Origin of the sequence: Pseudomonas akapageensis (genome assembly GCF_011355085.1) — a bacterium.
Classification (GTDB): Bacteria; Pseudomonadota; Gammaproteobacteria; order Pseudomonadales; family Pseudomonadaceae; genus Aquipseudomonas; species Aquipseudomonas akapageensis.
Genome location: NZ_VXCP01000039.1, coordinates 1 through 56,165 on the forward strand (window position 1 = coordinate 1; position 56,165 = coordinate 56,165).

General features: G+C 61.2%; 53 protein-coding genes (1 of these 53 running past the window's edge). 30 read left to right on the forward strand and 23 right to left on the reverse strand.

The features are described 5' to 3' along the window. Positions 1 to 88: 88 nt before the first annotated feature. Complete coding sequence (locus F2S13_RS22840) at positions 89 to 709, reverse strand: TetR/AcrR family transcriptional regulator (RefSeq protein WP_166365087.1); 621 nt, start codon at positions 707 to 709, stop codon at positions 89 to 91. 150 nt (positions 710 to 859) lie between these two features. Here F2S13_RS22840 and dkgB point away from each other — a divergent pair, with 150 nt between their 5' ends. Next, positions 860 to 1,663, forward strand: a complete 804-nt coding sequence (gene dkgB / locus F2S13_RS22845) for a 2,5-didehydrogluconate reductase DkgB (RefSeq protein ID WP_166365089.1) — start codon at positions 860 to 862, stop codon at positions 1,661 to 1,663. Between the two features lie 8 nt (positions 1,664 to 1,671). Here dkgB and F2S13_RS22850 read toward each other — a convergent pair whose 3' ends face one another. Further along, on the reverse strand, positions 1,672 to 1,926 hold the full coding sequence (locus tag F2S13_RS22850) for a DUF2790 domain-containing protein (protein WP_166365091.1): 255 nt from the start codon (positions 1,924 to 1,926) through the stop codon (positions 1,672 to 1,674). A gap of 120 nt (positions 1,927 to 2,046) precedes the next feature. Next, complete coding sequence (locus F2S13_RS22855) at positions 2,047 to 2,487, reverse strand: carboxymuconolactone decarboxylase family protein (RefSeq protein ID WP_166365093.1); 441 nt, start codon at positions 2,485 to 2,487, stop codon at positions 2,047 to 2,049. Between the two features lie 162 nt (positions 2,488 to 2,649). On the opposite strand from F2S13_RS22855, the gene pdxR reads away from it, so the two are divergent. Continuing rightward, on the forward strand, positions 2,650 to 4,092 hold the full coding sequence (gene pdxR, locus F2S13_RS22860) for a MocR-like pyridoxine biosynthesis transcription factor PdxR (protein ID WP_166365095.1): 1,443 nt from the start codon (positions 2,650 to 2,652) through the stop codon (positions 4,090 to 4,092). Positions 4,093 to 4,185: 93 nt separating this feature from the next. After that, positions 4,186 to 4,482, forward strand: a complete 297-nt coding sequence (locus F2S13_RS22865; protein ID WP_166365097.1) for an antibiotic biosynthesis monooxygenase family protein — start codon at positions 4,186 to 4,188, stop codon at positions 4,480 to 4,482. An 11-nt stretch (positions 4,483 to 4,493) separates the two neighbouring features. Here the strand turns inward: F2S13_RS22865 and F2S13_RS22870 are convergent, their stop codons facing one another. After that, complete coding sequence (locus tag F2S13_RS22870) at positions 4,494 to 4,844, reverse strand: type II toxin-antitoxin system RelE/ParE family toxin (protein WP_166365099.1); 351 nt, start codon at positions 4,842 to 4,844, stop codon at positions 4,494 to 4,496. 2 nt (positions 4,845 to 4,846) lie between these two features. Continuing rightward, entirely contained in the window at positions 4,847 to 5,125 is a 279-nt protein-coding gene (locus F2S13_RS22875) for a type II toxin-antitoxin system ParD family antitoxin (RefSeq protein ID WP_166365101.1), read from the reverse strand. Between the two features lie 199 nt (positions 5,126 to 5,324). Between F2S13_RS22875 and F2S13_RS22880 the strand changes: the two genes are divergently transcribed. Continuing rightward, the gene (locus F2S13_RS22880) at positions 5,325 to 5,762 is read left to right on the forward strand and encodes a carboxymuconolactone decarboxylase family protein (protein WP_166365103.1); all 438 of its coding nucleotides are present in this window, start codon (positions 5,325 to 5,327) and stop codon (positions 5,760 to 5,762) included. A 10-nt stretch (positions 5,763 to 5,772) separates the two neighbouring features. Here F2S13_RS22880 and F2S13_RS22885 read toward each other — a convergent pair whose 3' ends face one another. Beyond that, positions 5,773 to 6,804, reverse strand: a complete 1,032-nt coding sequence (locus F2S13_RS22885) for an AraC family transcriptional regulator (RefSeq protein ID WP_166365199.1) — start codon at positions 6,802 to 6,804, stop codon at positions 5,773 to 5,775. A gap of 228 nt (positions 6,805 to 7,032) precedes the next feature. Between F2S13_RS22885 and F2S13_RS22890 the strand changes: the two genes are divergently transcribed. The 6 genes from F2S13_RS22890 (at position 7,033) to F2S13_RS22915 (ending at position 12,800) form a co-directional block, all read left to right on the forward strand. Beyond that, on the forward strand, positions 7,033 to 8,217 hold the full coding sequence (locus F2S13_RS22890; RefSeq protein ID WP_166365105.1) for an acetyl-CoA C-acyltransferase family protein: 1,185 nt from the start codon (positions 7,033 to 7,035) through the stop codon (positions 8,215 to 8,217). An 18-nt stretch (positions 8,218 to 8,235) separates the two neighbouring features. Then, positions 8,236 to 9,084: a 3-hydroxybutyryl-CoA dehydrogenase gene (locus F2S13_RS22895; RefSeq protein WP_166365107.1), complete on the forward strand. Its 849-nt coding sequence runs from the start codon at positions 8,236 to 8,238 to the stop codon at positions 9,082 to 9,084. A 15-nt stretch (positions 9,085 to 9,099) separates the two neighbouring features. Continuing rightward, complete coding sequence (locus tag F2S13_RS22900) at positions 9,100 to 9,696, forward strand: TetR/AcrR family transcriptional regulator (RefSeq protein ID WP_166365109.1); 597 nt, start codon at positions 9,100 to 9,102, stop codon at positions 9,694 to 9,696. 115 nt (positions 9,697 to 9,811) lie between these two features. After that, positions 9,812 to 10,594, forward strand: a complete 783-nt coding sequence (locus F2S13_RS22905; RefSeq protein ID WP_166365111.1) for an endonuclease/exonuclease/phosphatase family protein — start codon at positions 9,812 to 9,814, stop codon at positions 10,592 to 10,594. Then, positions 10,591 to 11,823, forward strand: coding sequence for a cardiolipin synthase ClsB (clsB, locus tag F2S13_RS22910; protein ID WP_166365113.1), 1,233 nt, complete (start codon positions 10,591 to 10,593; stop codon positions 11,821 to 11,823). Before F2S13_RS22905 ends, clsB begins: the two co-directional genes overlap by 4 nt. Then, positions 11,820 to 12,800 carry a lysylphosphatidylglycerol synthase domain-containing protein gene (locus tag F2S13_RS22915; RefSeq protein WP_166365115.1) on the forward strand — a complete coding sequence of 327 codons (981 nt, stop codon included), beginning with the start codon at positions 11,820 to 11,822 and terminating at the stop codon, positions 12,798 to 12,800. The genes clsB and F2S13_RS22915 overlap by 4 nt, the downstream gene beginning before the upstream one ends. A 17-nt stretch (positions 12,801 to 12,817) precedes the next feature. Here the strand turns inward: F2S13_RS22915 and F2S13_RS22920 are convergent, their stop codons facing one another. Both F2S13_RS22920 and F2S13_RS22925 read right to left on the reverse strand, forming a co-directional pair. Continuing rightward, positions 12,818 to 14,815, reverse strand: coding sequence for a hybrid sensor histidine kinase/response regulator (locus F2S13_RS22920; RefSeq protein WP_166365117.1), 1,998 nt, complete (start codon positions 14,813 to 14,815; stop codon positions 12,818 to 12,820). Positions 14,816 to 14,898: 83 nt separating this feature from the next. After that, positions 14,899 to 15,354 carry a nucleoside deaminase gene (locus tag F2S13_RS22925; protein WP_246237980.1) on the reverse strand — a complete coding sequence of 152 codons (456 nt, stop codon included), beginning with the start codon at positions 15,352 to 15,354 and terminating at the stop codon, positions 14,899 to 14,901. A gap of 337 nt (positions 15,355 to 15,691) precedes the next feature. Between F2S13_RS22925 and F2S13_RS22930 the strand changes: the two genes are divergently transcribed. Continuing rightward, on the forward strand, positions 15,692 to 16,414 hold the full coding sequence (locus F2S13_RS22930) for a CSS-motif domain-containing protein (RefSeq protein WP_166365119.1): 723 nt from the start codon (positions 15,692 to 15,694) through the stop codon (positions 16,412 to 16,414). Between the two features lie 54 nt (positions 16,415 to 16,468). Here the strand turns inward: F2S13_RS22930 and hppD are convergent, their stop codons facing one another. After that, entirely contained in the window at positions 16,469 to 17,545 is a 1,077-nt protein-coding gene (gene hppD, locus F2S13_RS22935; RefSeq protein ID WP_166365121.1) for a 4-hydroxyphenylpyruvate dioxygenase, read from the reverse strand. A 398-nt stretch (positions 17,546 to 17,943) separates the two neighbouring features. Between hppD and F2S13_RS22940 the strand changes: the two genes are divergently transcribed. Further along, a complete protein-coding gene (locus F2S13_RS22940) occupies positions 17,944 to 19,491 on the forward strand; it encodes an EAL domain-containing protein (protein WP_166365123.1) in 1,548 nt (515 codons plus the stop codon). 90 nt (positions 19,492 to 19,581) lie between these two features. Beyond that, on the forward strand, positions 19,582 to 20,469 hold the full coding sequence (rarD, locus tag F2S13_RS22945) for an EamA family transporter RarD (RefSeq protein WP_166365125.1): 888 nt from the start codon (positions 19,582 to 19,584) through the stop codon (positions 20,467 to 20,469). A 48-nt stretch (positions 20,470 to 20,517) separates the two neighbouring features. On the opposite strand, the gene F2S13_RS22950 is transcribed toward rarD, so the two are convergent. After that, positions 20,518 to 20,958, reverse strand: a complete 441-nt coding sequence (locus F2S13_RS22950; protein ID WP_166365127.1) for a PACE efflux transporter — start codon at positions 20,956 to 20,958, stop codon at positions 20,518 to 20,520. Positions 20,959 to 21,058: 100 nt separating this feature from the next. On the opposite strand from F2S13_RS22950, the gene F2S13_RS22955 reads away from it, so the two are divergent. Further along, positions 21,059 to 21,949, forward strand: a complete 891-nt coding sequence (locus tag F2S13_RS22955; protein WP_166365129.1) for a LysR substrate-binding domain-containing protein — start codon at positions 21,059 to 21,061, stop codon at positions 21,947 to 21,949. Here F2S13_RS22955 and F2S13_RS22960 read toward each other — a convergent pair. Beyond that, positions 21,946 to 23,073, reverse strand: a complete 1,128-nt coding sequence (locus tag F2S13_RS22960; protein WP_166365131.1) for a M14 family metallopeptidase — start codon at positions 23,071 to 23,073, stop codon at positions 21,946 to 21,948. The genes F2S13_RS22955 and F2S13_RS22960 overlap by 4 nt on opposite strands. A gap of 248 nt (positions 23,074 to 23,321) precedes the next feature. Between F2S13_RS22960 and wecB the strand changes: the two genes are divergently transcribed. The 5 genes from wecB to F2S13_RS22985 are packed head-to-tail and all read left to right on the forward strand — an operon-like array spanning position 23,322 to position 31,847. Continuing rightward, positions 23,322 to 24,485 carry a non-hydrolyzing UDP-N-acetylglucosamine 2-epimerase gene (gene wecB / locus F2S13_RS22965; protein WP_166365133.1) on the forward strand — a complete coding sequence of 388 codons (1,164 nt, stop codon included), beginning with the start codon at positions 23,322 to 23,324 and terminating at the stop codon, positions 24,483 to 24,485. Next, positions 24,482 to 26,656, forward strand: coding sequence for a cyclic di-3',5'-guanylate-activated glycosyltransferase NfrB (nfrB, locus tag F2S13_RS22970; protein ID WP_166365135.1), 2,175 nt, complete (start codon positions 24,482 to 24,484; stop codon positions 26,654 to 26,656). The genes wecB and nfrB overlap by 4 nt, the downstream gene beginning before the upstream one ends. Next, positions 26,653 to 29,823, forward strand: coding sequence for an NfrA family protein (locus F2S13_RS22975; RefSeq protein ID WP_166365137.1), 3,171 nt, complete (start codon positions 26,653 to 26,655; stop codon positions 29,821 to 29,823). Before nfrB ends, F2S13_RS22975 begins: the two co-directional genes overlap by 4 nt. Next, positions 29,823 to 30,680, forward strand: a complete 858-nt coding sequence (locus F2S13_RS22980) for a DUF4434 family protein (RefSeq protein WP_166365139.1) — start codon at positions 29,823 to 29,825, stop codon at positions 30,678 to 30,680. Before F2S13_RS22975 ends, F2S13_RS22980 begins: the two co-directional genes overlap by 1 nt. Before the next feature lie 39 nt (positions 30,681 to 30,719). Beyond that, positions 30,720 to 31,847 carry a GGDEF domain-containing protein gene (locus F2S13_RS22985; RefSeq protein WP_166365141.1) on the forward strand — a complete coding sequence of 376 codons (1,128 nt, stop codon included), beginning with the start codon at positions 30,720 to 30,722 and terminating at the stop codon, positions 31,845 to 31,847. Here the strand turns inward: F2S13_RS22985 and F2S13_RS22990 are convergent. Genes F2S13_RS22990 through F2S13_RS23000 form a run of 3 tightly spaced genes read right to left on the reverse strand, consistent with a single transcriptional unit; the run spans position 31,794 to position 35,101 of the window. Further along, complete coding sequence (locus F2S13_RS22990) at positions 31,794 to 32,750, reverse strand: HlyD family secretion protein (RefSeq protein ID WP_166365143.1); 957 nt, start codon at positions 32,748 to 32,750, stop codon at positions 31,794 to 31,796. The two genes, F2S13_RS22985 and F2S13_RS22990, sit on opposite strands and share 54 nt — an antisense overlap. Position 32,751: 1 nt before the next feature. Beyond that, positions 32,752 to 32,958 (reverse strand): DUF1656 domain-containing protein, encoded by a 207-nt coding sequence (locus F2S13_RS22995; RefSeq protein WP_166365145.1) that lies wholly within the window; start codon positions 32,956 to 32,958, stop codon positions 32,752 to 32,754. Beyond that, entirely contained in the window at positions 32,948 to 35,101 is a 2,154-nt protein-coding gene (locus tag F2S13_RS23000) for an FUSC family protein (RefSeq protein ID WP_166365147.1), read from the reverse strand. Before F2S13_RS23000 ends, F2S13_RS22995 begins: the two co-directional genes overlap by 11 nt. Positions 35,102 to 35,307: 206 nt before the next feature. On the opposite strand from F2S13_RS23000, the gene F2S13_RS23005 reads away from it, so the two are divergent. The 3 genes from F2S13_RS23005 (at position 35,308) to gloA (ending at position 38,111) form a co-directional block, all read left to right on the forward strand. Continuing rightward, positions 35,308 to 36,597, forward strand: coding sequence for a glycosyltransferase (locus tag F2S13_RS23005; protein WP_166365149.1), 1,290 nt, complete (start codon positions 35,308 to 35,310; stop codon positions 36,595 to 36,597). A 391-nt stretch (positions 36,598 to 36,988) separates the two neighbouring features. Continuing rightward, positions 36,989 to 37,345: a histone-like nucleoid-structuring protein, MvaT/MvaU family gene (locus F2S13_RS23010; RefSeq protein WP_166365151.1), complete on the forward strand. Its 357-nt coding sequence runs from the start codon at positions 36,989 to 36,991 to the stop codon at positions 37,343 to 37,345. 244 nt (positions 37,346 to 37,589) lie between these two features. Next, positions 37,590 to 38,111, forward strand: a complete 522-nt coding sequence (gene gloA, locus F2S13_RS23015; RefSeq protein WP_166365153.1) for a lactoylglutathione lyase — start codon at positions 37,590 to 37,592, stop codon at positions 38,109 to 38,111. Between the two features lie 163 nt (positions 38,112 to 38,274). On the opposite strand, the gene ahpF is transcribed toward gloA, so the two are convergent. The 4 genes from ahpF to galU form a co-directional block, all read right to left on the reverse strand. Continuing rightward, positions 38,275 to 39,837, reverse strand: coding sequence for an alkyl hydroperoxide reductase subunit F (gene ahpF / locus F2S13_RS23020; protein WP_166365155.1), 1,563 nt, complete (start codon positions 39,835 to 39,837; stop codon positions 38,275 to 38,277). 84 nt (positions 39,838 to 39,921) lie between these two features. Beyond that, positions 39,922 to 40,485, reverse strand: a complete 564-nt coding sequence (gene ahpC, locus F2S13_RS23025) for an alkyl hydroperoxide reductase subunit C (protein WP_166365157.1) — start codon at positions 40,483 to 40,485, stop codon at positions 39,922 to 39,924. Between the two features lie 261 nt (positions 40,486 to 40,746). Further along, on the reverse strand, positions 40,747 to 42,102 hold the full coding sequence (gene gorA, locus F2S13_RS23030; protein ID WP_166365159.1) for a glutathione-disulfide reductase: 1,356 nt from the start codon (positions 42,100 to 42,102) through the stop codon (positions 40,747 to 40,749). Positions 42,103 to 42,202: 100 nt separating this feature from the next. Beyond that, positions 42,203 to 43,042 carry a UTP--glucose-1-phosphate uridylyltransferase GalU gene (galU, locus tag F2S13_RS23035; protein ID WP_166365161.1) on the reverse strand — a complete coding sequence of 280 codons (840 nt, stop codon included), beginning with the start codon at positions 43,040 to 43,042 and terminating at the stop codon, positions 42,203 to 42,205. A gap of 256 nt (positions 43,043 to 43,298) precedes the next feature. On the opposite strand from galU, the gene F2S13_RS23040 reads away from it, so the two are divergent. Next, a complete protein-coding gene (locus F2S13_RS23040) occupies positions 43,299 to 43,580 on the forward strand; it encodes a hypothetical protein (protein WP_166365163.1) in 282 nt (93 codons plus the stop codon). A gap of 9 nt (positions 43,581 to 43,589) precedes the next feature. Here the strand turns inward: F2S13_RS23040 and F2S13_RS23045 are convergent, their stop codons facing one another. Further along, positions 43,590 to 43,940 carry a hypothetical protein gene (locus F2S13_RS23045; protein ID WP_166365165.1) on the reverse strand — a complete coding sequence of 117 codons (351 nt, stop codon included), beginning with the start codon at positions 43,938 to 43,940 and terminating at the stop codon, positions 43,590 to 43,592. 156 nt (positions 43,941 to 44,096) lie between these two features. Between F2S13_RS23045 and F2S13_RS23050 the strand changes: the two genes are divergently transcribed. Further along, positions 44,097 to 44,399 carry a DUF1883 domain-containing protein gene (locus tag F2S13_RS23050; RefSeq protein WP_166365167.1) on the forward strand — a complete coding sequence of 101 codons (303 nt, stop codon included), beginning with the start codon at positions 44,097 to 44,099 and terminating at the stop codon, positions 44,397 to 44,399. A 16-nt stretch (positions 44,400 to 44,415) separates the two neighbouring features. Then, positions 44,416 to 44,610, forward strand: a complete 195-nt coding sequence (locus tag F2S13_RS23055) for a hypothetical protein (protein ID WP_166365169.1) — start codon at positions 44,416 to 44,418, stop codon at positions 44,608 to 44,610. Positions 44,611 to 44,738: 128 nt separating this feature from the next. Here F2S13_RS23055 and acuI read toward each other — a convergent pair whose 3' ends face one another. Next, positions 44,739 to 45,722 (reverse strand): acrylyl-CoA reductase (NADPH), encoded by a 984-nt coding sequence (gene acuI / locus F2S13_RS23060; RefSeq protein ID WP_166365171.1) that lies wholly within the window; start codon positions 45,720 to 45,722, stop codon positions 44,739 to 44,741. Positions 45,723 to 45,898: 176 nt separating this feature from the next. Here acuI and F2S13_RS23065 point away from each other — a divergent pair, with 176 nt between their 5' ends. The 5 genes from F2S13_RS23065 to F2S13_RS23085 all read left to right on the forward strand — a co-directional run bounded on the left by F2S13_RS23065 (position 45,899) and on the right by F2S13_RS23085 (position 50,808). Beyond that, positions 45,899 to 46,972, forward strand: a complete 1,074-nt coding sequence (locus F2S13_RS23065; protein WP_166365173.1) for an NAD(P)H-dependent flavin oxidoreductase — start codon at positions 45,899 to 45,901, stop codon at positions 46,970 to 46,972. A gap of 220 nt (positions 46,973 to 47,192) precedes the next feature. Next, on the forward strand, positions 47,193 to 47,960 hold the full coding sequence (gene modA / locus F2S13_RS23070) for a molybdate ABC transporter substrate-binding protein (protein ID WP_166365175.1): 768 nt from the start codon (positions 47,193 to 47,195) through the stop codon (positions 47,958 to 47,960). Then, complete coding sequence (gene modB, locus F2S13_RS23075; protein ID WP_166365177.1) at positions 47,960 to 48,640, forward strand: molybdate ABC transporter permease subunit; 681 nt, start codon at positions 47,960 to 47,962, stop codon at positions 48,638 to 48,640. The genes modA and modB overlap by 1 nt, the downstream gene beginning before the upstream one ends. A gap of 3 nt (positions 48,641 to 48,643) precedes the next feature. Continuing rightward, a complete protein-coding gene (gene modC, locus F2S13_RS23080; RefSeq protein WP_166365179.1) occupies positions 48,644 to 49,726 on the forward strand; it encodes a molybdenum ABC transporter ATP-binding protein in 1,083 nt (360 codons plus the stop codon). 59 nt (positions 49,727 to 49,785) lie between these two features. Further along, positions 49,786 to 50,808: a DNA topoisomerase IB gene (locus F2S13_RS23085; RefSeq protein WP_166365181.1), complete on the forward strand. Its 1,023-nt coding sequence runs from the start codon at positions 49,786 to 49,788 to the stop codon at positions 50,806 to 50,808. 3 nt (positions 50,809 to 50,811) lie between these two features. On the opposite strand, the gene F2S13_RS23090 is transcribed toward F2S13_RS23085, so the two are convergent. From F2S13_RS23090 to F2S13_RS23100, 3 genes are all read right to left on the reverse strand, one after another. Further along, complete coding sequence (locus F2S13_RS23090) at positions 50,812 to 52,020, reverse strand: EAL domain-containing response regulator (protein WP_343047597.1); 1,209 nt, start codon at positions 52,018 to 52,020, stop codon at positions 50,812 to 50,814. A 125-nt stretch (positions 52,021 to 52,145) separates the two neighbouring features. Further along, complete coding sequence (locus F2S13_RS23095) at positions 52,146 to 55,781, reverse strand: transporter substrate-binding domain-containing protein (protein ID WP_343047595.1); 3,636 nt, start codon at positions 55,779 to 55,781, stop codon at positions 52,146 to 52,148. Between the two features lie 7 nt (positions 55,782 to 55,788). After that, a protein-coding gene (locus tag F2S13_RS23100; protein WP_166365185.1) for a response regulator transcription factor crosses the window boundary here: on the reverse strand, positions 55,789 to 56,165 show its 3' portion. It continues 250 nt past the right edge of the window; the window shows 377 of its 627 coding nt (coding positions 251-627); its start codon lies beyond the right edge, outside the window; it ends in the stop codon at positions 55,789 to 55,791.

Here is a 56,165-nt window from a genome sequence, read left to right on the forward strand (position 1 = left end):
CAACCATAGAATCTCCCACAGGGACTGCGTCGGTCCCCCCTGTGGGAGCTGGCTTGCCAGCGATAGGGCCCTGACAATCGACACAGAATCAAGGCTCCAACCCAATCCCCCGCAAAATCACACTGGTCACCGTCTGCACCGCCCGCTCGAACTGCATGTGCGACAACGGCCGATGCTCATTGAGCAATGTCACCTGATGGCTGAAGTCGGCGTAGTGCTGGGTCGAAGCCCAGATCATGTACAGCAGGCTCGAAGGCTCCACCGCGAGGATGCGCTTGTCCTCGACCCACTGGCGGATTTTCGCTTCCTTCATTTTCGCCCAGTCGTACAGGCTCTCATCCAGCCTCAGGCCGAGGCCCGGCGCGCCCTGGATGATTTCGTTGGCCCAGACTTTCGAACCGTGGGGCCGAGTCCTCGAGTGGTTCATCTTGGCGCGGATGTAGCTGCTCAGGACCACGCGCGGGTCATCGTACATTTCGAAGCACGAGGCATCCTCCTTCCACACTTCCAGCAAGCCGAGAAGTACGGCCTGATACAACGCACTCTTGGTGCTGAAGTAGTAATGCAGGTTGGTGCGCGGCAGGTCGGTTTCTGCCGCAATGTCGCCCATGGACGTGCCACGGTAGCCCTTTTCGGCAAAGACCTTTTCAGCCGCCAGCAGGATTTTTTCGACGTTGCGCCGACGAATTTCGATCTTGTGGTTGGCCATCGCCCCTTCCCGATACGACTAAGGTATCCAAGGGATAGAGCATTCATTCCAAAAACTCAAATATCTTGTTCCAGGTCCCGTGTTTTTCACCACGGCTTTACCCTGGATACTTGACTGCATACCTCTTACCCGCAAAGAAGGAACCCGCACATGAGTATTCCCCCACTGGGCCTCGGTACTTTTCGCCTCAAGGGCCAGGTTGTGATCGATTCGGTCCGCACTGCCCTTGAACTCGGTTACCGGGCCATCGATACCGCGCAGATCTACGGCAACGAAGCCGAGATCGGCCAGGCCATTGCCGAAAGCGGCGTGCCGCGCAAGGACCTGTTCATCACCACCAAGATCTGGACCGAAAACCTCTCGGCCGACACGTTGATCCCAAGCCTCAAGGAAAGTTTGAGCAAGCTGCGCACCGACCATGTCGACCTGACCCTGATTCATTGGCCGTCGCCCAAGGGCGCGGTGCCTGTCGCAGAATTCATGACCGCCCTGGCCGAAGCCAGGGCCCAAGGCCTGACCAGGCAGATCGGGGTTTCGAACTTCACGGTCGCCCTGCTTGAACAAGCCATAGCCGTGGTCGGCGCCGACGCCATCGCCACCAACCAGATCGAACTGCACCCCTACCTGCAGAACCGTACGCTGGTGGCGTTCGCTCGCAGCAAGGGTATCCACATCACTTCGTACATGACCCTGGGTTATGGCAAGACCCTGCAGGACCCGGTAATCCAGCAGATCGCCAGTCGCCACCAGGCCACACCGGCCCAGGTCGCACTGGCCTGGGCCATGCAACTGGGTTACGCGGTGATTCCGTCATCGACCCGACGCGAAAACCTTGCAGGCAACCTCAAGGCCACTGCATTGCACTTGAGCGCCGAAGACATGGCTCAAATTGCAGCGCTGGAGCGTGGCGAACGGCTGGTCGACCCTGAAGGCATCGCGCCTGCCTGGGATTGAAGCCGCCCTCAGTCGTAGTAGCTGCACACGTTCGCGAGCTTGCGGTAGATGAGCTCGTGCTGCTGGCCCGACGAATCGAGGTAGGTCATTTGCGCTTTCACGACCTGACAGACCTGTTGGTCGGGCTCAGTCAGCGAGATGACCTTGGCGACGTCCAGCTTCATGCCGTACTCATATTCCACGGGCGCGGTCTGCGCCCCCACCCCGCAACTGATGAAGGCGACAGCCATCATGCTGGTGCCTAGCCACAAACGCATATTCATGACAGTTCTCCGAACTTGGGCTAACGGGTTCGGACGCCCGAGCGGCTCGGGAGCCCACCGTTACCCCTAAAGTGTGGAGGGCCTTTTGCCATTGCGTCGGCCTTGGGGATCAACGGTAATTCACACCGCCGGCGCCTGCCGAAAACTCACCGCCAGACGATTCCAGCAATTGATGGTGGCGATGGCCATCGTCAGGTCCACCTGTTCGCCTTCGTTGAACTGGGCCTTGACCTGGGCATACACCTCATCGGGGACATGACTGTCGGCCACCAGGGTCACGGCCTCCGTCCAGGCCAGCGCGGCCCGTTCGCGTGGGGTGAAGAAGTCGCTGTCGCGCCACACCGCCAGGGCGTACAGGCGCCGTTCGGTCTCGCCCTGCTGACGCGCGTCAAGTGCATGCATGTCCAGGCAGAACGCACAGCCATTGAGCTGGGAGGCACGCATCCTGATCAGGTCGAGCAAGGGCCTTTCGATGCTCAATTGGCTGGTCTGGGCCTCCAGCGTGATCATGGCTTTCATGGCCTTGGGTGAAGCGCTGTAGTAATCCAGTCGTGGTGGCATGGGTACCCCCTCCGTTTGATCGTCGCAAGCGTGACTGTAAGCCGCAGACGGGTGCGCACCTATAGCCAATTTCCGGGAAAAACGGGAGGCAACTGTTCAGCGCCACGGCCCCGGCGTACTCTGCTCGAAATCCCCACGGATACAGGAAGATCCCGCCCCTTCATGGAACTCCATATCAATCTTCAGGGCCGCAAGGACCTGGCCGAACAACTCTACCGGCAACTGCGCGAGGGCATCGAAAGCGGCAGGCTGGCGGCCGGCACGCAACTGCCCCCCACGCGGCTGTTGGCCGAGCAACTGGGCGTATCGCGCAAGACCGTCGCCGACACCTATGCCCGCCTGACCTACGACAACCTGCTGACCGGCAAGGTTGGCAGCGGTACCTTCATCAATGCGCGCAGCACCAACCCGACGCGCCAGGCCCAACCCTCGAGCCTGGCCAGTGCCGCCGTGGTCGAATTATGGCGGGAAATGCAACTGCCCCTGCGCCCCGCCGCCATGGCGGGCACGCTGCGCTATGACTTCATCGGCGGGGCCTCGATCAAGAGCCACTTCCCCTTCGACGAATGGCGTCGTTGCACGTTGCATGCGTTGCGCCAGAGCAGCCGTACGCAAAGCTTCTACAGCCTGGCCGAGGGCCTGCCGGAACTGCGCGAGGCCATTGCCCGGCATGTCTCGTTTTCCCGGGGGGTGCGTTGCAGCGCCGAAACCGTGCTGGTCAGCAATGGCGCCCAGCAGGCGCTGGACCTGGTCTCGCGGGTGCTGATCGAACCCGGTTGCAAGGTTGCCATGGAAGATCCCGGTTACCCGCCGGCACGCTTGTTGTTCATGGCCCAGGGCGCCGACGTCACTGGCGTGCCGGTGGATGCCGAAGGCATGCGCGTGGAGCTGATCCCCGAAGGCACGCGACTGATCTATGTCACGCCCTCCCACCAGTTCCCCCTGGGCATGCCGATGTCGCCGGCGCGACGCGAGGCGTTGCTGGCCAGGGCGCAGGTGTTGGGGGCAATCATTATCGAGGACGACTACGACAGCGAATTCCGCTACGAGGGCCGACCCGCCGACTCGCTGCAGAGCATGGATAGCCACGGCCTGGTGGCATACATCGGGACCTTCTCCAAGACCCTGTTGCCCGAGTTGCGACTGGGCTACGCGGTCCTGCCCCCGGCCATCCACGCCGCGGTGTGTGTTGCCAAGCAGCTGACCGACTGGCATACCCCGACCCTGAGCCAGTGGGCATTGGCCAAATTCATCAGCGAGGGCTGCCTGCTCAAGCATATCCGCCGTTGCCATGAGGTGTATGCGGCGCGGCGCGAGCGTATCCAGGCACGCTTCAACGATGACCTGGCGCCCTGGTTCGAACTGGTGCCCTCCACCGCCGGCTATCATCTGGCAGTGATGTGCAAGGTGGCGGTGGATGTTCCCTTGCTGATCTCCCTGGCGCGCAAGGTCGAAGTCGGCCTTTATGACCTGGCACCCTTCTATTATCAGGCCTCGCCAAAAGCGGGCCTGCTGCTGGGCTTCGGTGCCATCGAATCGTTGGACATCGATACCGCGCTGGATCGGGTGCGCGACATCCTGCTGCAGATTGGCCAGGGCATTTAGCCAACAATTGGCTATTTTTTGCTCGCCGCCCAGTCCTTACCATGACGCCATCGCCGCCCGCCCCGGGCGGCCCTCCATGAAGGCATCGGCATCATGAGCGAACCGACGGTTGCAACCAACATCGTTTTGTTACGTGCCCTTGAAGTTGATAGCGCACGGGTGGGCGAGCGGCTGCAGGCCTTGCTGCCGTCGCTGCGTGCCGCGCAGGGCTGTCTGGGGTATTCGGCGGTGGACAGTCTGGAGAAGCCTGGAGAGTGGGTTGTCTGCGGGATCTGGAGTTCGAACTCGGCGATGCGGGCGCACTTTGAATCGGCGGAGATTCAGGGGGTGTTCCGGCTGCTTGATTGTCGGTTGGTGCGCAGTCTGGAGTGTCAGTGTTTTGCTGCGTGATGAGTAGCTGATTATTCAACAGGAAGGTGCAATCGGACTTCCATCGCATCGTGCAACAAGCGAACCACTTCAATCACATCGCCATCGCATAACCGGTAAAACACGATATGCCGAGGCCGCTGAACCTTGTCCACCGAAGAACGAGAGCGACAATGGAAAAGATGCAGACTCCTGAGTCCGGGAGCGATCTCGTCACGTGGGCTGCTTCCAATCCGATCAGGTTCTGAGGCAATGTCATTCAATGCAGCCAGGATCGGGCCTTGGTAACGACGCCTGGCTTCGTGGCCGAACTGGGCTTGAGAATACTGAAGGATGTCGATGATATCGGCGCGCGCATCCTGGGATATTCGATACTTCCCCATCCTCAGTGCTTCTCACCCGCCTGCTGACCGAGCTCCTCAAGGTACTGCTGCAACTCCTCGCCGCTAACCTCGTCGTACTGTCCGCTTTCCAGTTGCATGATCCCGCGTGACGTTGCCCGTTTGAGCGCCTCGATCTTGGCCGACTCCTCTGCTTCTTGCTGAAGCAGAAGGCGAAGGCCTGCGCGCATCACTTCGCTGAAGTTCTGATAACGACCTGTTTCTATCAAGTTATCGATGTCCTGTGACAGGTTGCCAGGGAGGACCACATTTCGGGTAGGCATGGCCTGCTCCAGTAGAATTATCGAGCATGGCATATAATGCCATGCCCTGTGGGAATTCACAATTTCCATATCTCTCGTTAGTCGACATATCCCTGGATTGGCCCCCTGACAAACGAACCAATTGGCTATTCGTCCCTGCCAGATCAGCCGCTAAGGTATTCCCAACACCGCCGAGTGCGGTCACTACCGGAGAATCAACATGAACAAGCGTATCGAATGGGCCAAGCAATCCCCCGAAGCCTACAAAGCCATGGTCGGCCTGGAAATGGCACTGGGCAAATCCGGCCTGGAAAACTCATTGCTGGAGCTGGTCCGCCTACGCGCCTCGCAGATCAATGGCTGCGCCTACTGCGTCAACATGCATGCCAACGACGCGCGCAAGGCCGGTGAAACCGAAGCACGCCTGCAGACCCTCAGCGTCTGGGAGGAAACCACCTTCTTCACCCCGCGCGAACGCGCCGCGCTGGCCTGGGTGGAAAGCCTCACGCTACTGTCGATCCACCACGCCCCTCAGCACCAGTACGAAGCCTTGCTGGAGCACTTCAGTGAGTCGGAAATCGCCAACTTGACCCTGGCCATCGCCGCCATCAATGCCTGGAACCGCTTTGGCGTAGGTTTCGCCATGACCCCGGCCTGATCCACCCGCCTCAACCCGCGATCGGCGCGCCACGCCCACGCCGCGTGCGCAGCCGATAGCTGCCGGGGCTTTCCCCCGTCCACTTCTTGAACGCCCGGTGAAACGCGCTGGGCTCCTGGAAACCGGTCTGCTCGGCGATCTCGGCGATGCTCAGGCCGGTTTCACGCAAGCGCTCGAACGCCATTGCCCGACGCACCTCGTCCTTGATCTCCTGGAACGAACGACCTTCTCGCTCCAGCTGCCGGCGAAAGGTCGTCGGGCTCAAGCCCTGCTCCTGGGCCATGGCCAGCAATGTCGGCCACTGTCCGTACTGGCTGCCGCGCAGTCGTTGAAACACCTGTGCGGCCAGGCCATGCTGATTGCGAAAGCGGATCACCAGCCATTGCGGTGCACTGCGCAGGAAGGTCTTGAGCGCCGCCAGATCCTGGATCACCGGCAAGCGCAGCCAACTGGCAGCGAATTCGATCTCGGTGCGCCCCGCCCCCAGGGTCAGGTTCGGCCCCCACAGCAGCGGATCGTCGTCCAGCGGCGGGCGCGGGTCGCACAGTTCCGTGCGGTCGATGGGAATGCGTCGCCCACCCAGCCAGCACAACAGGCTGATGATCAGCACCAGGAAGGTTTCTTCGGCCAGGCTGCGCGCAACCGGATCCTGAATGCGGGTTTCCAGACTGATCACCGCTCGCTGGCCACGCAAGCTGAGGGTACCGCGCATATCACGCAAAAACAGCGCAAAATAGGCCAGGCACTGGCGCAGGGCTTTTTCCAGGTTCGGTTCCTGGATCAATCCCCGGCAGATCAGCGCGAAGCTGCCCAACGGCATGCCGTGGGAGTCCAGATGGAAGAACTCGTCATCCATTTCGCGGATCAACAGCAACCACAGCTGCGCGAAGGCCGAGGCCGGCACGCGCGCGGCCATATCCTCGAAGGTGTGCGCCGCGATACCCACCTGCGCCAGCAAGCGCTCGACGCGCTCTGGCTGAGCGCGCAGCCCATAAACCATGGCATGGACAAAGTAGACCGCGACCGAATCGTTTTCCCGCATGAGATCTTCCGGCATGACGCCAGTGCACTGTGGCAAAAAATGCCAACTGCACTGGACAGTTTCGGCATAGGCCAAGGCCATTGCCGCCCCTAGACTCGATGCATCCCCCTGGGTGGCCGTTTCAGGGCTCAAGGGCATGACAAAGTCGACCGGCACCAATAGCACGTCGGCCGACAACTGCCAATGCCTTTGCCACAACGCCCCCCGTTATCGATCAGTGGAGTCATCATGAGCAACAACGAAATTTTTGTAGTCAGCGCCGCCCGTTCGGCAATCGGCAGCTTCGGTGGTTCGCTCAAGGATGTGCCGCTGTCGCAACTGGCCTCCGACATCACTCGCGCCGCCCTGGAGCGCTCCACCCTGGCGCCTGAGCAGATCGGCCATGTGGTCATGGGCACCGTCATCCCTACCGAGCCTCGCGATGCCTACCTGGCCCGCGTCGCCGCCATGAATGCCGGCATTCCCAAGGAAACGCCGGCCTTCAACGTCAACCGCCTGTGCGGCTCGGGCCTGCAAGCCATCGTTTCGGCCGCGCAAAGTCTGATGCTCGGCGATGCCGGCGCGGTCATTGCCGCCGGTGCCGAGTCCATGAGCCGCGGCCCTTACCTGCTGCCCGCAGCGCGTTGGGGTGCCCGCATGGGTGACATGCAGGCGATCGACCTGATGCTCGGCGTTCTGCACGACCCCTTTGCCGGTATGCACATGGGCATCACCGCCGAAAACGTCGCGGCAAAATTCGGCATTACCCGCCAGATGCAGGATGACCTGGCCCTGGCCAGCCAGCAGCGCGCTGCCCGCGCCATCGCCGAAGGTCGTTTCGTCGACCAGATCGCGCCGATTGAAGTGGCCAGCCGCAAAGGCAAGACACTGTTCGCCATCGACGAGCACGTGCGTGGCGATGTCACCGCCGAGCAACTGGCCGCCATGCGTACCGCCTTCAAGAAAGACGGCACAGTGACCGCCGGCAACGCCTCGGGCCTCAATGACGGCGCGGGTGCCATGGTGCTGGCAACCGGCGACACCGTGCGTCAGCAAGGCCTGCGCCCGATCGCCCGCCTGGTCGCCTACGCCCACGCCGGCGTCGAACCCGAGCTGATGGGCCTGGGCCCGATCCCGGCCACTCGCCTGGTCCTGCAGAAGGCCGGCCTGACTGTCGCTGACCTGGATGTGATCGAGTCCAACGAAGCCTTCGCTGCCCAGGCCTGCGCCGTAGCGCAAGAACTGGACTTCGACCCGGCCAAGGTCAACCCGAACGGTTCGGGCATTTCCCTGGGTCACCCGGTCGGTGCAACCGGCCTGATCATCGCCACCAAAGCCATCTACGAGCTGCAGCGCGTCCAGGGTCGCTATGCCCTGGCGACCATGTGCATCGGCGGCGGCCAGGGTATTGCCCTGCTGTTCGAACGCGCTTGATCATTGCGGAGTAATGAAATGAATCTGCAAAACATTGGCGTCATCGGCGCCGGCACCATGGGCAATGGCATTGCCCAGATCTGTGCCGTCGCCGGTTTCTCGGTGACCCTGATCGACGTGTCCGATGCTGCGCTTGAGCGTGGCATGGGCACGGTGCGCAAGAATCTCGAGCGCCAGGTCAGCAAGGAAGTCCTGACGTCGGCGCAGGCCAATCGCGCGATCGAGCTGATTCAAACCAGCACCGACTATGCAAGCCTGCAGAACGTCGACCTGGTGATCGAGGCTGCCACCGAAAACCTCGAACTCAAGCTGCGTATCCTGCAGCAGGTCAGCGCCCAGGTAAAAGCCGACTGCGTGATCGCCACCAACACTTCGTCGCTGTCGGTCACCCAGCTGGCGGCCAGCGTCAGCCAGCCGGACCGCTTCATCGGCCTGCACTTCTTCAACCCCGTGCCGGTGATGACCCTGATCGAAGTGATTCGAGGCCTGCAGACCAGCGATGCGACCCATGCCCTGGCCCTGGCCCTGGCCGAGCGGGTCGGCAAGACCGCCATTACCGCGGGCAACCGCCCGGGCTTCGTGGTCAACCGCATCCTGGTGCCGATGATCAACGAAGCGATCATGGTGTTTCAGGAAGGCCTGGCCAGTGCCGAAGACATCGACACCGGCATGCGCCTGGGCTGCAACCAGCCGATCGGCCCGCTGGCGTTGGCCGACCTGATCGGTCTGGACACCTTGCTGGCCATCCTCGAAGCCTTCCATGACGGCTTCAACGACAGCAAATACCGCCCTGCTCCACTGCTCAAGGAGATGGTTGCGGCCGGCTACCTGGGCCGCAAGAGCGGTCGCGGTTTCTACAGCTACTGAAACAGGACCGTCACGATGACTATTCAATGCTCGCGTTATGAAGAAAGTCGTGACAAGGCGCTGGAGCTCTTCGCCTTGAAGGGCTTCGGCCAGGTCAGCATGCGCGAGCTGGCCGCCCACCTGGGGCTTGCGGCCGGCTCGATCTACCATCACTTTCCCAGCAAGCAGCACCTGCTGTTCGATCTGATCGAAGAGCTCCACGAGGAGCTGCTGGCAACCCTGACCCTGCCCTCGAAACGGGCACGCAGCAGCGAAAATCCATTGTGTGCGTTGATTCGAGCCCATTGGAACCTGCACCGGGAGCGTCCCTTGCAGTTCCGCCTGGCCGAACGCGACCTGTGCTGCCTGAGCGACACCCAGCAACAACAGATCCTCAACCTGCGCCAGCAGTACGAACGTCAGCTGTTGAAACTGATTGCCCCGCATACCGCCCTGGTCGGCACCGAACTCGAAGCTGCCGGACATGCCATCGCCAACCTGATCAATAACCTGCCGGGCTGGCTTGAAGACTGCCAGCTACCTGACTCCCAGCGCTTGGCGCTGATGGAGAACCTGATCATCGGCGCCGTCGAGCGGACCTTGCTGACCTTTGGCATCAGCTCCGCCGCCTGACCGGGTGTCCATTACCTGAAACTTCCTGGCCCCTCGAAAGTCGGAAAAATAGACTGAGCCGCGCATTTCGGCTGCCTGAAACAGTCATTTCGATGATCAGCCAGGGACTTTGCGCATGAACAGGCCGCAACCACAGCAGTTCAACGAGCAAGCGCCACAGGTACATTCGCTGCAGATACTGACGGTCAATACCCACAAGGGTTTCAGCCCGTTGAATCGGCGCTTCGTGCTGCCCGAACTGCGCGATGCAGTGCGCACCCTGTCCGCTGACCTGGTGTTTCTGCAGGAAGTGCTCGGCACGCACCGACGCCACGGCCAGCGTTACGACAACTGGTCCGACATCCCCCAATACGAGTTTCTCGCCGACAGCATGTGGCCGGTGTTCGCCTACGGTCGCAACGCGGTCTACCCCGAAGGCGAGCATGGCAACGCGTTGCTGTCGAAATTCCCCATCGTGCGCCATGCCAATCTGGACGTCAGTATCACAGGTACTGAAGAGCGCGGCTTGCTGCACTCGGTACTGGCGCTGCCGGGACAGCCGGAAGTCCATACCCTCTGTGTCCATCTGGGCCTTGTCGAGCGCCAACGCCAGCAACAATTAACGCTGCTGTGCCAGCTGCTCGACAGCTTGCCGGCCGATGCGCCGGTGATCCTGGCCGGCGATTTCAATGACTGGCGCAAGCGCGCCGATGCGCAACTGGCCGAGTGCGCCATGCAGGAAGTCTTCACCCAGGCCTTCGGTGCTCCGGCCAGAAGTTTTCCGGCGCGCTTGCCCTTGCTGTGCCTGGACCGCATTTACCTGCGCAACGCCACGGCCCATCAGCCGCAAGTGTTGTCGCGCAAACCCTGGTCGCACCTTTCCGACCATGTGCCGCTGGCGGTGGAGGTGCGGCTATGAACGAGTCATGGCGCGAAGGCAATCAGGTACAGCTGCTGATCAATGGTGAAGACTACTTCCCGAGTGTCTTTCAGGCCATCAACGAGGCTCGGGAAGAAGTGCTGCTCGAAACCTTCATCATTTTCGAAGACAAGGTTGGCCACCAGCTGCAGCAAACCCTGATCGACGCCGCCCGGCGCGGGGTTCGTGTCGAGGTGCTGGTCGATGGCTACGGCACCGCCGACTTGAGCTCCGACTTCCTGCTGGCAATGATCGAGGCGGGTGTGCGCCTGCAGGCGTTCGACCCCAGTCCCAAGCTGCTGGGCATGCGCACCAATCTGTTTCGACGCATGCACCGCAAGATTGTGGTGATCGACGGCGAGACGGCCTTCGTCGGTGGCATCAACTATTCGGCCGATCACCTGGCCGATTTCGGCCCCATGGCCAAACAGGATTATGCCGTGCGCGTATGCGGGCCGATCGTGGCCGACCTGCACAAGGCCAGCCTGAAGTTGCTCGATGAAACCAGCCGCGTGCGGCGCCGTGCCACGGCCTGGCAGAGTCGCTCGGCGCCTGTCGAGGCCGACAGCGCCCAGGCGAGCATGTTGCTGAGCACCCGGGACAATCACGACCACCGGCGCGACATCGAACAGCAATACCGGCGCGCCATCCGCACCGCCAGGGAGCGGCTGGTGATTGCCAACGCCTATTTCTTTCCCGGCTATCGCCTGCTGCGCGAAATTCGCAATGCCGCCCGCCGCGGCGTCAAGGTGACCCTGATCCTGCAGGGCGTGCCCGACTTGCCTCTGGTGCGCTTGTGCTCGCGCCTGCTCTACAACTACTTGCTCAGTGACGGCGTGGTCATCCGTGAGTATTGCGAGCGGCCGCTGCATGGCAAGGTGGCGCTGGTCGATGACCAATGGTCGACCGTTGGCTCGAGCAATCTCGACCCGCTGAGCCTGGCGTTGAACCTGGAGGCCAACCTGATCATCCGCGACCGTCGCCTCAATCAGCGCCTGCACGACCATCTGCTCGATCTGGCCCAGGCCCATTGCAAGCCCGTCACCCTGAAGCGGGTATTGCGGGGTTACTGGTGGCGAGCGCCGCTCATCTTTCTTACCTTCCATTTCATCCGGCGTTTTCCCGCCATCGTCGGCTGGTTGCCTGCCCACGCTCCGAAACTGATTCCCTTGGGGCCGGCGCCCGAAACCGTGCAAGCGTCAGACCTCGATCAGGTCAAACACCCATGAAGCACGATACAGATGAACGGCATGCCGGCAGATGGGTCTGGGCCAAGCGCGGTCTGACCCTGGCCTTTTTCATCCTGGTACCAGTGATGTTGTACATGCTGGTGCGCAACCTGGAATGGCAGGAACTCAAGCAGGCCTTGCAGTCCTACCGCCTGAGCACGCTTGCGCTGGGGTTCGCGATCACGCTGTGCAGCTATACCCTGTTCAGCAGTTACGACCTGCTGGGGCGTCATTACACCGGGCACACGCTGCCCGCGCGCCAGGTCCTGTCCCTGGCGTTCGTCTGTTATGCCTTCAATCTCAACCTGGGTTCATGGGTCGGCGGCGTGGCGCTGCGTTACCGCTTGTATTCGAAAATGGGCCTGGATGTACCGACCATCACCCGGGTGCTCAGCCTGAGCCTGGTCACCAACTGGCTCGGTCACCTGCTGATTGCCGGGAGTGTGTTCATCATGGGCCTGCCGCCGTTGCCGAAGGGGTTCGCGATAGGTGCCATGGGGCTGCTGGCGACTGGTGCAGTGCTTTTGCTGGTTGCGGGCGGTTATCTGCTGGCCTGTCGCTTCAGCAAACGTCGCACCTGGACCCTTCGCGGCCACGAAGTCACCCTGCCTTCTTTGCGCCTGGCGGCAGCCCAGGCACTGATGGGCGCCTGCAACTGGATGTCGATGGCGCTACTGATCTATGTGCTGTTGCCCGCCAAAATCGACTACCCCACCATTCTCTCGATTCTGGTGATCAGCAGCGTCGCCGGTGTGATCACCCATATCCCGGCCGGTCTCGGGGTGCTCGAAGCGGTGTTCATCACCCTGCTCTACCCTGCGTATTCCAAGGGCACGATACTGGCAGCGCTGATCGGTTATCGAGCGCTGTATTACCTGCTGCCACTGGCCGTTGCCTGCGTGGTTTTCCTGGTCCTGGAGCACCACGCCGGCAAGGATCCGACGCCGGAGCAAAACACCGAACGCGAGACCGTCTAGTTGAAACGCAAGCCCCCCTAGTTGAGCATGGCACGCACGCAGCGGGTCAATTCCTCCAGCGAGAACGGCTTGGTCAGAACCTGCATCCCCGGCTCCAGGCCCTTGCGATCGGTCACCGACTGCTCGGCAAATCCGGTGATGAACAACACCTTGAGGCCCGGCCGCAAGGCGCGGGCGGCGTCGGCCACTTGCCGGCCATTGAGGCCACCCGGCAGGCCGATATCGGTAATCAGCAGGTCCACCGGTGCATCGGACTGCAACACGGCGAGACCGGCATGTCCATCCGGTACCTCCATGACCTGAAAGCCCTGCTCGCTCAACATCTCCTTGAACAGCATCCGCAGGGTCGACTCATCATCGATCAGCAAAATCCCATCGCCCGCGCCGACCAGCGATTCGACCGTGTCAGGCGGCTCGTCGGCCACCGCCGGCTGTGCAACCTGGTGACGGGGCAAGTACAACTGCACCGAAGTCCCATGTCCAACCGTGGACTCGATATGAACACGGCCACCGGACTGCCGGGCGAAGCCGTACACCATCGACAGGCCAAGCCCGGTGCCCTGTCCGAGAGGCTTGGTGGTGAAAAAGGGCTCGAAGGCGCGCTCGACCACATCTGCCGGCATGCCGCAGCCGGTATCCGTGATCTTCAGCGACAGGTACTTGCCCGGGTGCAGTTCTTCTTCATGGAAGGATTGCCGGACATGGTTGTAATTGCGTGCGCACACGCTCACTTGCCCCCCCTCGGGCATAGCATCGCGGGCATTGATACACAGGTTGAGCAACGTGCTTTCCAGCTGGTTGGCATCGATCAGGGCGGTCCACAGCCCGGGCTCCACGTCGATGGCCAGGGTGATATGCGGACCCAAGGTCTGGCGTATCAGGCTTTCCATGCCATGGATCAACTGATCGACATCGGTTGTGCTGGGGTCAAGTGTTTGCTTGCGGGAAAATGCCAACAACCGGTGGGTCAGGTTTGAAGCACGGCTCGCAGCACTTTGAGCGGCGTCGATATAGCGCGAGAGCTCGCCGATCCGGCCTTGCTCCAGCCGATGACGGAGCATATCGAGGCTACCGACGATGCCGCCCAACAAATTGTTGAAATCGTGGGCCAGGCCCCCGGTCAGTTGCCCCACTGCGTCCATCTTCTGGCTATGACGCAATAAGTCTTCGGCCTGACGCAAGGCCAGGGCACGTTCCCGATCCAGGGTGACATCGCGACCCACCGCGAAGTAGGAGGCTTCATCCGGCACCGCCGACCAACTGATCCAGTGATAGTCGCCGTTTTTATCAGCCAGGCGCGAATCGATATTATTGGCGCGTTCGCCTCGCTCCATGGCTTCGATGGCCTCCCCCACCCCGGCATGATCGTCGGGATGAATGAAGTCGAGAATTTGTGCGCCAACCATTTTCTCAATCTCCCAGCCCAGCACTTGCGTCCAGGCGGGGTTGGCGGCGGTCACCACCAGGTCCTTGCGCGTCACCAGCATGATGTCCGACGATAACTGCCAGAACCGGTTGCGGTCGGTGGTGCGTTCGACTACCAGCCTTTCGAAATTCGCCGCCTGCTCGCGCAGTTCCTGCTGGGCTATGATCGTATCGGTGGTTTCCACCACTGTGACCAGAAAGCCCGCCACGGCGCCGCTTTCGTTGCGCACAGGGCTGTAGCAGAACGTGAAGTAGGCTTGCTCCAACTCCCCATAGCGATTGACCTGCAGCGGGAAATTTTCGATGAAGGTCGCCTGACCGCTGTAGGCGCGAAAGACAAAGGCGCCAATGTCTTCCCAGACTTCACTCCAGATAACATCGAGCCGCTTTCCCAGCGGTTCCGGTTTGGCGCCCAGCAGCGGTTCGTAACCGTCGTTGTAGATGAATGTGAGATCCGGCCCCCAGACCAGGGCAGCTGGAAACTTGGATGCCAGCAGCGTATCCACCGGTATGCGCAACGACGTCGGCCAACCCTGCAAGGGGCCTAATGGCGTTTTGCTCCAGTCGAAGTTCCTGACGTTTTCGCTCATGCCGCCCTTTTGAAAGGGGAAGGCATCAATATGTTTTATAAACATGGGCGGACTTTCTGCTTCCAATGCAATTGAAGATCGGACTACTTGCCAATGTCCTCGTTCCACAAGGTGGGTTTGTCGGCGATGAATTTTTCCATCATGTCGATACACTCCCGATGTTGGAGAATTTCGAGCGCCACACCCCGATCGCGCAGCAATTGCTCATCCCCCAGGAACGTCGTGTTTTCCGCGATCACGACCTTGCGTATGCCATACAACAGGATGGCGCCAGAGCACATCGGGCAGGGAGAAAGCGTGGTGTACAAGGTAGCATCCCGATACACCGAGGCCGGCTGGCGACCGGCATTTTCCAATGCATCCATTTCGCCGTGCCGGATGACGCTGCCCTGCTGGACACGCCGATTGTGCCCACGGCCGATGATCCTGCCTTTGTGGACAATCACAGAGCCAATGGGAATGCCACCTTCTGCCAGGCCCAGGCGTGCCTCTTCGATGGCTGCCAGCATGAATTCATCGGGTTTGGAACTCGTGGTCATTTTGCCGCCATCCGCTCGGTATTTTTGCTGAACCTAACAGATTACCGATAGCCCGGCACCTCTGAATCGGTTTTTTTCCAATAAGTCGCAGCGAAGAGTCGTACAGCCACCGCTTCTATTCCTTACGCTCTCCCCCTAAACCTTAAAAGCCTGGCCCTTTATGCTCATTGCGACGCTGAGTGCTCCGGCGCCAACGGGGTCGCACATTGCATGGTTACTATCGCTATTGGAAAGGAATCCCATGAGTTCAGGTGTAACGGACATACGCTCCCGCTATCGCGCCATCACGATTGCATTGCTGATTGGGCTCAGCCCCGTGGTCACAGGTATTGGGGTGATGAACTGGCAACTTGCCAAGCAATTGGACAACGACGCCATGAACGCGACCAAACACGCGCTGGGAGCAATCGAGGAATTGATACGCCCTATAGCCGATGCCAATCAGGCATTGATGTCAGTGGCGGGACAGGCGTGCATAAACGTTGTAGCCAGACTGCGTGAGCATGCCATCAGTGAAAAAAACCTGCGTTCGGTACTGCTGATCAGTGACAACAATGTCTATTGCAGTTCCTTGTATGGCGAGATGAACGCACCGCTCAATCCCGGCGAGTTCCACAACCGGACATTTTGGCTACGCCCCGGCAACGAGGCCACTCCCGACCGTGCCGTGCTGTACTACCGCACCTATGAGCACCCGTATGGCGTTGCCTCGCTCATCGATGGGAGCGTCCTGCGCAGCGAGTTGGCATTGCTCAAGACCGATGCGACCCTGACCCTGGAATTCGGATCTCGCTATCTGGATAGCGATGGCAGCGTGCATGGCAAACATTCCGAGGATCAAGGGGAGTTTTACCATCGCCTGGTTTCCACGGAATTCGGCTTTGCCGTCAATGGGGGCTATCCGGACGGCACCCGCTGGAAAGTATTCACGGCTCGCGCGGCGACAACCACCGCCAGTCTGTTGCTGGTTGGCCTGGTGACGGGCATTGCCGTCTTCTGGTTGACGGGGAGATCGCAACTCAGGCGACGCGTCCCAATGGAAGAAAACAGCGATACCTGAAAACAAAACGGCCATCCGGGATAGTCCCGGATGGCCGTTTTGTTTCAGGTGTGCTTATTCAGCGGCCAGTACGCCTCGACGCACTTGATCACGCTCGATCGACTCGAACAATGCCTTGAAGTTGCCTTCACCGAAGCCATCGTCGCCCTTACGCTGAATGAATTCGAAGAACACCGGCCCCATCAGGGTTTCGGAGAAAATCTGCAGCAGCAGGCGCTTGTCGTTGGCATCCGAAGAGCCATCGAGCAGGATCCCGCGCGCCTGCAATTCGCCCACTGGCTCGCCATGGCCAGGCAAGCGACCTTCAAGCATTTCGTAGTAGGTTTCCGGTGGCGCGGTCATGAAGCGCATGCCGATTTTCTTCAGTTCATCCCAGGTCTTGATCAGATCGTCGGTGAGGAAGGCCACATGCTGGATGCCCTCGCCGTTGAACTGCATCAGGAACTCTTCGATCTGTCCGGCACCCTTGGACGATTCTTCGTTGAGCGGGATGCGGATCATGCCGTCCGGCGCGGTCATGGCCTTGGAGGTCAGACCGGTGTACTCGCCCTTGATGTCGAAGTAGCGAATCTCACGGAAATTGAACAGTTTTTCGTAGAAGCCGGCCCAGTAGGCCATGCGTCCGCGATAAACGTTGTGCGTGAGATGGTCAATGATTTTCAGGCCCGCGCCCTGGGGATGACGATCGACGCCCTCGAGGAAGTTGAAATCGATGTCATAGATCGAGTTGCCCTCACCGTAACGGTCGATCAGGTACAGCGGTGCGCCACCGATGCCCTTGATGGCCGGCAGGTTCAACTCCATCGGGCCGGTCGGGATATGGATGGGCTGGGCACCCAGTTCCAGTGCACGGTTATAGGCCTGCTGGGCGTTCTTCACGCGGAAGGCCATGCCGCAGACCGAAGGGCCGTGTTCGGCAGCGAAGTACGACGCCACGCTGTGGGGTTCGTTGTTCAGGATCAGGTTGATATTGCCCTGACGGTACAACTGCACGTCCTTGGAACGGTGGGTAGCGACGTGAGTGAAGCCCATGATCTTGAAGATCGGCTCCAGGGTATTGGGGGTGGGCGATGCGAACTCGATGAATTCAAAGCCCATCAGGCCCATTGGGTTTTCGAAGATATCAGCCATTTTCGGCGCCTCATCATTTATAGAATGGTCAGTTGCTATCGATGCCGAGGAAAACGGGTGGCGCGCAGGAGATCCCCCTCACACTGCGGGAGAGGAAGTCACCATAGATCAATTGAAAACCGTGATGCTTCATGTGGACCCGTTCTCTGCCGGTGTGGGTCACCCGCCACTGGATGACCTTATTCTTGTATGCGTAAGGTGATTCTACATTGCGTAAATACCTTTGTCCGCATTTTACTTGCGGCTTCTGTCAGTCTGGACCCTTTGCGCCCATCGTGGGGCCGTTCGTGCTGTAACAGCAGCTATGATCATCTTACCAATGCCCGGAAAGGAAAGTTCATGCCAGGGACCAGGCCCTCCTCGGCCTTCGCGCTCAATTCGACTGAAGGCAACGACTGATGCCCCTCACCATGAAGCGCTCGCGGCGTAGCGCAATGCGTACGCTGCTGCCCTGGTTGATCGGTTCGCTTCCGGTGCTGCTTGGGTTGGGCACCCTGCAGTGGCAAGCCCAGCAGGACCTTAAAATGCACGCCTTGCGTACAGCCGAACAAGCCGTCGCCCAATTCGACCTTATGCTCGACAGTGTTGCACTGTCGGCACAAGCGATCCTGCCACTGGCGGGGCAATCATGCGACCAGGTCAAACTGGCCTTGCGTGAGGAGGTGGTGCGCCGGCCATTCTTGCGCACGACCAATCTTTTGCTCAATGACAACCTGTATTGCAGCTCGATCTATGGCGATGACAACAGGCCGGACAATGCGGCCAACTATGTTGATGGCAAGCTCTGGTTGATGAGGGGCAACCCGATAACCCCTGATCACGCGCTGCTGGCTTACCGATTGAGCGACGGTAATCGGGCCGCCGTGACCACGATCGACAGTTTGCATCTGGCCAATGCCCTGCGCATGATCGGCGGCCAACGCCAACTGGTACTGCAGGTCGGCAACGCCTGGCTGTCGGCCGATGGACAGGTGCATGCACTGCCGACGCCGGCATTTGCCGTGGCGGCCACCGACCTCGCCTCGGCCCGCTACAACTTCTCAATTCACACAGGCTTCGCAACAAATGAGAGCTGGCGCTTGATGACCCAACTCTACCAGCCGGTATTCGGCCTGTTGACTTTCCTTGGCATAATGGCCGGCACTGTCTGTTACTGGATGCTCAGACGCGCCAGATCGCCCCGACTTGAACTACAGCGGGCGATCGACGCCAATGAGTTCATCCCTTTTTTCCAGCCGGTGGTACGCGGTGATGACTGCACATGGGCCGGGGCCGAAGCGCTGATGCGTTGGCAGCACCCCAGCGAAGGCCTGGTTCGCCCGGACATGTTCATCCCCCAGGCCGAACACTGCGGGCTGATCGTGCCCATGACCCGATCACTCATGCAGCAGGTCGCCGAGCAGTTGGCGCCCCATGCCGACGTTTTTCCCGAAAACTTCCATCTAGGCATCAACATTGCCGCCGATCATTGCCAGGACCCGACATTGCTCGACGATTGCCGGCGTTTTCTCGCCGCCTTCCCACCCGACCGCATTACCCTGGTACTGGAGTTGACCGAACGCGAACTGATCCGGCCAACCGAAACCACCCAAAAGCTGTTCGAAGACCTGCATGGCCTGGGCGTGCTGATTTCCATCGATGACTTCGGCACGGGCCATTCCAGTCTTGGGTATTTGCGCGAGTTCAAGGTCGATTACCTGAAGATAGACAGGAGCTTCGTCTCCATGATCGGCGTCGATGCCCTGTCGCTGCATATTCTGGACAGCATCATCGAACTGTCGAAAAAACTTGAACTGAGGATGGTCGCCGAGGGTGTCGAAAACCAGGTACAGCGCGATTACCTGGCGGCCAGGAAGGTCGATTTCCTCCAGGGCTATCTGTTTGCCCGCCCGATGACGATCGATGAATTTATCGAAAGGCTGCGTCAACAACCCCACCTGTCTTGAGCGACGCTACGGGCTTGTTGTGTTGCAGGGCCATGACTTGAGATCATGGCGGATTATCGTTCAGTCATGAAACCGCGTTGCGAGGCTCTCTTGTCCAAAGGCATTATTTTTTCCGTTACGGCATCGGTCCTGTTCGCCGTGATGTATTTCTATACCTCGCTGCTGCCGCCCCTGAGCGGAGAAGAAATTTTCGGCTGGCGCATGCTGTTGACCCTGCCCTGCGTCACCCTGTTCCTGCTGGCCACCGGGGAATGGCCACAGGTGACCGGCATGCTCAAGCGCATTGCGCGAACGCCCTGGCTGCTGATCGGCCTGATGGCCTCTTCGGCAATGTTTGCCGTACAACTCTGGCTGTTTCTCTGGGCGCCGCTGCATGGACGCAGCCTGGAGGTTTCCCTGGGTTACTTCCTGTTGCCGCTGACCATGGTCCTGACCGGACGACTGGTCTTTGCCGAGCGCCTGTCGTACCTGCAAACCATCGCGGTCGCCTGCGCCACGGTTGGTGTCGCCCATGAGTTCTACCGGCACGGCAGCTTCGCCTGGGAGACCCTGCTGGTGGCCTGCGGCTACCCGATTTATTTCGTCCTGCGCCGCAAACTGCACACCGACAATCTGGGCGGGATGTGGACCGACATGTGCCTGATGCTGCCCGCCGCGCTCTGGTTCGTGATCAGAGGACCGCTCTCGACAGCCGACATGGCCGAGCACCCGGCGTTGTACTTGCTGATTCCGGGGCTTGGCGTGATCAGCGCACTGGCACTGGTCAGTTACCTGTTGGCCAGCCGGTTGCTGGCATTCAGCCTGTTCGGGCTGTTGAGCTATGTCGAGCCGGTATTGCTGGTGGCCGTAGCCCTGCTGCTGGGCCAGAGAATCGCCGCGGATCAGTGGCTGACCTACATTCCGATATGGCTGGCGGTGCTGGTGCTGGTTCTGGAGGGGGCCAGGCATCTGGTGCGGCAGCGTCGGCGTTCAGTCTGACTCTCCATCTCGTTCCCACGCTCTGCGTGGGAACGAGGGATCACCCGCTCATATGTTCCCTTCGACAACTTCCCGCGCCGAATCCGGCACATCGAACACCCGGTCGAACACCCACTGGAACACGAACGCATAAAAGAAGAAAAACACAAACAGCACAATGTCAGTGGCGAAGGCCGTCAACCAGCTGATGTGCAGCCATTGGGCGATCAAGGGGACCAGGATCAGCGTCAAGCCACCTTCGAAACCCAAGGCATGCAGGATACGCCGGCGCGTGGTCCGGCTGCGGCATTGCTGGCGCGCCTCCCAGTGCTCGAAAGCCAGGTTGAAGACCATGTTCCAGGTCAGCGCCACCGCCGAAATCGCCAGCGACAGCGCCGTGGAGTAGACCAGGCCTTCGTCATAAGCCAGGGACAGTGTCGGGGCCACGAAGACGACCCCTCCGGCTTCATATAGCACGGCCTGGACAATTTTTCGGGTAGCACCTTGCATGTCGTTTCTCCCACCTCAGCGGTCTGTGAGCCCAAGGTAGGCAGATTGAGACACCCCCACAATTGAGATAAATTGAGCCACGCTCAAATGGAATAACGCCGTGTTCGCCAAGCTGCCACTGACCGCCCTGCGCGCGTTCGAGTCCGCCGCCCGCCTGGGTGGCTTCAAGGCTGCGGCCGATGAACTGGCCGTCACGCCGGCGGCGGTATCCCACCAGATCAAGACCCTCGAAGAGTGGCTCGGCGTGCTGCTGTTCGAGCGCACGGGCCAGGGTGTGTTGCTCAGCCAGAACGGTGAGCGCCTTTACCATCAGGTTCACGCCTCGCTGCGCGAGATCCACCGCAGCCTCGAAGCCTTCAAGCCCGATTGCGACGAGCGCAGCCTGACGCTCACCACCACGCCGGCATTTGCCAGCCTCTGGCTGATCCCCCGATTGAGCGGCTTCTATCGCCGCCATCCACAATTTCATGTACGCGTGGAGACCAGCAATGGCCTGATCGACCTGCTGCGCGACAGTTCGGTCGACCTGGCCCTGCGTGCCGTGTTCAAGCCCGATCCGACGCTCTACCAGCGCGACCTGCTGCCCGAGCGTTTCGCCGCCTTCGCACCGCCCGGCTGGAGCCCGCCCGCCGATGGTATCGGCCTTGCATTGATCAACGTGCCCTGGCATTCGACCACCACCGCTGCCGTCGACTGGCCGCGCTGGTGCGCCCTGGCCGGCCACGAGGACTGGCTCGACCGGGCACGGCTGCGTGAATACGACGACGAGCACTATGCGCTGCAGGCCGCCATCGCCGGCCATGGACTGGTCCTGGCCAGCAATGTATTGGTCGCCGACAGCGTCGCCCGGGGCCTGCTGCGCCCCTACCGTCCGGACATCCAGATGCCGGCGGCCCATTACCAGGCGGTCTGCGTCCCGGGGCGCGAGCGGCTGTCGCCGATTCGGGAGTTCCTCGCCTGGCTGGACGAGGAAATCCCGAGTCAGGCCTAGGCGTCCAACAGCCGTGCCTTCTTGCTGGCCTGGCTGCCCGCGACCTTGGCAATCGTGTCCCCGCGCTTGACGAACCGGTACAGGCTGCGGGCATACAAAAGGCCGGCCGCCGGGCTGTAGACCGGTTCGCAATGCCCTGTCACCGGGTCGACGATCTCGGCAATCTGATCGCCTTCAGCCACCATGGTCCCTACCGGCAACAGCTTGGCCAGAACCCCGGCGACGCTGGCGATCAGCGTCTGCGACCCTTCCAGGGGCGTGGTCGGATACGGCAGCTGCGGCAGCGGTGCCGCCGTGCCGCTGATCAGGCCCTGATGCACCAGATAGTCGAAGATCGCCGTCGCATCGGCAATCGCCTGTTGGTGGCTGACATCCTGCTCCCCGCGCAATTCGACGGTCACCGAGACGCTGTCATAAGGGATCGGCTTGTCGGGGAAACGCCTGCGCAGGTTCTGCCAGGGCATGAACACCGCTTCATCGAACGGCGTGTCGCCGTAATAGTCGGCCAACAGCGACACCGGACAGTGCAGGTAGCGCGCCAGCGCTTCGACACGCTCCCATTGCCCCCGGGCGGCGTAGACGTGCAACAGCCCTTCGGACTCGCTGTGCAGGTCGATCACCAGGTCCGCGTCACAGGACATTTTCTGCAAGACCAGGCGCAAGGATGCCAGCTCGCTCTGGGGTTGCACTTCATCGAGCAAGGCCCCCAGCGCGCGGCGAATCAGCGTACGGTTCTGCGCCTCGTCCTGGCCCAGTTCATCGGCCACCCGGGTGGCAAGCTCTTCATCCGGCGAAAGGTAATAGCGGTTGAAGTTCTCGCCACTGGAAAACTCGAATCGCCCGACGGGGTATTGCAACAGTGCCTGGGAAACGCCGATCGGGTTGCACAGTGGCACCAACACCACTTCGCCGCGCAGGCGCCCCTGGGCCTCGGCTTCGGTCAGCATGGCCTTGAGGTGGTGACTGACGAGCATGCCGGGAATTTCGCCGGCATGCAGGCCACTCTGGATATAGACTTTACCTGGCCACCCGCCCGTTGCTGCGGCTGTGCCGAAGTGAAAACTGGTGACGTGCCGATGGGTACCACAACTGGGCGAAAGCAAAGGATGATTCTGAGTCTGCACGGGGCTCTCTCCGGCGAATGTGGATAGCCAACTCGCTCTAATTCAAGGTTGACCGGCGTCAAAGTTGTGGGCCTCGACGTGGACAACACGGGGTTCTGCTGCTTTGATCTAATTCCAACATAGGTAGGAATGGCGCGAGAAAATCTAAGGAATGTAACCAGGACCGTGACCACGGCGGCAAGGATGCGCTACCGATCCGCGGCTTGGCAACCTCGCGACAGCTCCTGTATGGATATGAGGAGAAGACGATGCCTTTCAAAGTCATGATGGTCTTCGGCACACGTCCTGAAGCTATCAAGATGGCCCCCCTGGCTCGCGTACTGCGGGAGTGGCCGGAAATCGACCTGGTGATCTGCTCCACCGGCCAACACCGGGAAATGCTCGAGCAAGTGCTGACCGCTTTCGGCCTGAGTGTCGATGAAGACCTGCAGGTCATGACCCAGGGACAAACCCTCAACAGCCTGTCGGAACAAATGCTGGGCCAGCTGGACGACAGCTACGACCGCAATCAGCCTGACATCGTCCTGGTGCACGGCGACACCACCACCAGCTTCATCGCTGCCCTCGCCGCCTTCTATCGGCAGATTCCGGTCGCCCACGTCGAAGCCGGCCTGCGCACTGGCAACCTGAAAGCGCCCTGGCCTGAAGAGGCCAATCGACGCCTGACCGGTGTCATCGCCGACCTGCACTTCCCCCCAACCAACAAGGCCCGAGACAACCTGCTGCGCGAAGGCGTGCCGCTGGAAAACATGGAAGTCACCGGCAATACAGTGATCGATGCACTGTTGTGGATGCGTGAGTACCTGCACAAGAGCCAGTGGCACCCGGCACCGGACTCCCCCCTGGCGCCACTGTTCGACAAGCAGCACGCCAAACAACGCCTGGTCCTGATCACCGGGCACCGCCGGGAGAACTTCGGCCCTGGCTTCGAACGCATCTGCGTGGCCCTTGCCGAATTGGCCCTGCGTTATCCCGATGTGCAGTTCGTCTACCCGGTGCATCTCAACCCGCAAGTGCAGAAGGCCGTGTACCCCCTGCTGTCGAACAAGGACAACATCCACCTGATCGCGCCCCAGGATTATCAGCATTTCGTCTGGCTGATGGACCGCGCCTACCTGATCCTGACCGATTCGGGCGGCATCCAGGAAGAAGCACCGGCGCTTGGCAAGCCCCTGCTGGTGTTGCGCAAGGTCACCGAACGCCCGTCGGCACTCGAAGGCGGCACGGTCAAGCTGGTCGGCACCCAGACCGAGCGCATCGTCAAGGAAACCAGCCTATTACTCGACGACCCGGAGACCTACAAGTACATGAGCCGCGTCTTCACCCCTTATGGCGACGGCCACGCCAGCGAGAAAATTGCCGAGCGCCTGAATACCTGGCTCACCGAAAATAAACAGCGTGAAGATGTATGAATCTGGGTTTCGTCGACCTCCTCACGTATGTGCTGTTCGGCCTCAAATTGCTGGCGATCGTGCTCGCCAGCCTGATGTTCCTGCTCGGCCTGGATGACTTGTTCATTGACCTGGTGTATTGGGGGCGCAAGCTGATACGGCGCTTTCGCATCTATGACAAGTACGAGCGCGCCGACGAAAAACGCCTTTTTGAAGCCAAGGAAAAACCCCTTGCGATCATGGTCCCGGCGTGGAACGAGGTCGGGGTCGTGGGTGAAATGGCCCGCCTGGCGGCCTCGACCCTCGATTACGAGAACTACCAGATCTTCGTCGGCACCTACCCCAACGACCCGGAAACCCAGGCCGACGTGGACGCGGTCTGCCAGCACTACCCCAACGTGCACAAGGTGGTCTGTGCCCGCCCCGGCCCGACCAGCAAGGCCGACTGCCTGAACAACGTGATCGACGCGATCCTGCGTTTCGAGAGCAATGCAAAGATCGAGTTCGCCGGTTTCATCCTGCATGACGCCGAAGACGTCATCTCGCCCATGGAACTGCGCCTGTTCAACTACCTGGTGCCGGCCAAGGACCTGATCCAGATTCCGGTCTACCCCTTCGCCCCCGAGTGGCGCGGCTTCACCGCCGGGCACTATGTGGACGAGTTCGCGGAAAACCATGGCAAGGACGTCATCGTCCGCGAAGCGCTGACCGGGCAGGTCCCCAGTGCCGGCGTCGGGACCTGCTTCAGCCGCCGGGCCATCAGTGCGCTGCTCGAGGACGGCGACGGCATTGCCTTCGACGTGCAAAGCCTGACCGAAGATTACGACATCGGTTTTCGCCTCAAGCAAAAAGGCATGAAATGCATTTTTGCCCGTTACTCGATCACCGACCCGGCGCTTGCCCTCAAGCGCGACTGGTCATGGGGCATGAGCAAGGAATTCTCCCAGGTCATCTGCGTGCGCGAGCACTTCCCCCGTGAGTGGAAGACCGCCATCCGGCAGAAATCGCGCTGGATCGTCGGCATCGTCTTCCAGGGCACCACCAACCTGGGCTGGAGTCCCAAGGGGCTGCTCAATTACTTCCTCTGGCGCGACCGCCGCGGGTTGATCGCCTACCTGCTGAGTTTCCTGGTCAACCTGTTGTTCCTGGTGCTGGTGGCCATGTGGCTGGTCACGGTCATCTCCCCCAGTGCCTGGCACTTCCCTTCGATCCTGTCCGACAGCGTGCTGTTGTCGACCCTGCTCTGGCTCAACGGCTTTTTGCTGCTCAATCGATTGTTTCAGCGCGGCTACTTCGTGACGCGCTACTACGGCATCGTCGAAGGCCTGCTCTCGGCGCCGCGGATGATGTGGAGCAACTTCGTCAACTTCTTCGCCAACCTGCGGGCCCTGCGCCAGGTCATGGAAATGGGCGACTCGCGCCGGGTTGCCTGGGACAAGACCACCCACGAATTCCCTGCCCTCACCACCCCCATGCGTACGCCGCTGGGGCACCGCCTGATCGCCAAGGGCCTGATCACCGAAGAGCAACTGCAGGCAGCCATCACCCATCCGATCCATCGTCCCCTGGGCGTCAAGCTGCTGCAGCTCGGAATGATCGACAGCCTGCACCTGGTGAAGGTCCTGGCCGAACAACTGGAGATGGAATGGGCACCGCTCAACCCCTTCTCCCTGGACCGGCAACTGATCGAGAAGATGCCACGGCGCCTGGCCCTGCACTATGCGGTGCTGCCGGTTGCCGAGGAGGACCAGACCCTGGTGCTGGCCTGCGAGGGCCCGGTCAGCCAGGTCTCGCTCGGCGCAATCAGCCGCCAGCTCAAGCGCCCGGTGCGGTGCCGCCTGGCGCCCCAGGGCCGGGTTACCCTGGGTCTGCGCTACTGGTACCCCGGCCCCCGGCAAAATGAAGATACCCGGCATATGCTGGAAGTATTGGAAGCCCATCAGGACGATGCCGGCCTGATCGAACGGGTCAGTCACCATCAAGTCCTGCTGGGCAGCCTGCTGCAGGCACGCGGCCTGGTCCCCACCAGCCTGTTCAATCAGGCCTTGATCGATTACAACGCCGACCGGATGTCACTCGGCGAACATCTGATCGAACGGGGCATGATCACCGCGCAGATCCTGCAGGACACCCTGCGCGATCAGGCCGAAGAACAGCAGGCGGCCTTTCGCATCGTGCGGGAGGTGGCATGAACAAAGGCCCGGCACTGATCCTCGGCAGCCTCCTGCTTTCCCTGTGCAGCAGCGCATTGCAGGCCGAAAACCTCAGCGACTTCGAGCGTTTTCGCAGCTATCCCTACCTGGACCGCAGCTACCGCGAGGCGAAGAAACAGAACTGGGCAGAGGTCGAGCGCCTGACCCGGCACCTGCTCGAACTGGTCCCAAAAAACGAAGAGGCACGCGTACTGCTGGTCCAGGCCCTGGCCAAACAACGACGTTACCGCGATGCAATGCAGGCCGCCGAACCCTTGGGAAACAGCGGAGACTACGGCGATGCCCTGCTCAACCTGCGCCTGACCTGGATCGCCCAGGACCCACCCGGTCCCTCTCAGGTACAGGAATGGCTGGCCCAGAGCAATGGCAGCCAGCGTGTACGCTTGTGGCAGGCCTACAGCTTGAGCCTCGCCAGGTTCGGTGGCGCGAAACGGGCCCTGGACTGGCTCAACGAGGTACAACCCAAGGGCGATGAAAACGTCCTGCGCCTGGCCCGGGCCAACTGGGCCGAGCAATTGCGCGACTGGGACACCACCATTGAAGAGCTGGCGCCATTGGCAGCACGCGGTGAACTGCCACCCAAGGACTGGGAGCGATTGGCCAACGCCTACATCCAGAAGCTGGACGAGAAACCCTTGCAGGCCCTGCTGCAGCACGCTCCAACACCTGCGGCGGCACGCAAGGCGCGCCTGGCAATGGCCGATCGCGCGATTGCCCTGGGCCACGCCGAACAGGCCCAGCGCTGGCTGCAAACGCTGCCGGCCGAAGACCTTGCCCGCCCCGAACAACGCCAACAGCTCTGGGAGCTCGCCCGGGAAACCAACGACACCAGGCTGGTTGAACAACTCAGCGCTGATCTGCAACGACCGTGTCTTGAAACCGTGGACTGGCTATCGCGACGTGACCCGCAAGCCGCCCTGGAGCGGTTGCACGGTTGCCGCGCCAGCGACGACCCGAAAACCTGGCTGATCCTGGCCCAGCGCCTGCAAGCCAACGATCTGCTGCAAACCCAGCGATTGCCCGAGCCCTGGGACACGGCCCGCCGCGAACAGCTGCTCGATGCCCTGCAGCAACAGGGCAACTCGAAACAGGTCCTGGCATTCCTTGCGCAGCAACCACAGACCCCGGACGTGCTCAAAAGACGCGCCGAACTGTTGCAGGCAGGCGGCCGCACACGCGAGGCGGCCGAGCTTTGGGAACGCCATTATCGCCAGAGCGGCAGTCTGGCCTCACTCGACCAGGCGACTTACCTGAACCTGAAAAACGGCGAGCGGGCACACACCAGGCAGTTGCTCGAACAGGCGTACGACCGCCACCAGGGGCGCCTTCCGCCGGCATTGCTGCAGCGCCTTGCCGGCATGTACACCCAGGCAGACAGCCCGATCGATGTACAGCGCATGAGCGCACTGGTCAACCGTGTCGACCCGGCAAACCGTGCCCAACTGCTCGGGCGCCTCGCCGAAACCGGACATTGCGATGCCGTGCGCCAGGCCATCGGCCCGCAACCGACCGAAGTCGGGCAACTGCGTGCCCTGGGGCGCTGCTCGATGCCCGACAACCCTGGTCAAGCCGTGACCTACTACCAGGCGGCCGAACGCCTCGGCGATCGCGGCAGCCGGATACCCCTGGCTTATGCCCTGGACGCCGCCGGCGACCCGGTCGCCGCCCAGGGCATCTGGAACACCCTGAGCCCCGCCGAGTGGACCGACAACGCCCGCCTGACCGCCGCCCGCAGCGCCCTGAATGCCCATGACCCGGCCCGGGCCGAGCAGCACTGGGAGAAAGTCCCCCACACCAGTGCCGATGACTGGGCCCTGGGCGCCGCCATCGCCCAGCAGCAGAACAACCCGGGGCTGGCCCTTGAACGCCAACGCCAGGCCCTGCAACACCAGCCACGGGCCGACCACTACTACGCGGCCTCGGTGACCGCCCAGCAAGCGGGCGACACGGCCCAGAGCACCGCCTGGCTTGCCGAAGCCGTGCGCCTGGATCCCGCCCAACCGCGCTACCGCGCCGACTACGGCATGCGCCTGGCCGGCGCCGACACCCCTGAGGTACGTCGCCAATCGATTCCCTACCTGCAACAGGCCACCGCAGCCTTCCCCGAGGACTACCGCCTGGGCGAAACCCTGGCCTGGCGCTACGCCGAAGCCGAGGACAGCGCCGCAGCCCGCGAGGAGCTGCGCCGCGTCCTCGACGTGGAAGAAACGGTGGTGAATGGCGACGACGAATACGGCAGCCTTGAAGCCCGCAAGTATCGCCAGCGCCGCGCCCACGAAACCCTCTCGCGGCGTGACAGTCGGACCCTGGCCAGCACCTGGTCGCCGGCCGGCGTCTCGACCAACGACAACTTTCTCAACACAGATTCGCAACAGAATGGCACGCAAGAACGCCGGGCGACCTCGCAAAACGTCCAGATCGCCATGTGGGATCATGCATTGGGCGATGAACCGAGCCGCAACGGCAGCACCTTGTCAGTCTATGCCCGCGCCCTGCTGGGCGGTCAGGGGCGCTACGAATACGGCCAGTTCCTCGGCACCGGCGTGGGCCTGCGTTACAAGCCGTTCGGTGATTCGAACCTGAACCTCTACAGCGAGTTTTATCGGCAGATCCAACTCAGCGACGAGGACTATGACAGCCTGAGCCTGGGTGAAACGCTCAACCCGAACAAGGTCCAGGACGGCTATGACGACCTGATCAATCACGGCGACAGCAGCAATGACCTGTTGCTGCGTGCCACCGCCTCGTATTTCGACCAGGGCGAGTATCGCAATGACTGGCGCATCGATGAAAACGACTGGAACGAACGCTTCCTCTACCTCGACGCCGCCTGGTGGACCCGCGCCGGCGACCATGCCTGGTTGTCGCGCTACCAGCAGGGGCACGCCTGGAAACTGCCGGTCAACTCACCCCAGACCCTGATGCCCTACGGCTTTGCCGAATTCGCCAGCCAGGACCCGGACAACGACTGGCGCCAGGACCTGCGCGCCGGGGTCGGCGCCCGTTGGCAATGGTGGTTCAATGGCGACCGCTACAACGCCTACCGCGGCCATCTGACAGTGCGCACCGAATATCAGCAAGCGCTCGGCGGCAATCTGTATGAACGCGCCAACGGCGTATTGCTCGGCGTGGAGCTGGATTTCTGATGCGTGCCCTTTTGCTGGCCTGCCTGATGCTCGCGACCGTGCAATCGGCCCACGCCGATGAACGGATCTTCTACCAGCCACTCAACAGCGATGCACAGCTGAGCCCTGCGCAATGGCGACAGATCTGGCATGACAGCGTCAAGCAGGGCGCGCATACCCTGATCGTGCAATGGACGGCTTACGGCGACCAGGGCTTCGGCGGTGCCGATGGCTGGCTGGCCAACAGCTTGCGCCAGGCCCATGGGCAAGGCCTGAAACTGGTAGTCGGCCTGGCCATGGACGCGGCCTACTATCAGCGCATCAACCAGCTCGACAGCGCTGGTCTCGCCAACTATTGGGCCGCGCAGCTGGGGCAGTCGCTGGCTCAGCAGCGGCAGGTGCGCCAACACTGGAACCTGCCGGTGGAAGGCTGGTACCTGCCCATGGAGCTGGATGATTTCCACTTCCTCGATGGCGGGCGTCGCGAGCAATTGCAACGTCAACTCCAGGCGTTCAGCGCAAAGCTCGATGCGCCCTTGCATATCAGCGCCTTCAGCGTCGGCAAGCTGTCGCCATCCGTACAGGCCCAATGGCTGGCACAGCTGGCCGCCCTGAAGATCCAGGTCTGGTGGCAGGACGGTGTCGGTACCGGGCGCCTGCCGGCCCTGGTGCGTGAAGGGTACGCCGCCGCCCTGCCCTGCACCATTGGCATCGTGCATGAAGCGTTCCGGCAAACCAGCAAACCGGACCAACCGTTTCGCGCAGAACCGGCCAAACCTGCCTCGATCGGCAGCGGCTGCCACCCCACGGCTGTTTTCGAACTGCGCTACCGGCCCTGGGGACGCTCGTTGCTGGCAAGCCAGCACAAGGCGCCGTAATCTCCGAATATAAAGTCAAGAACCCCGGCAAGGCATTCCATGTTCAAGACCATTGAAGCGCAACTTCTCAAAGACACCACCCCGCCCGCCTTGCGCGCGGAGTTCTGGCAGTACGACTTCGAGCGCCTGCGCACCTACAGCCTGCTGGTGTACTGCGCCAGTGTCGCCATCTGGGTGATGTTCGACCTGATCTTGAGCTTCCAGGGTGGACAGGGCTTTACCTACAAGTCGGTGCTGATCATCAGCGCAATGCTACTGCACGTACTTGCACTGGTGTTCATTCGCAAGGCGCAGCATTTCCAGGTGCTCAACATCGTCTTCGCAGCGATCATGGCCCTGTCCATTCGCCTGGTGATGACAGGCGTGCTGCCGAATCTGCACCCCGCCTGGCTGGTCATCGGCGCCGCGACCATTCTCTTCAGCTCTTCAGTGATGCCCCTGCGCCGCTGGTCGTTCTTTACCACCCTGGGTGTGACCTGGGCCATCCTCAACCCCTATTACGAGTTCGACCACCTGTTCGACCTCCGGGGCTCGATGACGCTGTGCTACATCAGCTTTGTCAGCGGCCTGGTCATCTACAGTTACATCACCACACGCCGGGCCAAACTGCAGAACTTCCAGATGTCCAGATTGCTGCTGCAGCTGGCCTATCTGGACACCCTGACCGAGATCCCCAATCGGCGTTCGTTCATGACCAAGGCCCAGGGGCAGATCAAAAAGGCGGTCGACGCACGGGATCACTACCTGGCCATGGTCGATATCGACAACTTCAAGAAGGTCAACGATCAGTTCGGCCACGATGTCGGCGATATCGTCCTCAAACGCGTTGCCGCCAATATCAAGGCGTCGATGCCCGAGTTCGAATTCGCCCGCCTGGGCGGTGAAGAGTTTGCCATCTATCTGTGGGGGCTGACCCAGGCCGAGGCCGAGCGACGGGTCGCGGCCCTGTGCCTTGAGGTGCGCAGCGACCCGGCCCAATACCCGGTCACCATCAGCATCGGCCTGACTCACATCGAAGCCGACGATACCCTGACCTGCGCGCTGATCAAGGCTGACGCCGCCTTGTACGACTCCAAGCACACCGGCAAGGACAAGTACACCCTGCACCCCGGTTCAGCCCCCGTCGATGACCGTCACGGTCGCCGTGGTACCGGCACGCAGGCGTAGCTGTTCGGCAACCTGCGCATCCACGCGGATCCGCACCGGCACCCGCTGGGCCAGTTTGACCCAGGTGTAGCTCGGGTTGATGTTGGCCAGCAAGCGCAGGCCGGGCAAGTTCTCGCGGTCGCTGATGGCGAAGGCGATGCTCTCGACCACCCCCTCGAAACGCTCGCCGCTCATGAGCTGGATCCTGACCCGGTCACCCTCGTGGATACGCGGCAACTTGGTCTCCTCGAAGTACCCGCTGACATAGAACGACTGGCTGTCGACCAGCGCCAGCAAGGCGTTGCCCGCCATGGCGTAATCACCCTGGCGGGTGAGCAGATTGGTCACGTAGCCGGTGACCTGGGAGTGCACTTGCGTGCGCTGCAGGTCCAGTTCGGACTGAGTCAACGCCGCCTCCGCCAACTGCACATTGGCCTGGGCCAGCCCCAGGTTGGCCTGTTCACGCAACAGCTGCGCCTCGGCGACGGCAACGTCGGTGTGGGCCTTCTCCCATTCTTCGTTGGAAATCGCGGATTTTTGCCTGAGCTGGCTACGCCGACTTTCCTCGCTGCGTCGTTGGTGCAATTGCGCCTGAACCTCCACGATCGCAGCCTGCGACTGGCCAAGGCTGGCGCGTGAAACCTCGACCGCGCGGCGGGCACGGAGTACCGCCAACTCGTAGCGTTCCGGGTCGATCTCGAGCAGCAGATCGCCCTTTTCCACGTGCTGGTTGTCGTGCACCAGCAGCTTGACGATCCGGCCCGAGACATCGGCTGACAGTGTGACGACATCGGCTCGCACGCGCGCATCGCGGGTCCAGGGTGAGCGCGTGTAATACTCCCAGGCGTACCAGCCCAACACCAGGGCCAGGAACACTACCCCCAGGGTAACCAGTTGCGCCGAGACTTTCTTCCATTCGGTCATATCAGCTCCAGGCGCCCATGGCCAACACCAGGGCCGAGCACAATCCAGCGTACAGTGCCCCTTCGAACAAGGCCGGGTGCCAGACCAGGCGCATGATGCCCAGACGCCGCAAACTCCAGCTCAACAGCAAAAACACCGGCAGTGCCAGCAACAGGGCCTGGGCCAGTGGCGGCAGGTAGACACCGCCGATCTCGAAATCAATGGGCATCGAACGATACCCCCGCACCGGCGTTGTCCTTGCGCTGCGCCCCTTGCCATTCCAGGTCGCGTTCGAGCAGGGCCGCTGCGATGATCAGGGATACGCGCAGTTCGAACAGTTTCCAGAGCGCGCCTTGATGCTCACCAAGGTGGGCTTCGTGCAGGGTCTGCAGTTCATCGGCGATCTGCAACAATTGGGCAGGCAGCGCGCCTGCGGGGCGGTTGTCCAACACCGTCACGATCTGCTCCAGTGCCTGGGTCAGGCGCTCGCCCAGCTGTGCCGGCAGCAAGGGGTTGTTGGCCATCTGGCCTTTGAGCCGGCTCAGGGCCACACCCAACGACAGGGCCGACAGGGTCGAATCGAAGCGGGCCCGCGACAACCGATCGGGAGCCGGCGGCAACAAGCCCTGCATGGTATTGAGCCGGTCGCTCATGCGACTTTCGAAGGCGTACTGCACCGCGTCCGAAGCGGGCGAGCCGATCAACCCACGCACATCGGCGCGAGCCCGTTCGTACAGACGCTGCATCCGTTGCGCCGCGTTGAAGGGAAACACCACGGCAAAGACCAGCAACGACAGCACCACCGAACCGATATAACCGCCGGCAAATTCAAACCATTGAATCGCCGAGTTCTGCCAGATACCGACATTCTGCGGGCCGACCATCAACAGGGTCGACAAGCCCAGGCCCATGCCGATGCCGGCGGTCATGGGCGAGACCAGGGCCACTGAAACCAGGTACAACAATGGCAGCAACAGCAGCAGCAACATCTCGAAATCGCCCACCGAGGGAATCAGCCAGAACTCGTAGAGCGCCGAGACCAGCACTGCCAGGGCGAAACCACGGGCATAGTTCTGGCAGGCCGCCAGCGGGCGCGGGAAGGACGCCATCAACGAACACAGCACCGCCACCAGGATCATGCCGGCCCGCACGCCATCCCAACCGGTCTGGATCCAGATGCCGCCGGCGAACAGCAATGCCAGAAACGCCCGGATGCCATTCATGGCAGCCAAGGGGTAATCGAGAAACAGCGCCGAGGCTTGCCCCTGGGCATAGGCGCAACTGGCCCGACGACCCTCCTGAATCGCATCGTCGAGTTCGAGCATGTCGTCCAGTTGCCGCAGCAGGCTCGCCTGCTCCGAGCGCAGGGCCCATGCCAACGAGCGCAAGGCCGACGGCAGTTGCTCTTCTATCTGTTGCGCGTACTCGGCGGCGGCTTCGAAACGACGGCTCAGCAATCGCAGCTGCTGGCGTCGTGGGGCGGAAATCGAGCGCCCGGTGCGCGACAACTCATCGAGCAACACCAGTTCGTCCTCACGCAGGCTCGCGATCGACACCGGCAAGGCGCCCTGCCAGCGCTCGGCAAGCAGCCGGCGCTGACGATGCAGGATCATCAGCCGCGAGCCCATCAACACCAGCTGATTGCCCAACAGTTGCACCAGATCGTTGGTTTCTCGCAGGCGCGGCGCATCGAAATACAGATGGCGGCGCAAACCTTCCAACGCGTTGCTTTCGCTGAGCAGCTGCAATTGCCGTTGCTGGAACTGCACTTCGTCCTCATCGCCACGGATTACCGCCGCCGCATGCAAGGCAATAAGCTTGACCAGGCTGTCGATCTTGGCGAAGTAGCCCCTGGCCACGTCCTGGGGTCGTGCGCTCAACAGGCTCACCAGGGCCACACACGCCACCGCCAGCAATGTCTCGGTGACCCGGGTGATGGCCAGCATCAGGGTATTTTCCTGTTCGGTCACCGCCAGCATGGCGACGACGACAGCCGTGAAACCACTGAGCACACTGGCCTGGGAGTCGGTGTAGCGCAATAACGTACCGCCAGCGGTGCACAGGCCGAGCCAGAGCGCCAGGGTCAGCAGAAACGGCAGGGGTGCCTGCGCGAATATGGCAGTGATCACTACCGCAACCACGGCACCGACAACCGTCCCGATCACCTGGCCGAAACTGCGTTGCAAGGTCATGCCGGCCAGCGGGACGCTGACGATGATCACAGTCATCAATGACCACTTGGGTTGGTCGAGGTCGAAAATGAACGCCAGGTAGAGCGTCAACAGCGCAGCGACAACCGTTCGCAGCACGAACAGCAGCACATGCCGGTCAGGTGCCAGGGCGGTGCGCAACAGAAGGATCAGAGGTTGCATGGTGGGCCGCGGTTGGGAGAGGCTCTCGTGAAAACTGTAGCAGTTGCTGGCACCCTCGTTCCCACGCTCTGCGTGGGAATGCTGTGTTAGACGCTCCAGCGTCGAAGCGACGCAATGCGTCGCTAGAGGCATTCCCACGCAGAGCGTGGGAACGAGCATAAGGGTATGGTCTAATACCGGCCTTTTACGCTTCAGGACCCTCGAACATGCAGCAACTCGCGCTCAAAGTGCTCGTCATCGGCTATGTCTGGCCCGAGCCTCGCTCCTCGGCCGCCGGTGGGCACATGATGCAATTGCTCGAGAGTTTTCTTGCAGAGGGCTGGCACGTCACATTCAGCAGTCCGGCCAGCGAGGGGGAACACAAGGCCGACCTGGCCAGCCTGGGCATCGCCGAGCGCAGTATCGAACTCAATAACAGCAGTTTCGACACCTTCGTCAGCGAACTGGCACCGGATATCGTCCTGTTCGATCGTTTCATGATGGAGGAGCAGTTCGGCTGGCGCGTAGAAAAGCACTGCCCGAATGCCGTGCGGGTGCTCGAGACGTCCGACCTGCAAAGCCTGCGCGATGCCCGCCAGCAGCTGCTCAAGGAGCGCCTGAAGGCCATTGATGATGACAACGACTTCAGCGACCTGTTCGCCGCGGACAACGCCAGCCTGTACGGTCATATGGCCACGGCCGACATTACCCAGCGCGAACTCGCGGCCATCTACCGCAGTGACCTGAGCCTGATCATTTCCGATGTTGAAATCGACCTGTTGACCGAACAGTTCCGCGTCCCATCAGCCCTGTTGCACTGGTGCCCGCTGATGCTCGACAAGCCCCGCGAGCCGTTCACGCCTTTCGCCCAGCGCGCACATTTTCTCAGCATCGGCAATTTTCGCCATGCGCCGAACTGGGATGCCGTGCTGTGGCTCAAGAACACCCTCTGGCCGATGATTCGGCGACAGTTGCCCCAGGCCCGCATCCACATCTACGGTGCCTATACCCCGCCCAAGGCCGCCGCACTGCATAACGCTGCCCAGGGCTTCCACATCATGAACTGGGCCGAAGACGCCCTGGAAGTGATGTCTGACGCACGCATCCTCCTGGCCCCATTGCGTTTCGGCGCCGGTATCAAGGGCAAGCTTACCGATGCCATGCTCTGTGGTACGCCCAGCGTCACCACCCCGATCGGGGCCGAAGCCATGCATGGCGCGCTGCCCTGGCCCGGCACCATTGCCAGCAGCGCCCATGACCTGGCCGATGCCGCTGTACGCCTCTACCAGGACCAGGCCCTGTGGACCGAAGCCCAGACAAGAGGCAACCAGTTGATGGCGGCGCGCTATGACGTGAACACCCATGCCGCCGCATTGACCCGGCGCATCCGCCAATGCCATGAACAGCTCGCGCAACATCGCCAGGCCAACTTCACCGGTCTCATGCTGCGCCACCACCATCACAAGAGCACTCAATACATGGCCCAGTGGATCGAAGCCAAGAACCGCTCGGTCTGATCGGCGGACCTGCGGGATCGGGTTCGATCCCCCTGAAAAATATCACTTAACGCCTAACACTTAGGAAATATAGCTGCAGCCTATCGGAAAGTTCCTACTTACAATCTAATTTATTCTAACTGCCAACTTACATCCAAACTTAAGATTTTTCACACATTACGCACGTTATACGAGGCTGGCTCTTTCGTTGCTCGCCCGTCGGCTTTGAGAAACTCGCCAAGTCAGTGTTTACCCTTGCCCCTGGAACTACTACACTCATAAATAGCGGTACAGCGCGAACCATTCAAACGAGCAGTCGTTTGGCTTATCCGAAGTGCTCAATCCACCTCAGCCACCTGCTCGGAGTATTTCGCGTCCTGAATGGCCATTGCACACTAAAGGAGAAATAAAATTGTCCAGACTCGCCGAGTTTCGCGCTGCAGAGAAAGCCCTTAAAGAGCAACTTGCCCAGCTCGACGCCTTGAAGAATGACGCCGGTCTGAAAAAGGAAATCGAGTTCGAAGAAAAGCTCCAGGGGTTGATGAAAACCTACGACAAGAACCTGCGCGACATCATCGCCATCCTTGATCCGGGCAAGGCCAAAACGTCGGCCGCCGCCCCTAAGCAACGCCGCGCGCGCGTGGTCAAGGTCTATGTAAACCCGCACACCGGGGAACAGATCCAGACCAAGGGTGGCAACCATCGTGGGCTCAAGGCGTGGAAGCAACAATACGGCGCCCAGACCGTCGATTCCTGGTTGCGCCACTGAGCTGAGCCGTTTCACATTTTTTTCACGCTCGCTCTTACAGGATGGAATCTGCTAAAGGATTAGCGCCCCAATGCCCGCTTCGGCGGGCTTCTATTTTCTGCCGCAAAGCGCCGATCGGTCCGCAAGCGGTTTGCTCAAACGCTTCAGTTCCGTATCATTGCCTCCCGACAAGACCGCTGACGCCTTCAAGGCCTGAACGACCCGGCCCTTCGAACGCGCTTCGCTCATCTACTCTGGAGCCCCCATGAGCCTGCAAGATCTCAATACTTTCCCCGGCGTTACTGCCCAGCCAGACAGCGCAACCCAGGGTTTCGTGTTCAACCACACCATGTTGCGTGTAAAAGACATTACCCGCTCGCTGGATTTCTATACCCGCGTACTGGGTTTCAGCCTGGTGGAAAAGCGTGACTTCCCGGAAGCGGAGTTCAGCCTGTACTTCCTCGCCCTGGTGGACAAGGCGCAGATCCCCGCCGATGCCGCCCAACGCACCCAGTGGATGAAATCCATTCCAGGCATCCTCGAACTGACGCACAACCACGGCACCGAGAAGGATCCTGCATTCGCTTACCATAACGGCAACGCCGACCCGCGCGGCTTTGGCCACATCTGCCTGTCGGTACCGGATATCCACGCGGCCTGCGAGCGCTTCGAGAGCCTGGGCGTGCCGTTCCAGAAACGCCTGAACGATGGCCGCATGAAGAGCCTGGCGTTCCTCAAGGACCCGGATGATTACTGGGTCGAGATCATTCAGCCGACGCCGCTCTGACTGAAGGCCCTGCGCGCCTTATCGCTGGCAAGCCCGCTCCCACAGAGGTCGACGCTGAATTTGTGGAGATCCCCTGTGGGAGCTGGCTTGCCAGCGATGGGGCCGGTATTGAACACAAAAAAACCCATGACAAGTCATGGGTTTTTTTCGTTTCAGCAGCCCATCACACCGGCGCCGAAGTCCGAATCAAGTGATCAAACGCCGCCAACGAAGCCTTGGCGCCCTCACCCACTGCTATGACAATCTGCTTGTATGGCACAGTGGTCACATCACCGGCTGCAAATATGCCCGGCAAGTTGGTTTCACCCCGCGAGTCGACCACTATCTCGCCACGCGGCGACAATTCGATCGTGCCTTTGAGCCAGTCGGTGTTGGGCAGCAGGCCTATCTGTACAAAGATGCCTTGCAGTTCGATATCGCGAACTTCTTCGCTATGGCGATCCCTGTAACGCAGCCCACTGACTTTCTGGCCGTCTCCCACTACTTCGGTGGTCTGGGCACTGGTGATGACGGTCACGTTGGCCAAACTGTGCAACTTGCGCTGCAAGACGGCGTCGGCACGCAACTGGCCATCGAACTCGAGCAGGGTCACATGGGCGACGATGCCGGCCAGGTCGATCGCAGCTTCCACCCCGGAGTTGCCACCACCAATCACCGCCACGCGTTTACCCTTGAACAATGGGCCATCGCAATGCGGGCAATAGGCAACACCACGGTTGCGATACTCTTTCTCGCCGGGCACGTTCATTTCGCGCCAGCGCGCACCAGTGGCCAGGATCACGGTTTTAGCCTTGAGTGATGCACCGCTGGAGAAATGAACTTCATGTAGCGCGCCATCCTTGCCGGGAATCAACTTATCGGCACGCTGCAGGTTCATGATGTCCACGTCGTATTGCTTGACGTGCTCTTCCAGGGCCACAGCCAGTTTCGGCCCTTCGGTTTCGCGAACCGAGATGAAGTTCTCGATGGCCATGGTGTCGAGTACCTGACCACCGAAGCGCTCGGCTGCAACACCGGTACGAATGCCTTTGCGTGCCGCGTAAATGGCCGCAGCAGAACCTGCCGGGCCACCGCCGACCACCAGCACGTCGAAGGCCTCTTTGCCGTTGAGCTTCTCAGCCTGGCGCTCGGCTGCGCTGCTGTCGATCTTGCCGAGTATCTCTTCCAGGCCCATGCGGCCCTGACCGAAATTCCGACCATTGAGGTAGACACTCGGTACCGCCATGACCTGTCGATCAGTGACTTCCTGCTGGAACAGCGCACCATCGATGGCAACGTGACGGACGTTCGGATTGAGCACCGCCATCAGGTTCAGTGCCTGGACCACGTCCGGGCAGTTCTGGCAGGACAGCGAGAAATAGGTTTCAAAGTTGAACTCGCCCTTGAGCGAGGTGATCTGCTCGATCACTTCCACACTGGCCCTGGACGGGTGACCACCGACTTGCAGCAGTGCCAGCACCAGCGAGGTGAATTCGTGGCCCATGGGGATACCGGCAAAACGCAGGCTGATATCCGCGCCCGGGCGATTCAACGAGAACGATGGCTTGCGCACATCGGTACCGTCATCGTGCAGGGTAATGTGGTTTGACAGGCTGGCGATTTCACGCAGCAGGTCGAGCATTTCCCGGGATTTCGCGCCGTCGTCAAGGGAGGCGACGATCTCGATCGGTTGCGTGACCCGTTCCAGGTACGACTTCAACTGGGCTTTAAGATTGGCGTCCAACATACGGGCGATTTCCTTTTTCAGACGGTGAAAACAACAACGCCCGGGCAACGATTGCCCGGGCGTGTTTATCGGGCTGGCGCTGGATCAGATCTTGCCGACCAGATCCAGGGACGGCGCCAGGGTCGCCTCGCCTTCTTTCCACTTGGCCGGGCAGACTTCACCCGGGTGAGCGGCAACGTACTGAGCCGCCTTGATCTTGCGCAGCAGCTCGGAAGCGTCACGGCCTACGCCGCCGTCGTTGAGTTCGACGATCTTGATCTGGCCTTCCGGGTTGATCACGAAGGTGCCACGGTCAGCGATGCCAGCCGACTCGATCAGCACGTCGAAGTTTCTGGAAATGGTGTGGGTCGGATCGCCGATCAGCGGGTAGCGGATCTTGCCGATGGTGTCCGACGTGTCGTGCCAGGCTTTGTGGGTGAAGTGGGTATCGGTCGACACACCGTAGATCTCCACACCCAGCTTCTGGAATTCGGCGTAATTGTCAGCCAGGTCACCCAGTTCGGTTGGGCAAACGAAGGTGAAGTCGGCTGGGTAGAAGAATACGACAGACCATTTGCCTTTCAGGTCGGCATCGGAAACCCCAACGAACTCGCCGTTGTGGTAAGCGGTGGCGTTGAATGGCTTGATTTGGCTGTTGATGATAGGCATCGGTGACTCTCCTTCAGGGGTTGAAAATCTGATGGGAGAATCCTATCGAGCGAGAGCCTGAAACGCTCATTGGGAAAGCTGATGTTGCTGATTGGGTTTTGCTATTAGAAATTTGGTTTATAGAAGAAAACGATGTTGCGCAACCTCTGTGGGAGCTGGCTTGCCAGCGATGCAGACGACGCGGTGTATCAGGGACACCGCAGTGATTCCATCGCTGGCAAGCCAGCTCCCACAGGGACCAACTCCAAAGGCCCGCGGTGGTCAAGCCACCGGCGTACGCAAGGTCACGAACTCTTCCGCCGCCGTCGGGTGCACGCCAATGGTTTCGTCGAACAGCTGCTTGGTCGCCCCTGCCTTGAGCGCGATGGCCAGGCCCTGGACGATCTCGCCGGCATCCGGCCCGACCATATGGCAGCCCAGCACCTTGTCGGTCTCGGCATCGACCACCAGCTTCATCAGGGTGCGCTCCTGATTCTCGGTCATGGTGAGTTTCAGGGCGCGGAAACGGCTTTCGAAAATCCGTACCGAATGCCCGGCCTCCCGTGCCTCTTCTTCGGTCAGGCCGACGGTGCCAATCGGTGGCTGGCTGAACACCGCTGTCGGGATGTGCCGGTAATCCACCGGGCGATATTGCTCGGGCTTGAACAGACGGCGCGCCACTGCCATACCTTCGGCCGTGGCCACGGGTGTCAGCTGAACCTTGCCGATCACATCGCCGATGGCCAGGATCGAAGGTTCACTGCTCTGATATTGCTCATCGACCTGGATAAAACCACGCTCATCGAGCTTGACCCCGGTGTTCTCCAGACCAAGGTTGTCCAGCATCGGGCGTCGTCCGGTGGCGTAGAACACACAGTCGGCTTCCAGCTGGCGACCATCCTTGAGTGTTGCCTTGAGGCTGCCGTCGGCCTGCTTGTCGATGCGCGCGATATCGGCGTTGAATTGCAGGTCCAGGCCACGTCGGGTCAACTCGTCCTTGAGGTGCTGGCGCACACCGCCATCGAAGCCACGCAGGAACAGTTCGCCGCGATAGAGCAATGAAGTCTCGGCACCCAGGCCCTGGAAAATCCCGGCGAACTCCACCGCGATATAACCGCCGCCCACCACCAGCACGCGCTTGGGCAAGGTTTCCAGGAAGAACGCTTCATTGGAGCTGATGGCATGCTCACGACCTGGAATATCCGGGATCTGCGGCCAGCCACCGGTGGCGACCAGGATATGTTTGGCGCTGTACTGCTGCCCGTTGATTTCGACCCTGTTCGGGTCGACCAGGCGTGCATGCCCCTCGAACAGCTCGACGCCACTGTTGACCAACAGGTTGCGATAGATGCCGTTGAGGCGCTCGATCTCGCGGTTCTTGTTGGCGATCAGGGTTTTCCAGTCGAAATCGGCCTTTTCCAGCGACCAGCCATAACCCTCGGCCTGCTCGAAGTCGTCACCGAAATGGGCACCATAGACGAACAGCTTCTTCGGTACGCAGCCGACATTGACGCATGTACCACCCAGGTAACGGCTCTCGGCTATCGCTACCTTGGCGCCGAAACCGGCGGCGAATCGCGCGGCCCGAACACCACCGGAACCGGCACCAATTACAAACAGATCGAAATCGTAGGCCATATTAAGTCTCCTTGGCAGTCCAACAGCATACCGCCGGATGCCTGGCAGTAAACAAAAAAGCCACCCGAAGGTGGCTTTCGTGACAACGCGCCGATCGAAATCAGTAGGCCTTGCCAGTCTTGTAGAAGTTTTCGAAGCAGAAGTTGGTCGCCTCGATGTAGCCTTCGGCACCACCGCAGTCGAAGCGCTTGCCTTTGAACTTGTAGGCAATCACACAACCGTCCTGCGCCTGCTTCATCAGGGCGTCAGTGATCTGGATTTCGCCGCCTTTGCCCGGCTCGGTATCCTCGATCAACTTGAAGATATCCGGGGTCAGGATGTAACGACCGATGATTGCCAGGTTGGACGGGGCATCTTCAGGTTTTGGCTTCTCGACCATGTTGCGTACGCGATACAGGTCATCACCGATCAGATCGCCGGCGATCACACCATATTTGTTGGTTTCCTGCGGGTCGACTTCCTGGATCGCCACGATGGTGCAACGGTACTGTTTGTACAGTTTGACCATCTGGGTCAACACACCGTCGCCTTCCAGGTTGACGCACAGGTCGTCCGCCAGCACTACCGCGAACGGTTCGTCACCGATCAGTGGGCGGCCAGTCAGGATTGCATGGCCCAGGCCCTTCATTTCAGTCTGACGGGTGTAGGAGAACGAGCACTCGTCGAGCAGTTTGCGGATGCCGACCAGGTACTTTTCCTTGTCGGTGCCCTTGATCTGGTTTTCCAACTCGTAGCTGATGTCGAAGTGGTCTTCCAGGGCACGCTTGCCACGACCCGTGACGATGGAGATTTCTGTCAAGCCAGCGTCCAGTGCTTCTTCAACGCCGTACTGGATCAGTGGCTTGTTCACTACCGGCAACATTTCCTTGGGCATGGCCTTGGTCGCTGGGAGGAAACGAGTGCCGTAACCGGCTGCTGGGAACAAGCATTTCTTGATCATATGAGTCCTTAACAAGGGCTGTACGTACGAGTTTCGGCGCAGTCTAATCAGGCGGCGGTCACCTTACAATGCCCACCATGATGCGCTGACGCCATCATAGAGATTTTATGCCGCGGTTAGTTCCGTAAATTCATTAATATTGCACTCATCGGCGTGCATCTTCAAATTGTCGGCCGCGTCCATTCCCAAGGCAAGGTAATCTATGGCATAGAAGGATCCGGCAACGCCTTCCCCCTCTCTTACTGAAGTTGCGTCCATGAGCAAACTGCTGGCACTTTTCACTGTACTGGCCCTGACCGGCTGCGCAACTGCATCACCGACTGTCCTGAAAAGTGGCAAGGAAGGGCTGAGCATAGACTGCTCCGGCGCCACCATGTCCTGGGAACAATGCTACAAGAAAGCCGAAGCCTCATGTCCGCAGCACGGGTACAGGATCATCGGCACCAATGGCACGCCCGCCCTCGAGGAAAGCGAAAAGACCCTTGGCAAGGAAATCGGCAACTACACCAGTCGCAGCTTGATCGTGGACTGTAAATGACCCCGGCGATCAGCCGGAAATGCACTCGGTAGCGGCTTCGCGAACGTCACCCGGGCGCAGCGGGTTGTTCGACAGGCGCTCGTGCACCTTGATGGCGCTACCTTTGCCACGATCGGTGATATCGACCAGGGCGGCAGGGTCCGCGGAGAATTTCTGCGGCACGACAACGCGAAAGCCGTCCTTATAGGGTTCGATCAGCGATGGACCGCGGCTATCAGCAAGTTTCTCCACCACGCATTTGGCGTAGGCATCCGGGTTCTTGCCGGAAATGACGCTCATGGTTTCCGGACTCTGCTCAATCTCTTCAACTGACGCACAACCGGTCAGCGCCACTGCCAACGCTATCAAAGCCCATCTCATCAACGAAATACTCCGGGTAAAAAAGCTTTGACCGCGCAAAGTCCATTTTGCTCCCTGCCCTGGCAGATTTATCATACCGGCGCAGGATTCAGGACCATCAGCCCCTGCCTCGTGCTATCGTTTTGATTTGCCAGAAAAAGCGTTCCGGAGAGTCACATGAAATTCGTACACCAGCGCGAACACCTCAACGAAGACGACATTGTCGTCATCGAGTGTTCCCAGCGCTGCAACATCCGCCTGATGAGCGACGCCAACTTCCGCAGCTTCAAGAATGGCGGCCGGCACACCTATCACGGCGGCGCTTTCGACACTTTTCCGGCCAGGATCACGGCGCCCAGCACCGGATTCTGGAATATCACCATCGATACCGCCGGGACCCGCCCCAGCAGCGTGGTACGCAAGCCCAACTTCACGCATAAAATCAAAATCATCCGCCGCTCGGCTTCGAAATTCAGCTGAGGCCCGGCGCCACGACATGCAACAGGCAGGTATTTCTGTGACAACCGGCACCACTAAATTTGTGATCAAGTACAAGCTCAATGGCGAGCGCCGCTTTGACTTTGCCCAGTTGCAATCGGGCTCCGTCGAGGAAGCCACTGCGGCGCTCAAAGCGATTCATGGCGAGAGCAGCGATGAGATCACCGATATCAAGGTGAGCAAGGCGCTGTAAGTCGACATTTTGCGGGCGCTGTGCGCCTGAGCGCAGCCTGGCGGCAGCGGCTACATCGGGCCAGTTACGCCGAACCCTGTAGCCGCTGCCGCAGGCTGCGCTCGAGCGTGCAACGCTCGCAATCGTTCTCAGCGATTGACGTCCACCACCAGTCGACCGCGAATCGTCCCAGCCATCAACCGCTGCGCCGCATCGACCGCCTCGCTCAAGCCGATCTCCTGACTGATCAGAGCCAGCAGGTCGCGATCCAGATCAGTTGCAAGTCGCTCCCAGGCCTCGACACGGTCGGCCTTGGGTCGCTTGACGCTGTCGATGCCGATCAGGCTGACCCCACGCAAGATGAACGGCGCGACCGAGCCGGGGAAATCCATGCCCTGGGCCAGTCCGCAGGCTGCAACCGCGCCATGGTACTGCAGGCCGGCACAGACGTTGGCCAGGGTATGGCTGCCGACCGAATCGACGGCCCCAGCCCAACGCTCCCTGGCCAGGGGCTTGCCCGGCTCGGACAGGCTTGCCCGCTCGATGATTTCATGGGCGCCCAGTTGCCTGAGGTAATCATGCTCCGATGGCCTGCCGGTGGAAGCGACGACGCGATAGCCCAATCGGGACAGCAAGGCGATGGCGAAGCTTCCGACCCCACCGTTGGCTCCGGTGACCAGCACATCACCCTTGTCTGGGGTGATGCCATGACGCTCCAGCGCCAGCACGCAGAGCATCGCGGTGTAACCGGCAGTGCCGATGGCCATGGCCTGGGCAGCGGTAAACCCCTTGGGCTGGACAATCAACCAGTCGCCACTGACCTGGGCCTTCTGCGCAAGCCCACCCCAGTGCCCCTCTCCGACGCCCCAGCCATTGAGCAGCACGGCATCGCCGGCCTTGTAGTCCGGATGTGAACTGGATTCGACTGTCCCTGCCAGGTCAATGCCGGGCACCATGGGAAAACTGCGCACCACCGGACTTTTGCCGGTAATGGCCAGGCCGTCCTTGTAGTTCAGGGTGCTGTACTGGACATTGATCAGTACATCGCCGGCAGGCAATTGGCGTTCGTCCAGCGCTTGCACGCCCGCGCGATAGCCCTGCTCGTCCTTTTCGATCACGATTGCATTGAACATTGCATTTTCCCCCGTTGGACCGTTCGTCTGGAATCTTTCGAAAAAAGTCTCACCGCCATTCTGCGCGCCATTCTTCGCAAGAATCCCGTTGCGAAATCGACAGGGACGCATCATTGCGCTCCGGCCTCGCCGTCTTTAATGTCAAGGCATCCTACCGAATCAGGAGCTGCACCGCGATGAGCCAATGGCCCGACACCCGCATCCTTGACCTGCTGGGCATAGAACTGCCGATTATCCAGGCGCCCATGGCCAACTCGAGCGACTCGAAGATGGCCATTGCGGTCTCCAATGCCGGCGGCCTGGGCTCCCTGCCCTGCGCCACAATCAGCCATGAAAAGATCCGCCAGGAGTTGCAGGCCTTCAAACAGGCCAGCAGCGGCCCCTTGAACCTGAATTTTTTCTGTCACCAGGCGCCTGCCGCCGATCCGCAACGGGAAGCGCGCTGGAAGGAATCGCTCAAAGGCTATTACCAGGAACTGGGCGCCGACTTCGATGCCCCGACACCGGTCTCCAGCCGGGCGCCCTTCGATGACGCCGCCTCTGCCCTGGTCGAAGAATTCCGTCCTGCCGTCGTGAGTTTTCATTTCGGCCTGCCGGCACCGCAACTGCTCGCACGGGTCAAGGCCAGCGGCGCCAAGGTGCTTTCCAGTGCCACGACCGTCGATGAAGCGATCTGGCTGGAACAGCACGGCTGCGATGCAATCATCGCCATGGGCTATGAGGCTGGCGGCCATCGCGGCATGTTCCTGAGCGACGCCCTCTGCACCCAGGTCGGCACCCTGGCGCTGGTCCCGCAGGTCGTCGATGCAGTCAAGGTCCCGGTGATTGCCGCAGGTGGTATCGGCGATGCACGCGGCATCGTTGCAGCCTTTGCCCTGGGTGCCGCGGCCGTGCAATTGGGAACCGCCTACCTGTTCTGCCCCGAAGCAAAGATTTCGCCAACCTATCGCCAGGCGCTGGCCACGGCCAAGGAAAGCGATACGGCGCTGACCAACCTGTTCACCGGCCGCCCGGCGCGCGGCATCAATACCCGGATCATGCGCGAACTGGGGCCCATGAACGCAGATGCGCCGGCCTTTCCGTTGGCCGGCGGGGCGTTGATGCCGTTGCGTGCGATCAGCGAGCCGGCGGGCAACAGTGACTTCAGCAACCTCTGGTCGGGCCAGGCACCGCGCCTGGGGGTTGCGCTGCCGGCTGGGGAGCTGACGCGCAAACTGGCGAGCGAGGCATTGGCCAGGCTTTCGCGCTGATCCAGACCAATTTGCGACCGCTTCGCGCTCGAGCGCAGCCTGCGGCAGCGGCTACGCCGACCGTGGTATGCCGAACATTTGTTGCCGCTGCCCCAGGCTGCGCTGGGGCCGCAAGGCCCCCCGACAATTCCGACCCCCACGCCTGGATTTCCGTTTGTCGGGAAATCGCTATATATTCGTGTTTATAGCGTTTCTCCCACCCCCCCAACGGAGCTGTCCAATGAAAATGCGTGCCTCCCGCCTTGCAACCACAGGCCTCTGCGCCCTGCTCGTCGCCCTGAACCTGGGCACCGCCTGGGCCGGTGAAGTCCAGGTCGCCGTTGCGGCGAACTTCACCGCGCCGATCCAGGCCATCGCCAAGGATTTCGAGCAGGACACCGGTCATAAGCTGGTCAGTTCATTCGGGGCCACCGGACAGTTCTACACCCAGATCAAGAACGGCGCGCCATTCGAGGTTTTCCTCGCTGCCGATGACACCACGCCGGCAAAACTCGAGGCCGAAGGCGATACCGTCAAGGGTTCGCGCTTCACCTACGCCATCGGCACCCTCGCCCTCTGGTCCGCCAAGGAAGGTTACGTCGATGCCAAGGGCCAGGTGCTCAAGGACAACCAGTACCAACACCTGGCAATCGCCAACCCCAAGGCCGCACCCTACGGGCTGGCCGCCACCCAGGTACTGGACAAGCTGAAGCTGACCGAAGCGACCAAAGCCAAGCTGGTCGAAGGCCAGAACATCACCCAGACATTCCAGTTCGCGTCCACCGGCAATGCCGAATTGGGGTTTGTCGCCTTGTCGCAGATCTACAAGGACGGTAAGGTCACCAGCGGCTCTGCCTGGATCGTCCCGGCCGAGTTGCATGACCCGATCAAGCAGGATGCGGTCATCCTCGACAAAGGCAAGGACAACCCGGCCGCCAAGGCCCTGGTCGACTACCTCAAGGGGCCGAAAGCGACTGCCATTATCAAATCCTACGGCTATGAGCTTTGATGCCACTGAGTGATCCCGATCTATCGGCCATCTGGCTGACGTTCAAGCTGGCGTCGCTGACCACGCTGATTCTGTTGCTGGTCGGCACGCCCATCGCCTGGTGGCTGGCGCGTACGCGTTCGCGGCTGCGCGGGCCCATCGGCGCCGTCGTGGCGCTGCCGCTGGTATTGCCACCGACCGTGATCGGTTTTTACTTGCTGCTGACCCTGGGCCCGCACGGCTTCATTGGCCAGGCGACCCAGGCCCTGGGCCTGGGCACCGTGGTATTCAGCTTCAGCGGCCTGGTCATCGGCTCGGTGATCTACTCGATGCCCTTTGTCGTGCAACCCTTGCAAAATGCCTTCGCCGCCATCGGCAATCGACCACTGGAGGTCGCGGCAACGTTGCGCGCCAGCCCCTGGGACAGCTTTTTCTCGGTGGTGCTGCCCCAGGCCAGGCCGGGCTTCATCACTGCCAGTATCCTTGGCTTTGCCCATACCGTGGGCGAGTTCGGCGTGGTGTTGATGATCGGCGGCAATATCCCGGACAAGACCCGGGTCGTTTCCGTACAGATCTACGACCACGTCGAAGCCATGGAATACATGCAAGCCCACTGGCTGGCCGGTGCCATGCTGGTGTTTTCCTTTCTTGTGCTGCTGGCGTTGTATTCCAACCGCCAGGGCAAGCCCGGCTGGAGTTGAGCGGTGACCATTGAAGCCCGGCTGCAGCTGGACTATCCGGCGTTCTCCCTGGCCGTCGACCTGCAACTGCCCGGGCGCGGCGTCAGTGCCCTGTTCGGCCCTTCGGGCTCGGGCAAAACGTCCTGCCTGCGTTGTCTGGCCGGTCTGGAAAAAGCCGGCAATGCCTATATCGAAGTCAATGGCGAGGTCTGGCAGGACAGCAGCCGCAAGCTCTTCGTCGCTCCGCACAAGCGCCCGATCGGCTATGTGTTCCAGGAGGCCAGCCTGTTCGAGCACCTGTCGGTGCGCGGCAATCTGGAATTCGGCTGGCGACGCATCCCGCGCAACCAGCGCAAGGTTCGCCTGGACCAGGCATGCGAGCTGCTGGGCATCGGCCATTTGCTCGATCGCCAACCCTTGAACCTGTCCGGCGGCGAACGCCAGCGGGTCGGCATCGCCCGGGCCTTGTTGACCAGCCCGCAATTGTTGCTGCTCGATGAACCCCTGGCGGCGCTCGACAGCCAGCGCAAAAGCGAGATCCTGCCCTACCTGGAGCGCCTGCACGACGAGTTGGAGATTCCGCTGGTGTACATCAGTCACTCCCAGGACGAAGTGGCGCGCCTGGCCGATTACCTGGTGCTGATCGAGCAAGGCCGGGTCAAGGCCAGCGGCCTGATCGGCGAGACCCTGGCGCGCCTGGACCTGCCCCTGGCGCTGGGCGACGACGCCGGGGTCATCGTCGAAGGTCGCGTCTGCAGCTTTGACCCGACCTACCAGTTGCTCGGCCTGAAATTGCCGGACAGCCAGCTGCAAGTGCGCGTCGCCCACGCGCAGATGGCAATCGGTAGCCGCCTGCGCTTCAAAATACAGGCTCGCGATGTCAGCCTGAGCCTTTCGGCCGACAGCCAATCGAGCATCCTCAATCGCCTGCCCGTGCGGGTCACCGGACAGCGCCTGGCCGACAACAGCGCCCATGTGCTGGTCAGCCTCGACGCCGACGGCACGCCGATGCTGGCGCGGATCACGCGCTATTCCTGCGACCAGCTCGGCGTCCATCCCGGCCAGGCACTGTGGGCACAGATCAAATCGGTGGCGGTGCTGGCCTGACACGCACCTCTGCGCCCGGGCGCGGTCCATAGCACAGGCCCCCTCCGAAGAACGCAGCCATGCCGGACTCGACGCCCCCTGAACACCTGCCAGCCGACCTGCACTACGTCGACGACACCCAGCCAGGTATCAGCCGCCGCAAACTGCGGGGTGAGTTCGTCTATTTCGACCCGTCCGGCCAACGCATCCTGGACCCGGACGAGATCGGCCGAATCAATGCCCTGGCCATTCCGCCCGCCTATACCGACGTATGGATCTGCGCCGATCCACGTGGCCATCTGCAAGCCACCGGCCGCGATGCACGAGGGCGCAAGCAATACCGCTATCACCCCCGCTGGCGCGAAATCCGCGACGAAAACAAATATTCGCGCATGCTCGAGTTCGGCCTTCTGCTGCCCAAGGTGCGTCAGCAAGTCGACAACCACCTCTCCAGGCCGGGATTTGATCAGGACAAGGTCATGGCATTGGTGATTTCCCTGCTCGACACCACCTTGATCCGCGTCGGTAACAGCCAATACGCGCGCGACAATCGCTCCTACGGCCTGACTACTTTGCGCAACCGCCATGTGGCGGTCGAAGGCAGTGCCATGCGTTTCCATTTTCGCGGCAAAAGCGGGGTCGAGCACCGGGTCACGGTCAGGGACAGGCGCCTGGCGCGCATCCTCAAACGTTGCCTGGAGCTGCCCGGCCAGGACCTGTTCCAGTACCTGGACGAAAACGGCGAACGGCGTACCGTCAGCTCCAGCGACGTCAACAGTTATCTGCAACGGCTGACCGGTGCGGACTTCACCGCCAAGGACTATCGCACCTGGGCTGGCAGTACCCTGGCCCTGGCCATGCTGCGCGAACTCCAATGGCAGCCGGAACCCGAAGCGAGGCGGCAGATCACCGGCATGATCAAGCAGGTGGCCAGGCAACTGGGCAATACCCCGACGGTGTGCCGACAGTGCTACATTCACCCCGCCGTGCTGGAGCGTTTCGTCCTCGGCGAGCTCGCCAGCCTGCCCAGGCCGAGGCAGCGCAAGGGCCTGCGCCGCGAGGAGGTGGCCCTGGCGATGTTTCTGCAACAACTGGGGCCCTGAGCGTCAGCCATCGAGTCGCTGGACCGTTTGGCTCGCCGCGAGCCGACGGGAAAGTTCGTCACGCGACAATGCCGGTGCAAAGTAACGCCCCTGCCCCTGGGGACACTTCATATCCAGCAGAATCAGGTGTTGCGCGGCGCTTTCGACACCCGCCACCGTAACCCCCAGGCCCAGGGCACCGGCCAGCGTCAGGCTGCTTTTGATCACGGCCTGGCTTCGGGGCTGGCTTTCCAGGTCGGCCATGAACAGGCCGGCCACTTTCAAATGGTTGAAAGGCAACTGACAGAATTGCTGCAGGGACGCGTGGTTGGCACCGAAGTCGCCAAGGCTCAGGTCACAACCGAGCAACCTCAAGCGAATCAGACTTTCCAGCGCCATGGCCGAGGGTTTGAACAATTGATGCGGCGTCAGTTCGAAGCCGATGCCCATCCCTGCCGAACGATAGAACTGCAACAGGGACTTGATGCGCAGCGACAGGTAACGACTGGCCAACTGCGTGGTATGCAAGGCAAAGGTCAAACGAAAGCCGATGCCCTGCCCCATCAACTCGCGTTGCAATTCCAGCCCCTGGTCCAGCATGGCCAGGAGCATCTCGTCGAGCAGGCCGCAGCGCTCGATCATCGGCATGAACAGCGACGGCGCAAGCAACCCTTGCAACGGGTGATCCCAATGGGCCACCACATCGACCCCTTTGATCGCGCCGCTGAGCACGTCGCAGCGCGGCACATAGAATGCGTAGAACTCCTTGTTGGCCATACCCCGGCGAATGTCGCTTTCGTTCACGCTGTGCAGCTCCGGCACGGTGGCCTGGGGCAGTGGCGCCGGCAGGCCGGTCGTCTCGAGCAGATGGCGCAGGGTCTCGATTTGCAAGGGTTTGCCGGCGTCGCCGAGAAAACTCAAGCCCAGCAACGTAACCATCTGCACCACGCCCCGGCGCAAGTCGCTGTGCAGGCCGCAACTGACAACGCCATGCTTGATCAGCGCCATCTGCGCCGCGCGCTGGATGAACTCCAGGCCATCCATGCCCTCCATGCGCAAATCGCAGACAACGATGTCGACCGAACCAATCTGCTGCAGCAGCACAAGCGCCTCGGCGGCATAGGCCGATTCGAACACCTGCCGACAGCCCAATTGACCCAGCATTTTTACCGCTATGGAGCGCTGAAAAGCATGGTTTTCCACTATCAATACACTTAAAGAATCGGCAGGCACTTGCAAGCCCTCGAAAAAGTCCAACGGTCATGTTCCTATCCCGACCGCCTCGTTGAACCTGGAGATTTCCCACGCCTGCATCAGAAATATCCTATGAACGTATCCAGCGACTGCAATTCGGGGCGTCAATCCTGGCAAAACCGCTCCAGGCTCTCGCCGAGGTCCTGCATGGCCTGGCGCAACGCTTCCGCCAAGGGGTCGATCTGTTCGCCTGTCGAACTCTGCGCGCAGGCGTTTTCCAACTGTTCGCAGGCCCGCAGCAGGTGTCGGGCCTTGATGATGCGCGCGCCGCCCTTGACCCTGTGCACCAGGTCCGCCAGGCCACCGAAGTCCGTGTCATGCTGCAAACGCGCAAGCCGCTGCAGGTCATCGTGATTACTTTGCTGAAGATCGCGCAGCAGGGTCTTGACCGAGGCCAGGTCGCCGCCCGTCAATTGGCGCAGGCTCGACAAGTCGAAACCGTCACCGCGCAAGGGCGCTTCAACCACCACGCTTGTCACCGGTCGCGGGTTGACGCTGTGCAGACGCGTGGCCAGATCGGTGAGGTTCACCGGCTTGAACAGACAGTCGTCCATTCCCGCCTGCAAGCAGCGGCGCCGCTCATCGACCTGGGCGTTGGCCGTCGAGCCCAACAGCAGGCAGGCCGATTTGTTTTTGCGTCGCTCATCCTCGCGGATCCCCCGTGCCAGGGCATAGCCGTTGAGGCCCGGCATGTTGCAATCGGTGATGACCACGTTGAAGTGCTCGCCCAGCCAGGCGCGCAGGCCATCATGGCCATCGTCGGCCAGGGTGACCCGGTGGCCCAGGTAGCTCAGTTGCTGGTGCAAGAGCAGACGGTTGGCCGGGTAGTCGTCGATGACCAGAATGTTCAGCGGCATGACCGCACTCTGGGGTTGCAGCGCCAATTCCGGGCAGGCCGGTTCGCTGGGCTGCACATGCTGCAGGAGCAGTCGGATATCCGCCTGGGTACCGGCTCCCAACGTACTGCTGAGGGTCATTTGCCCGCCCATCATGGCGCACAACGTACGGCTGATGCTCAGGCCCAGGCCCGTTCCGCTGCGCGCCGACTGCCGGTTGTTGCTGGCCTGGCGAAACGGGCTGCCCATGGCCGAAAGATCGGCCGGTGGAATGCCCACCCCGGTATCTTCCACTGCCAACTGCACGACAACTTGCCCGGCCTGCAGATCGAACGCCAGGCGTACCCGGACTTCGCCTTCATGGGTGAACTTGATGGCGTTGCTGATCAGGTTCGAAAGAATCTGCTTGAATCGCAGCGGGTCGACCATCACCTCGATATCGGGCTCCTGGCCGGTTTCCAGGATCAACCGCAGTTGCTTGTGCCGCGCCTGCCCCTCGAACAGGCGCACTGTCGATTCCACCTCCTTGCGCAAGAACGTGCGCTGGGGCGCCAGGGACAGATGACCGGACTCGATGCGGGTGATGTCGAGAATATCCCCGACCAGTTCAAGCAGGCCGCGTGCAGCGCCGGAGGCGACCTCGATCGCCAGCTTGTCGAGCATGCCCTGCTCAGCCTTGCGCAGAGCCAGTTCGAGCATGCCCAGCAAGGCATTCATCGGGGTGCGGATTTCGTGGCTCATGGTCGCCAGGAAAGTGGTTTTGGCCCGGTTCGCGGCCTCGGCCTCATCCTTGGCTACCTGCAATGCATCGTACAATCGCTGGCGTTCGGAGATGTCGATCCAGCCGGCGATAAGGCCCGCTACTTCACCATCGCTGCCGCGATAGGGCAGCACCCAGTGGTACATGGTCACCTGCTTGCCATTGGCCAGGGTCAACACGCGGTCGGCAACCACCGGCTCGCCCCTTTCCATCGCATCCTGATAGGCCTGGCGATACGCCCGGGCCTGCTCTGCGCCCATCACGTCATCTGGCAGCGGCTGGCCGATCATCGTCTCGCGCTCCACGCCCAGCGCCTGCAGGTAGCTCAAATTGCAGTTGAGCAGGCAGCCCTCGCGGTCACGGACATAGATCGGGTGCGGGGTGCCGTCGATCATCACCCGCATGAACTCGAGCTGATCGGTCAGGGCCCGTTGCGTCCTGTCACGCGTGCGAACCAGTCGGCGCAAGGCGCGGATCCATAACAGGGCGACCAGCAATAGCAGGCTGGCGATGGCGAAGCCCTGAAGGATCACCCAGCGATAGGTCTGCCAATAGCTGTCGGCAATGATCACTTCACTGCGCCAGCGATTGGTCAGCTCGTCCATTTCCTGCGGGACAATGCTCAGCAAGGCCTTGTTCAGGATCGACAGCAGCTCGTGTGCACCGCGATCGGTGGCGAATGCAAAATTGGCCGGCTGCACCGGCAAGGGCGCGCCAATGCGCAGGCGACCACGGTACTGGCGAGAAATCATGTAGCGCCCGCCGATCAGGCTGACCACTGCCGCCGTCGCCTTGCCGCCTGCCACCAGCGCCAGGGCATCGCTGGAATTGCGCGCGAAGATCACCTTGACCTGCGGATAGCGCTCGCGCAGAAAATCGCTGAGGTAGCTGCCATGGATCAAGGCCAGGGTCTGGCCCTGCATTTGCTCCAGGCTGACCGGGCTTTGCGGCACATCAGCCGTTACCAGTACCAGGCTGTTGCTCAAATAGGCCCGGGTGAAACTCAATTGTTCGCGACGCTCCTGGCTGGGGGGCAAGGCCGCCATCAGGTCGACCTCCCCTCGCTGGACCTGCTGGATCATCTGTTCGATGGAACCCCCATTGACCACCTCGAAACTGAGGCCCGTGCGCAGGGCGATCTTGGCCAGGACATCGGCACTGATCCCGCGGAAGCGTCCTTGGGCATCACGGTAACTGACCGGAAGGAATTGTTCGTCGATGACCACCCGGACCCGTCGATTGCGCTGCAGCCAGCGTTCTTCGGCGGCCGTCAATTGCAGGCGCTGACGCACGGGGATGCTGACCCCGCCAACACTCCAGCGCCGAAGGATGTTCTTGCGCTCATGCCCGGGTATCGACGCCAGTGCAGCATTGACCAGTTTCAACAAGCGCTGGTTGTGGGGTTGCGCGGCAAAACTGAAGTGGTTCATGGCAAGTGGTGCAAATTGCGCCAGCTGGACATTGTCGAACTGACTTTTACTGGTCAGGTAATGCGCGCCCAGGGCATTGCCCAGGTACAGGTCGGCCTGACCGAAGGCGACTGCGCCCAACGCACCGAGGGTCGAAGCAAAGGTCACCAGCTCCGCGTTCGGATACATCTGGCGCACGGTGCTGACCGCGAGGTAATTATCGAGCATGGCCAGACGCTTGCCGGCCAACTCGGGGTCGAGCGCCGAGCTGTCGTCGCTGCGCGTTGCGAGCAGTGGGCGATCTTCTGCGTAGGGCACCGACAACGCCAATTCGTGCTGGGTCGCTTCCAGTTCCGTGGTGGTGCCGAGCAGGTCGATTTCTCCGGTTCGCAGCGCTTCCAGCGCCGCAGTCCTGGAGGAAAACCGGCGAACATCGATCTGCAGGTTCAGCAATTGCGCGACCAGGCCAATGTAATCGGCGCTGATGCCTTCATACTCACGGCCTGTGCCGGTGATATCGAAGGGAGGGTAATCCGGCAGGCTGACGCCCAGACGCAGGCTGCGTCGAGCCCACAACCATTGACGATCGTCATCGTCCAGAATCAGCTCGGGGTTTTCCAGCGAAGAACGGCCGAACAGCAGCGGCGCCTCGTCATCGGCCTGCAGCGGGGCTGCCCACAGCAAGAGGCAAAGCAGCAGGCACCCGTAGCGGCGACTTTTCGGTGAGATGATCACGATCGGGTCAGATCAACGCATTGCGTCTGGCCAGGTCTGCCAGGTCTACCAGTGACTGGACCCGCAACTTTTCGATCAGCCGCGTCTTGTAGGAACTGACGGTCTTGTTGCTCAACAACATGGCTTCAGCGATGGCCTTGTTGCTCAGGCCCCGCGCCAGCTGCTGGAGAATCATGAGCTCACGGTCGGTCAAGGTCGCGATGCTCTGCGCCTCGCTGACCTCGCAATCGGAACGGCGCACCGAACTCATGGACACATCCGGGAAATAGCTGTACCCCGACATGATCGCCATCAGCGCCTTGCTCAGCTCGTTGAGATCATCGGTCTTGGACACGTACCCCGAGGCGCCAAGCTTCATGCAGCGCAGTGAAAAGTACTCGGGGG

What these genes read in the sequence shown, in the direction of transcription:
- F2S13_RS22840 (WP_166365087.1), bottom strand. Translation starts at nt 709, where the DNA reads ATGGCCAACCACAAGATCGAAATTCGTCGGCGCAACGTCGAAAAAATC.
- dkgB (WP_166365089.1), top strand. Translation starts at nt 860, where the DNA reads ATGAGTATTCCCCCACTGGGCCTCGGTACTTTTCGCCTCAAGGGCCAG.
- F2S13_RS22850 (WP_166365091.1), bottom strand. Translation starts at nt 1,926, where the DNA reads ATGAATATGCGTTTGTGGCTAGGCACCAGCATGATGGCTGTCGCCTTC.
- F2S13_RS22855 (WP_166365093.1), bottom strand. Translation starts at nt 2,487, where the DNA reads ATGCCACCACGACTGGATTACTACAGCGCTTCACCCAAGGCCATGAAA.
- pdxR (WP_166365095.1), top strand. Translation starts at nt 2,650, where the DNA reads ATGGAACTCCATATCAATCTTCAGGGCCGCAAGGACCTGGCCGAACAA.
- F2S13_RS22865 (WP_166365097.1), top strand. Translation starts at nt 4,186, where the DNA reads ATGAGCGAACCGACGGTTGCAACCAACATCGTTTTGTTACGTGCCCTT.
- F2S13_RS22870 (WP_166365099.1), bottom strand. Translation starts at nt 4,844, where the DNA reads ATGGGGAAGTATCGAATATCCCAGGATGCGCGCGCCGATATCATCGAC.
- F2S13_RS22875 (WP_166365101.1), bottom strand. Translation starts at nt 5,125, where the DNA reads ATGCCTACCCGAAATGTGGTCCTCCCTGGCAACCTGTCACAGGACATC.
- F2S13_RS22880 (WP_166365103.1), top strand. Translation starts at nt 5,325, where the DNA reads ATGAACAAGCGTATCGAATGGGCCAAGCAATCCCCCGAAGCCTACAAA.
- F2S13_RS22885 (WP_166365199.1), bottom strand. Translation starts at nt 6,804, where the DNA reads ATGCGGGAAAACGATTCGGTCGCGGTCTACTTTGTCCATGCCATGGTT.
- F2S13_RS22890 (WP_166365105.1), top strand. Translation starts at nt 7,033, where the DNA reads ATGAGCAACAACGAAATTTTTGTAGTCAGCGCCGCCCGTTCGGCAATC.
- F2S13_RS22895 (WP_166365107.1), top strand. Translation starts at nt 8,236, where the DNA reads ATGAATCTGCAAAACATTGGCGTCATCGGCGCCGGCACCATGGGCAAT.
- F2S13_RS22900 (WP_166365109.1), top strand. Translation starts at nt 9,100, where the DNA reads ATGACTATTCAATGCTCGCGTTATGAAGAAAGTCGTGACAAGGCGCTG.
- F2S13_RS22905 (WP_166365111.1), top strand. Translation starts at nt 9,812, where the DNA reads ATGAACAGGCCGCAACCACAGCAGTTCAACGAGCAAGCGCCACAGGTA.
- clsB (WP_166365113.1), top strand. Translation starts at nt 10,591, where the DNA reads ATGAACGAGTCATGGCGCGAAGGCAATCAGGTACAGCTGCTGATCAAT.
- F2S13_RS22915 (WP_166365115.1), top strand. Translation starts at nt 11,820, where the DNA reads ATGAAGCACGATACAGATGAACGGCATGCCGGCAGATGGGTCTGGGCC.
- F2S13_RS22920 (WP_166365117.1), bottom strand. Translation starts at nt 14,815, where the DNA reads ATGAGCGAAAACGTCAGGAACTTCGACTGGAGCAAAACGCCATTAGGC.
- F2S13_RS22925 (WP_246237980.1), bottom strand. Translation starts at nt 15,354, where the DNA reads ATGACCACGAGTTCCAAACCCGATGAATTCATGCTGGCAGCCATCGAA.
- F2S13_RS22930 (WP_166365119.1), top strand. Translation starts at nt 15,692, where the DNA reads ATGAACTGGCAACTTGCCAAGCAATTGGACAACGACGCCATGAACGCG.
- hppD (WP_166365121.1), bottom strand. Translation starts at nt 17,545, where the DNA reads ATGGCTGATATCTTCGAAAACCCAATGGGCCTGATGGGCTTTGAATTC.
- F2S13_RS22940 (WP_166365123.1), top strand. Translation starts at nt 17,944, where the DNA reads ATGCCCCTCACCATGAAGCGCTCGCGGCGTAGCGCAATGCGTACGCTG.
- F2S13_RS22950 (WP_166365127.1), bottom strand. Translation starts at nt 20,958, where the DNA reads ATGCAAGGTGCTACCCGAAAAATTGTCCAGGCCGTGCTATATGAAGCC.
- wecB (WP_166365133.1), top strand. Translation starts at nt 23,322, where the DNA reads ATGCCTTTCAAAGTCATGATGGTCTTCGGCACACGTCCTGAAGCTATC.
- nfrB (WP_166365135.1), top strand. Translation starts at nt 24,482, where the DNA reads ATGAATCTGGGTTTCGTCGACCTCCTCACGTATGTGCTGTTCGGCCTC.
- F2S13_RS22975 (WP_166365137.1), top strand. Translation starts at nt 26,653, where the DNA reads ATGAACAAAGGCCCGGCACTGATCCTCGGCAGCCTCCTGCTTTCCCTG.
- F2S13_RS22980 (WP_166365139.1), top strand. Translation starts at nt 29,823, where the DNA reads ATGCGTGCCCTTTTGCTGGCCTGCCTGATGCTCGCGACCGTGCAATCG.
- F2S13_RS22985 (WP_166365141.1), top strand. Translation starts at nt 30,720, where the DNA reads ATGTTCAAGACCATTGAAGCGCAACTTCTCAAAGACACCACCCCGCCC.
- F2S13_RS22990 (WP_166365143.1), bottom strand. Translation starts at nt 32,750, where the DNA reads ATGACCGAATGGAAGAAAGTCTCGGCGCAACTGGTTACCCTGGGGGTA.
- F2S13_RS22995 (WP_166365145.1), bottom strand. Translation starts at nt 32,958, where the DNA reads ATGCCCATTGATTTCGAGATCGGCGGTGTCTACCTGCCGCCACTGGCC.
- F2S13_RS23000 (WP_166365147.1), bottom strand. Translation starts at nt 35,101, where the DNA reads ATGCAACCTCTGATCCTTCTGTTGCGCACCGCCCTGGCACCTGACCGG.
- F2S13_RS23005 (WP_166365149.1), top strand. Translation starts at nt 35,308, where the DNA reads ATGCAGCAACTCGCGCTCAAAGTGCTCGTCATCGGCTATGTCTGGCCC.
- gloA (WP_166365153.1), top strand. Translation starts at nt 37,590, where the DNA reads ATGAGCCTGCAAGATCTCAATACTTTCCCCGGCGTTACTGCCCAGCCA.
- ahpF (WP_166365155.1), bottom strand. Translation starts at nt 39,837, where the DNA reads ATGTTGGACGCCAATCTTAAAGCCCAGTTGAAGTCGTACCTGGAACGG.
- ahpC (WP_166365157.1), bottom strand. Translation starts at nt 40,485, where the DNA reads ATGCCTATCATCAACAGCCAAATCAAGCCATTCAACGCCACCGCTTAC.
- gorA (WP_166365159.1), bottom strand. Translation starts at nt 42,102, where the DNA reads ATGGCCTACGATTTCGATCTGTTTGTAATTGGTGCCGGTTCCGGTGGT.
- galU (WP_166365161.1), bottom strand. Translation starts at nt 43,042, where the DNA reads ATGATCAAGAAATGCTTGTTCCCAGCAGCCGGTTACGGCACTCGTTTC.
- F2S13_RS23040 (WP_166365163.1), top strand. Translation starts at nt 43,299, where the DNA reads ATGAGCAAACTGCTGGCACTTTTCACTGTACTGGCCCTGACCGGCTGC.
- F2S13_RS23045 (WP_166365165.1), bottom strand. Translation starts at nt 43,940, where the DNA reads ATGAGATGGGCTTTGATAGCGTTGGCAGTGGCGCTGACCGGTTGTGCG.
- F2S13_RS23050 (WP_166365167.1), top strand. Translation starts at nt 44,097, where the DNA reads ATGAAATTCGTACACCAGCGCGAACACCTCAACGAAGACGACATTGTC.
- F2S13_RS23055 (WP_166365169.1), top strand. Translation starts at nt 44,416, where the DNA reads ATGCAACAGGCAGGTATTTCTGTGACAACCGGCACCACTAAATTTGTG.
- acuI (WP_166365171.1), bottom strand. Translation starts at nt 45,722, where the DNA reads ATGTTCAATGCAATCGTGATCGAAAAGGACGAGCAGGGCTATCGCGCG.
- F2S13_RS23065 (WP_166365173.1), top strand. Translation starts at nt 45,899, where the DNA reads ATGAGCCAATGGCCCGACACCCGCATCCTTGACCTGCTGGGCATAGAA.
- modA (WP_166365175.1), top strand. Translation starts at nt 47,193, where the DNA reads ATGAAAATGCGTGCCTCCCGCCTTGCAACCACAGGCCTCTGCGCCCTG.
- modB (WP_166365177.1), top strand. Translation starts at nt 47,960, where the DNA reads ATGCCACTGAGTGATCCCGATCTATCGGCCATCTGGCTGACGTTCAAG.
- F2S13_RS23085 (WP_166365181.1), top strand. Translation starts at nt 49,786, where the DNA reads ATGCCGGACTCGACGCCCCCTGAACACCTGCCAGCCGACCTGCACTAC.